General features: G+C 72.2%; 50 protein-coding genes and 7 tRNA genes. 43 read left to right on the top strand and 14 right to left on the bottom strand.

What is annotated here, in order from left to right:
• From cobT to ACZ4V6_RS14990, 3 genes are all read left to right on the top strand, one after another.
• A partial coding sequence (gene cobT / locus ACZ4V6_RS15000; protein WP_467826823.1) for a nicotinate-nucleotide--dimethylbenzimidazole phosphoribosyltransferase occupies positions 1–3,026 on the top strand: 3,026 nt, incomplete at its 5' end.
• A gap of 181 nt (positions 3,027–3,207) precedes the next feature.
• Positions 3,208–4,440, top strand: coding sequence for a uroporphyrinogen-III C-methyltransferase (cobA, locus tag ACZ4V6_RS14995; protein ID WP_467826820.1), 1,233 nt, complete (start codon positions 3,208–3,210; stop codon positions 4,438–4,440).
• 1 nt (position 4,441) lies between these two features.
• Positions 4,442–5,284: a TrmH family RNA methyltransferase gene (locus tag ACZ4V6_RS14990; protein WP_467826818.1), complete on the top strand. Its 843-nt coding sequence runs from the start codon at positions 4,442–4,444 to the stop codon at positions 5,282–5,284.
• A gap of 38 nt (positions 5,285–5,322) precedes the next feature.
• On the opposite strand, the gene ACZ4V6_RS14985 is transcribed toward ACZ4V6_RS14990, so the two are convergent.
• On the bottom strand, positions 5,323–6,777 hold the full coding sequence (locus ACZ4V6_RS14985; protein WP_467827375.1) for a serine/threonine-protein kinase: 1,455 nt from the start codon (positions 6,775–6,777) through the stop codon (positions 5,323–5,325).
• A 513-nt stretch (positions 6,778–7,290) separates the two neighbouring features.
• Here ACZ4V6_RS14985 and ACZ4V6_RS14980 point away from each other — a divergent pair.
• The 3 genes from ACZ4V6_RS14980 to ACZ4V6_RS14970 all read left to right on the top strand — a co-directional run bounded on the left by ACZ4V6_RS14980 (position 7,291) and on the right by ACZ4V6_RS14970 (position 9,131).
• A complete protein-coding gene (locus tag ACZ4V6_RS14980) occupies positions 7,291–7,473 on the top strand; it encodes a hypothetical protein (protein WP_467826816.1) in 183 nt (60 codons plus the stop codon).
• Positions 7,474–7,786: 313 nt separating this feature from the next.
• Entirely contained in the window at positions 7,787–8,746 is a 960-nt protein-coding gene (locus ACZ4V6_RS14975) for a phosphotransferase family protein (RefSeq protein ID WP_467826815.1), read from the top strand.
• Between the two features lie 100 nt (positions 8,747–8,846).
• Positions 8,847–9,131, top strand: a complete 285-nt coding sequence (locus ACZ4V6_RS14970) for a TFIIB-type zinc ribbon-containing protein (protein WP_467826813.1) — start codon at positions 8,847–8,849, stop codon at positions 9,129–9,131.
• Between the two features lie 55 nt (positions 9,132–9,186).
• On the opposite strand, the gene ACZ4V6_RS14965 is transcribed toward ACZ4V6_RS14970, so the two are convergent.
• The 5 genes from ACZ4V6_RS14965 to ACZ4V6_RS14945 form a co-directional block, all read right to left on the bottom strand.
• Positions 9,187–9,258 (bottom strand) — tRNA-Val (locus tag ACZ4V6_RS14965).
• 14 nt (positions 9,259–9,272) lie between these two features.
• Positions 9,273–9,344, bottom strand: a tRNA-Val gene (locus ACZ4V6_RS14960).
• 19 nt (positions 9,345–9,363) lie between these two features.
• A tRNA-Val gene (locus ACZ4V6_RS14955) sits at positions 9,364–9,435 on the bottom strand.
• Between the two features lies 1 nt (position 9,436).
• A tRNA-Cys gene (locus ACZ4V6_RS14950) sits at positions 9,437–9,510 on the bottom strand.
• 38 nt (positions 9,511–9,548) lie between these two features.
• A tRNA-Gly gene (locus tag ACZ4V6_RS14945) sits at positions 9,549–9,621 on the bottom strand.
• 178 nt (positions 9,622–9,799) lie between these two features.
• Between ACZ4V6_RS14945 and ACZ4V6_RS14940 the strand changes: the two genes are divergently transcribed.
• Genes ACZ4V6_RS14940 through ACZ4V6_RS14930 form a run of 3 tightly spaced genes read left to right on the top strand, consistent with a single transcriptional unit; the run spans position 9,800 to position 12,546 of the window.
• Positions 9,800–10,852 carry a chorismate-binding protein gene (locus ACZ4V6_RS14940; protein ID WP_467826810.1) on the top strand — a complete coding sequence of 351 codons (1,053 nt, stop codon included), beginning with the start codon at positions 9,800–9,802 and terminating at the stop codon, positions 10,850–10,852.
• Complete coding sequence (locus tag ACZ4V6_RS14935) at positions 10,849–11,670, top strand: aminotransferase class IV (RefSeq protein WP_467826808.1); 822 nt, start codon at positions 10,849–10,851, stop codon at positions 11,668–11,670. Before ACZ4V6_RS14940 ends, ACZ4V6_RS14935 begins: the two co-directional genes overlap by 4 nt.
• A gap of 51 nt (positions 11,671–11,721) precedes the next feature.
• Entirely contained in the window at positions 11,722–12,546 is an 825-nt protein-coding gene (locus ACZ4V6_RS14930; RefSeq protein ID WP_467826805.1) for a GNAT family N-acetyltransferase, read from the top strand.
• 20 nt (positions 12,547–12,566) lie between these two features.
• Here ACZ4V6_RS14930 and ACZ4V6_RS14925 read toward each other — a convergent pair whose 3' ends face one another.
• The gene (locus ACZ4V6_RS14925; protein ID WP_467826803.1) at positions 12,567–13,088 is read right to left on the bottom strand and encodes a DsbA family protein; all 522 of its coding nucleotides are present in this window, start codon (positions 13,086–13,088) and stop codon (positions 12,567–12,569) included.
• Between the two features lie 204 nt (positions 13,089–13,292).
• On the opposite strand from ACZ4V6_RS14925, the gene ACZ4V6_RS14920 reads away from it, so the two are divergent.
• Together ACZ4V6_RS14920 and ACZ4V6_RS14915 are read left to right on the top strand one after the other, a co-directional pair.
• Positions 13,293–13,733, top strand: a complete 441-nt coding sequence (locus tag ACZ4V6_RS14920) for a hypothetical protein (RefSeq protein ID WP_467826800.1) — start codon at positions 13,293–13,295, stop codon at positions 13,731–13,733.
• Positions 13,734–13,911: 178 nt separating this feature from the next.
• A complete protein-coding gene (locus tag ACZ4V6_RS14915) occupies positions 13,912–14,091 on the top strand; it encodes a hypothetical protein (RefSeq protein ID WP_467826798.1) in 180 nt (59 codons plus the stop codon).
• Positions 14,092–14,142: 51 nt separating this feature from the next.
• Here the strand turns inward: ACZ4V6_RS14915 and ACZ4V6_RS14910 are convergent, their stop codons facing one another.
• Positions 14,143–14,703, bottom strand: coding sequence for a CGNR zinc finger domain-containing protein (locus tag ACZ4V6_RS14910; protein WP_467826796.1), 561 nt, complete (start codon positions 14,701–14,703; stop codon positions 14,143–14,145).
• 316 nt (positions 14,704–15,019) lie between these two features.
• Positions 15,020–15,433 (bottom strand): SsgA family sporulation/cell division regulator, encoded by a 414-nt coding sequence (locus tag ACZ4V6_RS14905; RefSeq protein WP_004002642.1) that lies wholly within the window; start codon positions 15,431–15,433, stop codon positions 15,020–15,022.
• A 191-nt stretch (positions 15,434–15,624) separates the two neighbouring features.
• Here ACZ4V6_RS14905 and ACZ4V6_RS14900 point away from each other — a divergent pair, with 191 nt between their 5' ends.
• The 9 genes from ACZ4V6_RS14900 to ACZ4V6_RS14860 all read left to right on the top strand — a co-directional run bounded on the left by ACZ4V6_RS14900 (position 15,625) and on the right by ACZ4V6_RS14860 (position 23,950).
• Positions 15,625–16,077, top strand: a complete 453-nt coding sequence (locus tag ACZ4V6_RS14900) for a TIGR02611 family protein (protein ID WP_467826794.1) — start codon at positions 15,625–15,627, stop codon at positions 16,075–16,077.
• A gap of 79 nt (positions 16,078–16,156) precedes the next feature.
• Positions 16,157–16,228: transfer RNA gene (locus ACZ4V6_RS14895), tRNA-Val, on the top strand.
• A 401-nt stretch (positions 16,229–16,629) separates the two neighbouring features.
• Entirely contained in the window at positions 16,630–17,919 is a 1,290-nt protein-coding gene (locus ACZ4V6_RS14890) for an ABC transporter substrate-binding protein (protein ID WP_467826792.1), read from the top strand.
• Positions 17,919–18,920: a carbohydrate ABC transporter permease gene (locus ACZ4V6_RS14885; protein WP_467826789.1), complete on the top strand. Its 1,002-nt coding sequence runs from the start codon at positions 17,919–17,921 to the stop codon at positions 18,918–18,920. The genes ACZ4V6_RS14890 and ACZ4V6_RS14885 overlap by 1 nt, the downstream gene beginning before the upstream one ends.
• Positions 18,917–19,807 carry a carbohydrate ABC transporter permease gene (locus tag ACZ4V6_RS14880; protein ID WP_467826786.1) on the top strand — a complete coding sequence of 297 codons (891 nt, stop codon included), beginning with the start codon at positions 18,917–18,919 and terminating at the stop codon, positions 19,805–19,807. Before ACZ4V6_RS14885 ends, ACZ4V6_RS14880 begins: the two co-directional genes overlap by 4 nt.
• Before the next feature lie 12 nt (positions 19,808–19,819).
• Entirely contained in the window at positions 19,820–20,419 is a 600-nt protein-coding gene (locus tag ACZ4V6_RS14875; protein WP_467826784.1) for a hypothetical protein, read from the top strand.
• A gap of 192 nt (positions 20,420–20,611) precedes the next feature.
• A complete protein-coding gene (locus tag ACZ4V6_RS14870) occupies positions 20,612–23,350 on the top strand; it encodes an exo-rhamnogalacturonan lyase family protein (protein ID WP_467826782.1) in 2,739 nt (912 codons plus the stop codon).
• A 39-nt stretch (positions 23,351–23,389) separates the two neighbouring features.
• Positions 23,390–23,839, top strand: a complete 450-nt coding sequence (locus tag ACZ4V6_RS14865) for an SRPBCC family protein (protein ID WP_467826779.1) — start codon at positions 23,390–23,392, stop codon at positions 23,837–23,839.
• Between the two features lie 39 nt (positions 23,840–23,878).
• Positions 23,879–23,950: transfer RNA gene (locus ACZ4V6_RS14860), tRNA-Val, on the top strand.
• Between the two features lie 64 nt (positions 23,951–24,014).
• Here the strand turns inward: ACZ4V6_RS14860 and ACZ4V6_RS14855 are convergent.
• Complete coding sequence (locus tag ACZ4V6_RS14855; RefSeq protein ID WP_467826776.1) at positions 24,015–24,740, bottom strand: exonuclease domain-containing protein; 726 nt, start codon at positions 24,738–24,740, stop codon at positions 24,015–24,017.
• Positions 24,741–24,911: 171 nt separating this feature from the next.
• Between ACZ4V6_RS14855 and ACZ4V6_RS14850 the strand changes: the two genes are divergently transcribed.
• The 4 genes from ACZ4V6_RS14850 to ACZ4V6_RS14835 all read left to right on the top strand — a co-directional run bounded on the left by ACZ4V6_RS14850 (position 24,912) and on the right by ACZ4V6_RS14835 (position 29,397).
• Positions 24,912–25,478, top strand: coding sequence for a DUF4365 domain-containing protein (locus ACZ4V6_RS14850; protein ID WP_399881839.1), 567 nt, complete (start codon positions 24,912–24,914; stop codon positions 25,476–25,478).
• A complete protein-coding gene (locus ACZ4V6_RS14845; protein ID WP_467826774.1) occupies positions 25,475–26,698 on the top strand; it encodes a hypothetical protein in 1,224 nt (407 codons plus the stop codon). Before ACZ4V6_RS14850 ends, ACZ4V6_RS14845 begins: the two co-directional genes overlap by 4 nt.
• Positions 26,699–26,788: 90 nt before the next feature.
• Entirely contained in the window at positions 26,789–28,768 is a 1,980-nt protein-coding gene (thrS, locus tag ACZ4V6_RS14840) for a threonine--tRNA ligase (protein WP_467826772.1), read from the top strand.
• 83 nt (positions 28,769–28,851) lie between these two features.
• The gene (locus ACZ4V6_RS14835; RefSeq protein ID WP_467826770.1) at positions 28,852–29,397 is read left to right on the top strand and encodes an HIT family protein; all 546 of its coding nucleotides are present in this window, start codon (positions 28,852–28,854) and stop codon (positions 29,395–29,397) included.
• Between the two features lie 70 nt (positions 29,398–29,467).
• On the opposite strand, the gene ACZ4V6_RS14830 is transcribed toward ACZ4V6_RS14835, so the two are convergent.
• Together ACZ4V6_RS14830 and ACZ4V6_RS14825 are read right to left on the bottom strand one after the other, a co-directional pair.
• Positions 29,468–31,129, bottom strand: a complete 1,662-nt coding sequence (locus ACZ4V6_RS14830) for a hypothetical protein (RefSeq protein ID WP_467826767.1) — start codon at positions 31,127–31,129, stop codon at positions 29,468–29,470.
• A gap of 218 nt (positions 31,130–31,347) precedes the next feature.
• Positions 31,348–33,546 (bottom strand): elongation factor G-like protein EF-G2, encoded by a 2,199-nt coding sequence (locus tag ACZ4V6_RS14825; protein ID WP_467826765.1) that lies wholly within the window; start codon positions 33,544–33,546, stop codon positions 31,348–31,350.
• 203 nt (positions 33,547–33,749) lie between these two features.
• Here ACZ4V6_RS14825 and pgsA point away from each other — a divergent pair, with 203 nt between their 5' ends.
• From pgsA to relA, 15 genes are all read left to right on the top strand, one after another.
• On the top strand, positions 33,750–34,475 hold the full coding sequence (gene pgsA / locus ACZ4V6_RS14820; protein WP_467827373.1) for a phosphatidylinositol phosphate synthase: 726 nt from the start codon (positions 33,750–33,752) through the stop codon (positions 34,473–34,475).
• On the top strand, positions 34,472–35,401 hold the full coding sequence (locus tag ACZ4V6_RS14815) for a phosphatidylinositol mannoside acyltransferase (protein WP_467826762.1): 930 nt from the start codon (positions 34,472–34,474) through the stop codon (positions 35,399–35,401). Before pgsA ends, ACZ4V6_RS14815 begins: the two co-directional genes overlap by 4 nt.
• The gene (locus ACZ4V6_RS14810; RefSeq protein WP_467826759.1) at positions 35,398–36,564 is read left to right on the top strand and encodes a glycosyltransferase family 4 protein; all 1,167 of its coding nucleotides are present in this window, start codon (positions 35,398–35,400) and stop codon (positions 36,562–36,564) included. Before ACZ4V6_RS14815 ends, ACZ4V6_RS14810 begins: the two co-directional genes overlap by 4 nt.
• Before the next feature lie 90 nt (positions 36,565–36,654).
• Positions 36,655–37,197, top strand: a complete 543-nt coding sequence (locus tag ACZ4V6_RS14805) for a LemA family protein (RefSeq protein ID WP_467826756.1) — start codon at positions 36,655–36,657, stop codon at positions 37,195–37,197.
• A 124-nt stretch (positions 37,198–37,321) separates the two neighbouring features.
• Positions 37,322–38,233 (top strand): pyridoxal 5'-phosphate synthase lyase subunit PdxS, encoded by a 912-nt coding sequence (gene pdxS / locus ACZ4V6_RS14800; RefSeq protein WP_388824295.1) that lies wholly within the window; start codon positions 37,322–37,324, stop codon positions 38,231–38,233.
• A 12-nt stretch (positions 38,234–38,245) separates the two neighbouring features.
• Positions 38,246–38,854 carry a pyridoxal 5'-phosphate synthase glutaminase subunit PdxT gene (gene pdxT, locus ACZ4V6_RS14795; protein ID WP_467826754.1) on the top strand — a complete coding sequence of 203 codons (609 nt, stop codon included), beginning with the start codon at positions 38,246–38,248 and terminating at the stop codon, positions 38,852–38,854.
• A 47-nt stretch (positions 38,855–38,901) separates the two neighbouring features.
• The gene (locus ACZ4V6_RS14790) at positions 38,902–39,654 is read left to right on the top strand and encodes a YebC/PmpR family DNA-binding transcriptional regulator (protein WP_467826751.1); all 753 of its coding nucleotides are present in this window, start codon (positions 38,902–38,904) and stop codon (positions 39,652–39,654) included.
• A 117-nt stretch (positions 39,655–39,771) separates the two neighbouring features.
• Entirely contained in the window at positions 39,772–40,356 is a 585-nt protein-coding gene (gene ruvC, locus ACZ4V6_RS14785) for a crossover junction endodeoxyribonuclease RuvC (RefSeq protein ID WP_467826749.1), read from the top strand.
• Positions 40,353–40,958, top strand: a complete 606-nt coding sequence (gene ruvA, locus ACZ4V6_RS14780) for a Holliday junction branch migration protein RuvA (protein WP_467826746.1) — start codon at positions 40,353–40,355, stop codon at positions 40,956–40,958. The genes ruvC and ruvA overlap by 4 nt, the downstream gene beginning before the upstream one ends.
• 27 nt (positions 40,959–40,985) lie before the next feature.
• Positions 40,986–42,059, top strand: coding sequence for a Holliday junction branch migration DNA helicase RuvB (ruvB, locus tag ACZ4V6_RS14775; protein ID WP_467826743.1), 1,074 nt, complete (start codon positions 40,986–40,988; stop codon positions 42,057–42,059).
• Positions 42,060–42,235: 176 nt separating this feature from the next.
• Positions 42,236–42,733: a preprotein translocase subunit YajC gene (gene yajC / locus ACZ4V6_RS14770; RefSeq protein ID WP_467826741.1), complete on the top strand. Its 498-nt coding sequence runs from the start codon at positions 42,236–42,238 to the stop codon at positions 42,731–42,733.
• Positions 42,734–42,855: 122 nt separating this feature from the next.
• The gene (secD, locus tag ACZ4V6_RS14765) at positions 42,856–44,655 is read left to right on the top strand and encodes a protein translocase subunit SecD (protein WP_467826739.1); all 1,800 of its coding nucleotides are present in this window, start codon (positions 42,856–42,858) and stop codon (positions 44,653–44,655) included.
• Between the two features lie 3 nt (positions 44,656–44,658).
• The gene (gene secF / locus ACZ4V6_RS14760) at positions 44,659–45,780 is read left to right on the top strand and encodes a protein translocase subunit SecF (protein WP_467826737.1); all 1,122 of its coding nucleotides are present in this window, start codon (positions 44,659–44,661) and stop codon (positions 45,778–45,780) included.
• Positions 45,777–46,316, top strand: a complete 540-nt coding sequence (locus ACZ4V6_RS14755; protein ID WP_467826735.1) for an adenine phosphoribosyltransferase — start codon at positions 45,777–45,779, stop codon at positions 46,314–46,316. Before secF ends, ACZ4V6_RS14755 begins: the two co-directional genes overlap by 4 nt.
• A gap of 173 nt (positions 46,317–46,489) precedes the next feature.
• Positions 46,490–49,039, top strand: a complete 2,550-nt coding sequence (gene relA, locus ACZ4V6_RS14750; RefSeq protein WP_467826733.1) for a GTP pyrophosphokinase — start codon at positions 46,490–46,492, stop codon at positions 49,037–49,039.
• A 79-nt stretch (positions 49,040–49,118) separates the two neighbouring features.
• On the opposite strand, the gene ACZ4V6_RS14745 is transcribed toward relA, so the two are convergent.
• Together ACZ4V6_RS14745 and ACZ4V6_RS14740 are read right to left on the bottom strand one after the other, a co-directional pair.
• On the bottom strand, positions 49,119–50,348 hold the full coding sequence (locus ACZ4V6_RS14745; protein WP_467826730.1) for a DUF349 domain-containing protein: 1,230 nt from the start codon (positions 50,346–50,348) through the stop codon (positions 49,119–49,121).
• Between the two features lie 136 nt (positions 50,349–50,484).
• Positions 50,485–51,336, bottom strand: coding sequence for a peptidylprolyl isomerase (locus ACZ4V6_RS14740; RefSeq protein ID WP_467826728.1), 852 nt, complete (start codon positions 51,334–51,336; stop codon positions 50,485–50,487).
• A 181-nt stretch (positions 51,337–51,517) separates the two neighbouring features.
• On the opposite strand from ACZ4V6_RS14740, the gene ACZ4V6_RS14735 reads away from it, so the two are divergent.
• The 4 genes from ACZ4V6_RS14735 (at position 51,518) to ACZ4V6_RS14720 (ending at position 55,760) form a co-directional block, all read left to right on the top strand.
• A complete protein-coding gene (locus tag ACZ4V6_RS14735) occupies positions 51,518–52,234 on the top strand; it encodes an MBL fold metallo-hydrolase (RefSeq protein ID WP_467826725.1) in 717 nt (238 codons plus the stop codon).
• Positions 52,235–52,247: 13 nt separating this feature from the next.
• Positions 52,248–53,510: a histidine--tRNA ligase gene (hisS, locus tag ACZ4V6_RS14730; RefSeq protein ID WP_467826723.1), complete on the top strand. Its 1,263-nt coding sequence runs from the start codon at positions 52,248–52,250 to the stop codon at positions 53,508–53,510.
• 190 nt (positions 53,511–53,700) lie between these two features.
• Positions 53,701–54,363 carry a vitamin K epoxide reductase family protein gene (locus ACZ4V6_RS14725; RefSeq protein ID WP_467826721.1) on the top strand — a complete coding sequence of 221 codons (663 nt, stop codon included), beginning with the start codon at positions 53,701–53,703 and terminating at the stop codon, positions 54,361–54,363.
• Between the two features lie 41 nt (positions 54,364–54,404).
• Positions 54,405–55,760 (top strand): replication-associated recombination protein A, encoded by a 1,356-nt coding sequence (locus tag ACZ4V6_RS14720; protein WP_467826718.1) that lies wholly within the window; start codon positions 54,405–54,407, stop codon positions 55,758–55,760.
• Positions 55,761–55,991: the final 231 nt, after the last annotated feature.

Below are 55,991 nucleotides of genomic sequence, written 5' to 3'. Positions count from 1 at the left end.
TGCCGGGGCCGGAGGCCGGCCGGGCCGCCGCCGTCCCGTCCGTTCCGGAGGCCGCCGTCGGGCAGCCCGGCGCGTCGGAGCCCGCTCCCGGGACACTGGCGCCGGGTGAGGGCGCACCGGCCCCCCAGGCGGCCCCGTCCGAGCCCACGCCGGTCACCGAGGCGCCCGAGTCCGCGCAGGAACCCGACGCCGTGCCGGGACCGGCTGACGCACCGGCCCCCGAGGGGGTCGCTCCCGGGTCCGTGCCGGTCGCCGAGGTCCCCGAGGCGGTGACCGTGCCGGGGCCGGAGGCCGGCCGGGCCGCCGCCGTCCCGTCCGTTCCGGAGGCCGCCGTCGGGCAGCCCGGCGCGTCGGAGCCCGCTCCCGGGACACTGACGCCGGGCGAGGGCGCACCGGCCCCCCAGGCACCCGCGTCCGAGCCCGCACGGACCCCCGAGGCGTCCGGGCCCGCGCCGGTGGCCGAGGTGCCCGAGCCCGGGCCCGCCCCGGAAGTCTCCGAGCCGCCCGTGGCGGAAGAGGCCGAGGCGATCGCCGAGCCGGCGGAGGACCCCGCGTCCCAGCCGGTCCCGGCCGCGGAGCCGGTTCCGGCCGTCGAGCCCGCGGTGGCGGCCGAGCCGACCCCGGCTCCCGAGCCGACCCCGGCTCCCGAGCCGACCCCGGCTCCCGAGCCCGTCGTCCCGGTCGAGCCGGCCCCGGTCCTCGTGGCGCAGGAGCCCCAGCCGGCCGACGCGCCCGCGCCCCAGGACGTCCAGGCGCCCGCCGTGCCGGGGCCCGAGGCCGACGCGCCCGCACCGTCCCCGGAGGCGCCGGCGGACCCGACGGCCGCTCCCGCCGCGGCCGGGGAGGCGGCCGTCGTGCAGGACCAGGCCCCGCAGCCCCACCCGGACGCCCCCCACCCCGTCCAGGGCCCCCAGTCCCTGCCGGACACCGACGCGGCACCGAAGACGCCCACGGCGCACGCCGTGACCGTGCCCGCGGAGCAGCCCGGAGACCCGGCGCAGCCCCCGGCCGCCCACCCGGAGCAGCCGGTGGGCCGGTTCGTGCCGGTCGACGGCGGCCAGGTGCCCACCACCCCGCACCCGGCCCCGACCCCGCCCGAGGCGCTCGTCCTCCCCGCGGAGGCCCAGGACGCGCCGGCCCAGGACGCGGTCACCGACGTCCCCGCGCCGCGCGAGGCCGACGCCGGACTCGTACAGAACGCCGACGACCTGGACACCCGGGACGCCGGACAGGAAGACCAGGAAGACCCGCACGTGAGCACGGCCGCAGAGGCAGACGTACGACAGCCCTCCGGCCCGGCGGCACCCGCCTACGACGACGCCGAGCGCGAGGCCGTCCTGAAGGTCATGCGGGAACGCCGGGACATCCGCAACGGCTTCCGCGGCGACCCCATCCCGCACGAGGTGCTGCTCCGTGTCCTGGAGGCGGCCCACACCGCGCCCTCCGTCGGCCACTCGCAGCCCTGGGACTTCGTCGTCATCCGCTCCGCCGACACGCGGCGCGCGATGCACGAACTGGCGATGCGTCAGCGCGACGCGTACGCGAAGTCCCTCCCCAAGGGCCGGGCCAAGCAGTTCAAGGAACTGAAGATCGAGGCCATCCTCGACACCCCGGTCAACATCGTCGTCACCGCCGACCCCACCCGCGGCGGCCGACACACCCTGGGCCGGCACACCCAGCCGCAGATGGCGCCGTACTCCTCCGCGCTCGCCGTCGAGAACCTCTGGCTCGCCGCCCGCGCCGAGGGCCTCGGCGTCGGCTGGGTCAGTTTCTTCGACGAGCGCGAGATGGTCCGCGCCCTGGGCCTGCCCGAGCACCTCGAGGTCGTCGCCTACCTGTGCGTCGGGTACGTCGACGAGTTCCCGGACGAGCCCGAGCTGATGCAGGCCGGCTGGTCCAAGCGCCGCCCGCTGTCGTGGGTCGTCCACGAGGAGACGTACGGCCGCCGCGCCCTGCCCGGCGAGGCCCCGCACGACCTGCTCGCGGAGACCGTCGCGCAGATCCGCCCGCTGGACGCCAAGGCGCTCGGCGAGGCATGGGAGCGGCAGAAGCGCATGACCAAGCCGGCCGGCGCGCTCGGCATGCTGGAGATCATCTCCGCGCAGCTGTCCGGGCTGTCCCGCCAGTGCCCGCCGCCGATCCCGGAACCCGCGGCCGTCGCCGTCTTCGCCGGCGACCACGGCGTGCACGCCCAGGGCGTCACGCCGTGGCCGCAGGAGGTCACCGCCCAGATGGTGGCCAACTTCCTGGGCGGGGGAGCGGTCTGCAACGCCTTCGCCACCCAGGTCGGCGCCGAGGTCTGCGTCGTGGACGTCGGTGTCGCCGCCGACCTGCCCGCCACCCCCGGCCTGCTGCCGCGCAAGGTCCGCGCGGGCACCTCCGACATGACCACCGGTCCCGCGATGACCCGCGAGGAGGCCCTGCAGGCCATCGAGGTCGGCATCGAGACCGCCCGCGACCTGGTGGCGGCCGGCAACAAGGCGCTGCTCACCGGCGAGATGGGCATCGCGAACACCACCGCGTCCGCCGCCCTGATCTCCGTCTTCACGGGCGCCGATCCCGCCGAGGTCACCGGCCGCGGCACCGGCATCAACGACGAGACGCTGGCCCGCAAGACGGAGGTCGTGCGCCGTGCGCTGGAACTCCACCAGCCGGACCCGGCCGACCCCGTCGGCGTGCTCGCGGCGGTCGGCGGCTTCGAGCACGCGGCCATGGTCGGCCTGCTGCTCGGCGGCGCCTCCCTGCGTACGCCGGTGATCCTGGACGGCGTCAGCGCCGGTGCCGCCGCGCTCGTCGCCCGCGCGATCGCCCCCGAGGTCCTCGCGGCCTGCATCGCCGGTCACCGCAGCGCCGAGCCCGGCCACGTCGCCGCGCTCAACAAGCTGGGCCTGCGCCCGCTGGTCGACCTCGACCTCCGCCTCGGTGAGGGCACCGGCGCGCTGCTCGCCCTGCCGATGGTGCAGAGCACCGCGCGGGCGATGCACGAGGTGGCGACGTTCGACTCGGCGGGCGTCACCGAGAAGTAGCGGTCGCACGCCGCAGGGGGCCCGGGACCACGGTGCCGGGCCCCCTGCCGACCTGCCGCGGTCGTGCCCACCGCCCGCACCCGGCAACGCGGTCCAGCCACCGGACCGTCTGGGCCCCCCGGGCCGCCCCGCCATAAAATCCGCACGTCAGCGCCACCGCCGCAAGAGGAGCCGTCCCCTCATGGCCGAACACCCCGCCTACCCCGTAGGCCTCCGCCTCACCGGCCGCCGTGTGGTCGTCCTAGGCGGTGGACAGGTGGCCCAGCGCCGCCTGCCGGCCCTCGTCGCCGCGGGCGCCGACGTCCGCCTCGTCTCCCCCGAGGCGACCCCCTCGGTCGAGGCCATGGCGGACGCGGGCGAGATCACCTGGGAGAGGCGCCCGTACGCCGAAGGGGACCTGGCGGACGCCTGGTACGCCCTGATCGCCACCAGCGACACCGCCGCCAACACCGCCGCCTCCGCCGAGGCCGAACGGCACCGCGTGTGGTGCGTCCGCTCCGACGACGCCGACGCGGCCACCGCCTGGACCCCGGCCACCGGCACCAGCGAGGGCGTGACGGTCGCCGTGCTCACCACCGACGCCCGCGGCCGCGATCCCCGCCACACCGCCGCCATCCGCGACGCGGTCGTGGAGGGACTGCGCGACGGCACCCTCGTCGCCCCGCACCACCGCGCCCGCACCCCCGGCGTCGCCCTGGTCGGCGGCGGCCCCGGCGACCCGGACCTGATCACCGTCCGCGGCCGCCGCCTGCTCGCCGAGGCCGACGTCGTCATCGCCGACCGGCTCGGCCCCCGCGACCTGCTCGCCGAGCTGCCGCCGCACGTCGAGGTGATCGACGCGGCGAAGATCCCGTACGGCCGCTTCATGGCGCAGGAGGCCATCAACAACGCCCTCATCGAGCACGCCAAGCAGGGCAAGTCGGTCGTACGGCTCAAGGGCGGCGACCCGTTCGTCTTCGGGCGGGGCATGGAGGAGGCCCAGGCACTGGCCGAGGCGGGCATCCCGTGCACGGTCGTCCCCGGCATCTCCAGCTCCATCTCCGTCCCCGGCGCGGCCGGCATCCCCGTCACCCACCGGGGTGTCGCCCACGAGTTCACCGTGGTCAGCGGCCATGTCGCCCCCGACGACGCGCGCTCCCTGGTCGACTGGCCGTCGCTGGCGAAGCTGACCGGCACGCTCGTGATCCTCATGGGCGTCGACAAGATCGGCCGGATCGCCGAGACCCTCGTCGCGCACGGCAGGTCCCCCAACACCCCGGTCGCCCTGGTCCAGGAGGGCACGACCGCAGCCCAGCGCCGCGTCGACGCCACCCTCGCCACGGTCGCCGAGACCGTCGTCGCCCAGGAGGTCAGGCCCCCCGCCGTCATCGTCGTCGGCGACGTCGTCCGCCAGGGACCGCAGGGGACCGCGTGACATGGCCGAACCCATCACCCTCCACGACCCCGGCGACCCCCGCCTGCACGACTACACCGACCTGACCGACGTCCAGCTGCGCCGTCGGCGCGAACCCGCCGAGGGCCTGTTCATCGCCGAGGGCGAGAAGGTCATCCGGCGGGCCGCGCAGGCGGGTTACACGATGCGGTCGATGCTGCTGTCGGCCAAGTGGGCCGACGTCATGCGCGACGTCATCGAGGCCACTCCCGCCCCGGTGTACCTGGTGGACCCCGGACTCGCCGAACAGGTCACCGGCTACCACGTGCACCGCGGCGCCCTCGCCTCCATGCGGCGCGAACCGCTGCCCGCGGTGTCCGAACTGCTGCGCGCCGCGCCGGCCCGCGGACGAGGGGGAGACGCGGTCCGCCGCGTCGCCGTCTTCGAGGACATCGTCGACCACGCCAATGTCGGCGCCGCCTTCCGCAACGCCGCCGCCCTCGGCGTCGACGCGGTCCTCCTGACCCCGCGCTGCGCGGACCCGCTCTACCGGCGGGCCGTGAAGGTGTCGATGGGCGCGGTCTTCCAGGTGCCGTGGACCCGCCTGGAGTCCTGGCCCGCGGACATCGGCACGCTGCGCTCCGCGGGGTTCACGGTCGCCGCGTTCTGCCTGAGCGACCGAGCCGTCACCCTCGACGAACTCGCCGCGAAGGACCACGCGAAGCTCGCCCTGCTCTTCGGCACGGAGGGCACCGGCCTCACCCCCGGGGCGCTCGCCGCGGCCGACGAGCACGTGCGCATCCCGATGGACGCCGGCGTGGACTCCCTCAACGTGGCAGCCGCCTCGGCGGTCGCCTTCTACGCCACCCGGCCGGGAGCCGCCTGACCCCACCGCCGCGGGCGGCGAGGCCCCGGACCGGCAGGTCAGAGCCCGGACGCCCCCGGTTCCGGTGCGCCGTCACGCACGTCGGCCCGCTCCTGCTGGACCCGCACCCCGCCCCGGTCGTCGCCCAGCCCCCGGGACGGCCCCTGGCACCCCTGTGCGGCGGCGATGCCCAGGGCGACCAGCAGGGTCACCACCACGAACACGGTCAGCCGCTGTCGCAGCAGCCGCGGATTGGCGGGACGCAGCCGGGTCCCCGTGCTCCTCGGCCCCGGACGGCCGGGCCCACCGCGCGCCCCGGGCCGGGTGCCGCCGGACCGGGTGCCGTTCCGCCCGGTGTCGCGGGAGGCGGGCGTGGGCCGTGCCCCAGCCCGGGATCCCGCGCGGCCGCCGCGGGACGCGCTGTCGCCCCGCGAGGACGAGCCCCCGCGCGAGGGCACGCCCCCGCGCGAGGCGGGGCCCCTTCCGCGTGCCGGGGTGGTGCCCCGCGCGGGTGTACCGCCCCGGGAACCCGGCGCGCCCCGGGGCGTGGGGGAGCCCTGACCGCCCGGCTGCCCCTGCGGGCGCCGCTGGACACGCTCACGGTCCGGATAGGTGTCGGCGAGCTGCCCCGTGGGCCGGTCCGCCTCCCCGGAACGCGGCGCGGGCGGCCGTACGTCCGCGATCCCGTGCGCCTCCCGGGCGGCGATCTCTTTGAGCCGCAGGGACAGCTGGAGGGTGCTGGGCCGCTCCTCGGGATCCTTCGCCAGACACGCCCGGACCAGCGGCGCGAGCGCGTCCGGCACCCCGTGCAGCTGGGCCTCCTCGTGCACCACGCGGTACAGCATCACCTCGGAGCTGCCGTGCCCGAAGGGCGAGTCGCCCATCGAGGCGTAGGCCAGCGTGGCACCCAGCGAGAACACGTCCGTGGCCGGCGTGACGGCCGCCCCGCGCACCTGCTCCGGCGCGAGGAACCCGGGCGAGCCGACCGCCGTGCCGACGTGCGTGAGGGTCGAGGCGCCCGTCGCCCAGGCGATGCCGAAGTCGATGATCCTCGGTCCCTTCGGGGACAGCAGGATGTTGGACGGCTTCAGGTCCCGGTGCACGACCCCCGCCTCGTGCACGGCGACCAGGCCCTCGGACAGGGCGGCCCCGACGGCGGCGACGTCCGCCGCACCGAGCGGGCCCTCGTCGACGACCTTGTCGTGCAGGGAGGGCCCGGGGACGTACTGCGTCGCGAACCAGGGCCGGTCCGCGTCCAGGTCCGCGGCGACCAGCCGCGCGGTGCACCCGCCGCGGATCCGCCGGGCCGCCGACACCTCGCGCGCGAACCGGGACCGGAACTCCTGGTCCTCCGCGAGGTCCGGCCGGATGACCTTCAGCGCGACCCGTTGCCCCTTCTTGTCGGAGCCCAGGTAGACCACGCCCATACCGCCCGCGCCCAGCCGCCTGTGAAGCTTGAACGAGCCGACGACGCGCGGGTCCTCGCGCCTCAGGCGCATCATCGCCATGTTCATCCCCGCTGCCCGGTCCCTGTGACGTGCCACAGCTTACGTTTCCACGGCCGCCCGCGCGCAGAGGCCGCGCCCTCTCCTCCCGAGGGATTGTCGGTACGGAGCGGGAGAGTTGAAGACGGGTCAGGCCCCCGGGGGCATGCGCGCCCCACCCGGCCGGTGATCCAACCACCCGGAAGGGAGGGGGCATTGGTCCGGAGGAGGACGATCGAGCGGGGCGGCGCCCCCGGGCGGGGCCGCGGACGCGACCCGGTCGTCGCGCACGTGATCGAAGTCACCGGCCGGCGGGCGTCCCCTCCGGGAAGACCCCGAGAGGGAGGACCGGATCTCCACCCAGGGGAGTACACCGCGGGCCGTGGCTCATCCTCCGGGAGGCCCGGCAATCGGTACGAGGGCATGACGCCCGGTGCTCCCCGGGCGCCTAGATTTGAGGTCAAGCGGCGGGTGCAGCACTCGTCCCCCGAGGTCGGACGCCCGCCGCTGCCAAAAGACATCGGAACGGTCAGGAGAGGGACCATGGCCCAGACGGCACCGCGGACGCTGGTCCGCACGCGGGAGCACCGCCGTCAGGGACGTCGTCACCCGGTGGTGGCGACCCTCATGGCCCTGCCCCTGGCGGTCCTGCTCCTCCTGGTCTTCGACGGGTGGGAGACAGTGGCCACACAGGCGTCGTCCGTGGGTGTGATGCTGGGGCGCTGAGAGGCGACCCCAGGCCCGGAAGAGCGGTCCGGGCGGGGACATCCACCCATGAAACCCCGTGGGGACGGGGGTGCGGCGGACGGCAAAATGCCGGCGCAGCTGGGGAGCTGCGCCGGCATTGCTCTTCCCGCGCCCGGACCACCGTGGCCGCGGGCGGGTCGTACCTCCCTCCGTGCCTGAACGGCCTGGGAGGCCCCCCAGGAGCGGCACGGGTGGGCGCTGGGAGCACCCCCTTCCGGTGGAGGCGCCCCGGCGGCGCCGGGCCGCACCCGCACCGGGCATCCGTGCGACGCGGCCCCCGTACCCTCACCCCGTGACCCCGGACGCACTCCTCCCCGCCCTGGCCGCCCACGCCAGAGCCGCCGCCCACGCCCACGCCTCCCCGGCCGTCCCCTGTCCCTGCGGCGCGGCCACCCTCGCCGACCGTCCCGACGCCACCGTCGTCCGCCACGCCGGCACCGTCGCCAAGGCCCACGCCGCGGACGCCGACCCGGCCGAGCTGGCGCTCCGGGTCACCGTCGCCGCCCGCTTTCCCGGCATCCTCCTCCCCCCGCTCCACCCCGCCCCCCTCCACCTGCAGGGACGCCTCGTCACCCACTGGCCCTACGGCACCCCCGTCGACCCCGACGCCCCGGACGCGGCGCCCTGGGAGGCCGCCGCCACCCTCCTCGCCCGTCTCCACCGGGCCCCGTCCCCCGTCCCGGGGCCGCCCGTCATGCGCGGCCCCGGCAAGGCGGCCCGCGCCGTCACCCTGCTGCGCACCACCGCCCCGCACCACCCCGCCACCGCCCCCGTGCTGCGGGCCTGGGCCGCCCTCCCCGCCTGGGCGCGAGGCGAGACGGCCATGCCGGACACCACCACCCTCTGCCACGGCGACCTCCACCTCGGCCAGCTCGTACGCCACCCCGCCCCCGACGGCCCCTGGCTGCTGATCGACGTCGACGACCTGGGCGTGGGCGTGCCCGCCTGGGACCTGGCCCGGCCGGCGGCCTGGTACGCCTGCGGACTGCTCCCGCCCGACGCCTGGGACCGCTTCCTGACCGCCTACCGCGCGGCCGGCGGCCCGGCCGTCCCGCCGGACGGCGACCCCTGGCCCGCGCTGGACGTGCCGGCGCGTGCCCTCACCGCGCAGACCGCCGCCCGCGCCGTCACCAAGGCCGTCGCGGCCGGCCGTCCCCTGGACGAGGTGGAACGCTCCCTGGTCGACGCCTGCGCACGGATGGGCGCCGTCACCCCCGTCGTCCCGGCCCCGCCTCCCTCCCCGCCGAGTTGAACCGGGGTTTCCCGACGTAGGGTGCAACCGACCGCCGCCGGACAGAGTCTGTCCTGGCGATACGCGAAGCAGGACCGACCGGCGAGGAGTTGAGCCGAGCATGCAGTGCCCCAAGTGCCACGCACCGATGCACACCTACAACCGCAACGGCGTTCAGATCGAGCAGTGCAGCGGCTGCCGCGGGATCTTCCTCGACTACGGGGAGCTGGAGGCGCTGACCCGCCTGGAGGCGCAGTGGTCCCAGCCCGCGCCGCCGGCCCCGCCCGCCGCCCCGCAGGCCTACCCGGCCGCCCAGGCTCCCGCCTGGGGCGCCCCGCAGGCCGGCCACGGCCACTACGGCCACCACCGCCACAAGAGCTTCGGCCGCATGCTCTTCTCCAGCTGAGCGCGGACACGAAGAAGCCCCCGGCCGTACGAGACGGCCGGGGGCTTCGGCGGTGTGGACGATACTGGGATTGAACCAGTGACCTCTTCCGTGTCAGGGAAGCGCTCTCCCGCTGAGCTAATCGTCCTGGGAGATACTGCGTGCGCGATACTGGGATTGAACCAGTGACCTCTTCCGTGTCAGGGAAGCGCTCTCCCGCTGAGCTAATCGCGCGGGGGACCCGAAGGTCCGGTGGACGATACTGGGATTGAACCAGTGACCTCTTCCGTGTCAGGGAAGCGCTCTCCCGCTGAGCTAATCGTCCTTGGAGGTGGAGACGGGATTTGAACCCGTGTAGACGGCTTTGCAGGCCGTTGCCTCGCCTCTCGGCCACTCCACCAGGAGTGCAGGGGACCCGGGAGGACCCCTGTTCCTGCGAGCGGACGACGAGGCTCGAACTCGCGACCTCAACCTTGGCAAGGTTGCGCTCTACCAACTGAGCTACGTCCGCCTGTCGGTTCGGTCCGCTTGCGCGTCCCGGCGACGTGTTGAACTCTAGCGGATTCCGGGGCCAGCACAAAAACGCGTTTGCGCAGCGTGCTGCGGTGCCCCGGTGCACGGACCTGGTCAGGGCCCCCGGAAGGACACGTTCGGGTCATCTCGACGACACGCCGCCTAGACTCGGCCACGTGCACGACCTCCCTCCCCTCGCCCGGTTCGGCGACCGTCTCGCCACCGGTCTGCTGGACGTCACGAGTGATCCCGCCGCCCTCGACTCCCATGGCTTCTGGGCCGTGTGCGCGGACTTCGAGGGCCGTCTGACCTGCGCGCGCTTCGCCGACGTACGGACGTGCGCCGTCCCCGCGCCGGTGCCGGGCCGGTGGCGGGGGCCGGCCGTCGGCGACTGGACGTCCTCCCTCGACCGCGACGCGTACACCGCCGCCGTGCGCCGCATCCGCGCGTACATAGCCGCCGGCGAGGTCTACCAGGCCAACCTCTGCCGGATCCTGTCGGCGCCCGTCGCCCCCGGCGCCGACGTGGACGCCCTCACCGCGGTGCTGGCCCGCGGCAACCCCGCGCCGTACGCGGGAACGGTCCGGCTGCCCGGGCACGGGGTCGAGATCGCCACCGCCTCGCCCGAGCTGTTCCTGAGCCGGGACGGCCGGACCGTCGAGTCCGGGCCGATCAAGGGCACCGGACGGACCGAGGCCGACCTGCTGGAGAAGGACTACGCCGAGAACGTGATGATCGTGGACCTGGTCCGCAACGACATCGGGCGGGTCTGCGCCACGGGCAGCGTGACGGTGCCCGACCTGTGCGCCGTGGAGAAGCACCCGGGGCTGGTCCACCTCGTGTCCGCGGTGCGCGGCGAGCTGCGCGCCGGCGCCGGCTGGCCGGAGCTGCTCGGCGCCGCCTTCCCGCCCGGCTCGGTCACCGGCGCACCCAAGCCGAGCGCCCTGCGGATCATCCGGGAGCTGGAGACCGCGCCCCGGGGCCCCTACTGCGGCGGCATCGGCTGGGTCGACGCCGACCGGGGCACCGGCGAGCTGGCCGTCGGCATCCGCACCTTCTGGATCGACCGGGGCGCGGGGCTGCTGCGCTTCGGCACCGGCGCCGGCATCACCTGGGGGTCCGACCCCGAGGGGGAGTGGCGGGAGACCGAACTGAAGGCGTCCCGGCTCCTCGCGGTAGCGTCGGGTGCGTACGAGGCCGACGGAAGTGGAGAGGCGCAACAGACGTGAAGATCTGGCTCGACGGCGGACTGCAGGACATCGAGTCCGCCCGTGTCTCCGTGTTCGACCACGGGCTGACCGTGGGCGACGGCATCTTCGAGACGGTCAAGGCGGTGGACGGCAGGCCGTTCGCGCTGACCCGGCACCTCGACCGGCTGGCCCGCTCGGCCCGCGGCCTGGGCCTGCCCGACCCGGACCTCGACGAGGTGCGCCGCGCCTGCGCCGCCGTCCTCGAGGCCAACCCGATGCCGCTGGGCCGGCTGCGCATCACCTACACCGGCGGCCACGGCCCGCTGGGCTCCGACCGCGGCGAGCACGGCACGACCCTCGTGGTCGCCCTCGGCGAGACCGGCCGCCGCCCCGACTCCACGGCCGTGATCACCGTGCCCTGGACCCGCAACGAGCGCGGCGCGCTCACCGGCCTGAAGACCACCTCCTACGCCGAGAACGTCGTCGCCCTCGCCCGCGCCCGCGAACGAGGCGCCAGCGAGGCCCTGTTCGGCAACACGGTGGGACAGCTGTGCGAGGGCACCGGGTCCAACGTCTTCGTCGTCCTCGACGGCGAGATCCACACCCCGCCGGTCGCCTCCGGCTGCCTCGCCGGGATCACCCGTGCCCTGGCCGTCGAGTGGACCGGCGCCCGCGAGACCGATCTCCCGCTGGACGTCCTGGAGCGCGCCGACGAGGTCTTCCTGACCTCCACCCTGAGGGACGTGCAGGCCGTGCACCGGATCGACGACCGCGAACTGCCGGGCGCGCCGGGTCCGGTGACGGCCAAGGCCATGCGGATCTTCGAGGAGCGGTCCGGGGACGACCTCGACCCGTGAGGCGGGATATTCGACTGCTCCGGGGGCCGTGGGAGGGGTAGAACTCCCCTGATGACCACGACCCTGCGGCCGACCGAGCCGCTCCAGCGCGCGGCCGACGGGAGCCGTTCACGCCGCTACCAGGTGTGCGTGAACAGCCGTCCCGTCGGCGCGATACACCTCGGCACCTCCCCGGCCTTCGGCGACTCGGTGGCCGTGATCCACGAGTTGCGCATCGACGAACCCGACCGCCGGCGCGGGAGGGGCACGGTCGCCGCGCTCGCCGCGGAGGAGGTGGCGCGGAGCTGGGGCTGCCGGCAGATCCAGGTGAGCGTCACCGGCGGCGACGAGGCCGGCCCGCGCCTGGCCGGGACACTCGGCTACGTCCTGCGCACCCGCGGCATGGTGAAATCCCTCGGCGCCGCCCCGCCCGCCCTGCCCGCGGGCAGCAGTCCGCGCCCCATGTCGCCCGCCGAGTTCGACGCCTGGCGGACCTACCAGTCGGAGCAGTACGCCCGCACCTGGATGGAGCGGGGCGTTCCGGAGGCCGAGGCCCGCGCCAAGGCCCGCAACGACCACCGGACCCTGCTGCCGCAGGGCCAGGAAACCGAGAACATGCTGTTCAGCGTGCTCGAGCACGAGGGCGACCGGGTCGGCGTCCTGTGGCTGGCGCTGCGCGAGGACCAGGCCTATGTCTTCGACGTCGAGACCGACGCGGCCCATCGCGGGCAGGGACACGGCCGCACGCTGATGCTGCTGGCGGAGACCCAGGCGCTCGCCGCCGGCCGGCGCCTCGTCGGCCTGAACGTCTTCGTGGGCAACACCCCGGCCGAGCGGCTCTACGCGTCGCTCGGTTACGAGACCACGCGCTACAGCTACTCCAAGCCGCTGCTCTGACGACGGTGACGGGCGGCGGCTCAGGCCTCCCGGCCGGCCAGGAGGCGGTCCACGATCTCCTCGATGCGTTCCCGCAGCCCCTCCTGGCTCCTGCCGCCGTCGAGGCGCTCGCCGTCGATCACGTACGTGGGGGTGCCGCTCACGCCGATCGCCTTGCCCTCGGCCTGGTCGGCGTCGACGATCAGGATGTGCCGGCCGTCGACGAGGGCGGTGTCGAACTCCTCCGCGTCCAGTCCCAGATCCCGGGCCACCTCGACCAGGAGGGGCTCGCCCCTGCGGTCCAGCTCCGCGACCCGGTCCAGCACGGCCTCCACGTACGGCCAGCCCCCGCCCTGTTCCATGGCCTCCTCGGCGGCCTGCGCGGCGGCGAAGGCGTGCTTGTGCTTCTCCAGCGGGAAGTGCCGCAGCCGCACCTCGAGACGGTCGCCGTAGCGGGCGCGCAGGGCGCGGACGTCGTCCAGGGCGGTGTGGCAGTCCGGGCACTGCAGCTCGCACCAGACGTCGAGAACGGGAACGGCGGGGACGGGGGAGGAGTCGCTCATGCCCCCCAGTCTCCCAGCCCTCGTAAGGGCGCCCCAACCGGACCCGGGGCGCCGCCGGAGCACGCCGGAACGGCACCTGGGGAGGAGCCGGCCCCCCAGATCTCCCTGATGTCGGGCCGGAACGTGGCCCGTCCGGGCCCGGGCGGTGCAGGATGGAAGGGAGGAAGTGCACATGCCCGACCGAGCGCCAGCCTGGAGGACCGGATGATTGCCGAGACCGTCTGCTCCGCGGTGTCCGCGGCCGGCCTGGGCATCGCGGCGGTCACCGCGTACCGCAGGCGATTCCTCACGGCCGCCCGCATCGCCGCGTACGCGCTGATTCCGGTCGGCCTGGTGATGACGGGCATCGTGGAGTGGCTCGCCGACACGGCCTTCAGCCCGACGGCCTGGGCCGGTTTCGCCGTGCTGGGCGTCGCCTGGGTGCTGTTCGTGACCACGCGCGCCGTGGAGCGCCGCCGCGGCGGCACCCGCAAGGAACGCAAGGAGGCCCGGGCGGCCGCACGGCGCGAGGCGGTGGCCCCGTCGGCCTCCAAGCCCTCCCTGGGCGGCTCCGGCGCCCCCGCGGCGCCCCGGCCCACGAGCGCGCCCCGCGGTGACGAGGACTTCAGCGACATCGAGGCCATCCTGAAGAAGCACGGCATCTGAGGAAGCACGGTGCGGGGACGCGTCGCCGCCCTGAAACGACACAGCGGTCCGGGTCCGTCAGCGGACGCTCCGGAATGATCACAACCTGAACCGGACATTGCGGAATACAACGAACACCTGGTCCTCGCGGGCGTGTTGATCGCACCGGGCGGGCGCGCTGCGTCATCATCACCGCGAGATGCCGGACCCGACTCAGCTGGACACACAGCTGGACACGAGACAGAGCCACACCGCGCCACCGCAGGACGAACCGCGCGGCTGCCTCTTCGCCCTTTCCCAGCCACCGCTGATGATCTTCCTTGCGGTGATCGGGTGTCTGATCCTCATGGCTGCGCTGCACGACCTGCTGTTGCTGTGAGCCGTACCCGCGGTCCCCGGCGTCACCCGCCGGGGCCGTGTCGGCCTCTGTTCAGCCCGTGGCCTCCTTGCGCCGCGCCCGGTACGCGGCCACGTGCAGCCGGTTCCCGCACGTACGGCTGTCGCAGTACCGCCGCGAGCGGTTGCGGGAGAGATCGACGAAGGCGCGCCGGCAGTCGGGCGCCTCGCACCGGCGCAGCCGCTCCTGTTCCCCGGCGACCACGAAGAACGCCAGGGCCATGCCGCAGTCGGCGGCCAGGTGGTCGGCGACCGAGGCGCCGGGCGCGAAGTAGTGGATGTGCCAGTCGTAGCCGTCGTGGTCGGTGAGCCGCGGGGTGGTCCCGGCGGCGGCGACCAGTTCGTTGATCAGCCCGGCGGCGGCACGGGGCTCCGGGGCGGCGAAGACGGCCGCGAAGCGACCACGGATCTTGCGCACCGCCGTGAGATCCAGCTCCGAGAGGACGCCGACGTCGCTGATCTCGTGCGTTCCCACGAAATCCTCGAGCGCCGCGACGTCCGGCAGCCCGTCCGGCGCCGAGTCGTCCTCCGGCACGGTGTTCACCAGATCCACCACGGTGTCGAGCGCGCACCGGGTGTCGTGGGTGATCAGCACGTTCTGCTCCCTGGCCTGGGGATCGGGCGCGGGCGCCCGCCGATGCTGGCCGATCGTAGTGGCTTCCGCGCCGGCCGGACCGGCTCCGCCCACGGCTCCGGTCCGCGGTCGCCGGTACAACGGCGGCGAGGCGGCCTCGGTTCCCGCCCACGGTCCTCCCGCCCACGGCCCCCCGCCGGCCCCGGCCCGCACGCGCACCGGCGTCGCCCCGCGGAGGTCCGCGGCGACGACGCCGGTGCGGTGCCGTATGCGGTTGTCCGGGCCCGTGCCGTCACCCCGAGTCGACGGCGCCGGGCGGCTTCACGGGGCCTCGCCCCTAGCTTTCCGCCAGGATGTGGGAGAGCTCCTGGTCGAGATCGAAGTGCCGGTGTTCCGTGCCGGGGGGCACGGCGGCGTCTGTGCGCTTCAGGAAGGACTCCAGGGCCCGTGCCGGGGCCTCGAGCAGCGCCTCGCCCTCCGGGGAGCTCAGGGCGATGCACACGACGCCCTGGCCGTGGCTGCGCGACGGCCAGACGCGGACGTCGCCCGTGCCGGTGGGGCGGTGGAGACCTTCGGCGAGGAGGTCGCGGGCGAACACCCACTCGACGGTTTCCTCGGCTCCGGTGTGGAAGGTGGCGTGCACGGCGTAGGGGTCGGCCGTGTCGTACCGCAGGCCTGCGGGGACAGGCAGGGAGGACTCGCTCGACACAACGAGGCGCAGGTGCAGCTCGCAGCTGACCGTGGTGTTCATAAGCGCCAGGGCCTTTCGCTCAGTGTGCGCTCGGGGATTCGCACGTCGGCGAAATCGACATGCCACCTACGGTGCCGTTGTAAACCCCTCTGAGTGTTTTGCGTGCGTTTATGTAACTCATCCGGCCGAAAGATCGTTCGCGGCGTGCGCCCATTCCGGTGACAGGTTTCGCTCCGGTAGTGTTCAGCCGTATGAACACGGGGAGTAACAAGCCCGGCGAGGCTGCCGTGGCGCAGGACCGGACGGGGACGGACGGCGCCCCGGAGCAGCGCGCGCTCGGGTCGAGGGCACCGGAATTCGTCAAAGCGCGCCGCGTCCTGCACGTCAGCTGGCAGGTCGGGGTCTTCGTCGTGGGTCTCGCGGTGGTCGTGGCCGGCATCATCATGCTGCCGCTGCCCGGGCCCGGCTGGGTCGTGATCTTCGGCGGCATGGCGATCTGGGCGACCGAGTTCGTGTGGGCCCAGCTGGTGCTGCGCTGGACCAAGCGCAAGGTCACCGAGGCGGCGCAGCGTGCGCTGGACCCCAGGGTGCGGCGCCGGAACATCATCCTGACCTCGGTCGGCGTGGTGATCATCGGCGTGCTGGCCGGGATCTACCTGTGGAAGTTCGGTCTGCAGATGCCCTGGAAGATCAAGGACCAGTGATCCGCGGCGGGGGCGCGGCCCTCCCGCCCCCGCTGGTCACCGGCACCCCCTGACATGGGGTAATGTTCTTCCTGCGTCCGGGCGATTAGCTCAGTGGGAGAGCGCTTCGTTCACACCGAAGAGGTCACTGGTTCGAACCCAGTATCGCCCACCGGATCATCAGGCGGCCCGGCTCACCGATCGTGAGCCGGGCCGCTTCGTCGTGCGCGTGCCCGCCCGGGCGGGCGTCCCGCGCGCCCGGGCGGCCGGCCCGGCCGCGCCGAGGGGCGGGCCGTCGTCCCGCTCCGGTCCGCCTTCATCCAACCGTGACCTTCGACGGCGGGACTCCGCCGGGGGCCGTCGGTGTTCGGCCGACCGGTCACGCCGCGTCGACCAGCGGTTTCCCCTCCGTGCCGGCCCAGGGGGCCGCGGCTGCCGCCGCTGCCGCCCCTTCCGCGGCCCATCAATTCCTGTCCGAATCATTGACGTGCCCGCAGGCCCTCCGTACCTTGTGCCAGCAAGCGCTTACTTGAAACGATTCATGAGGCGACGCGACAGCGCGGGGAGGCTCGTATGCAGCAGGGCGGGAATGTGGAGAGGCGGACGATCCTCAAGGCGGCGGGGGCCTCGCTGGCCGTCGCGGGGCTGGGGGCGACGGCCACCGCGTGCGGCGGCGGCACCGGCGCGGGAGACGGAACGGTGACGATCCGTTACTCCTGGTGGGGTGCCGAGGACCGGGCCGAGCGCATCAACAAGACCATCGCGCTCTTCGAGAAGAAGTATCCGAAGATCAAGGTCAAGACCGATTTCCAGCCGTACGGAGACTTCTGGAAGAAGTTCAACACCCAGGCCTCCGGCGGGAATCCACCGGACGTCTTCCAGAATGCCATCGGATTTCTCCGCAAATACGACGCCAAGAATGTGCTGCTCGACCTGAGCGAGCAGGTCGAGGCGGGCAACCTCTCCATGGACGGATTCCGGGCGGGCCTGGAGAAGTTCGGCGAGATCGACGGCAAGCTCCTCGGCGTGCCCGTCGGTTCGAACTCGATGGCCCTGGTCATCGACAAGCCCGTCTACACCCGGGCCGGCGTCAAGCCCGCACAGGGCTGGACCTGGGACGACTTCGACGAGGCCATGACGAAGATCCGCGACAGGACCGGCCGGGCCGGGGACAGCGGCATGTACGGCGTCATGTACCTCTACGACCTGTACCTGCGCCAGAACGGCAAGGCTTTCTTCACCGAGGACGGACTCGGCTTCACCGAGGCGGACCTGACCCAGTGGTGGACCAGGGCGGAGAAGGGCGTGAAGTCCGGGCTGTTCGCCGACGCCAAGAAGGTCGTCCAGGTCAAGCCCAAGTCGGCGCTCTCCGCCGAACTGGCCGGCAGTGAATTCACCTGGGACAACTTCACCGTCCGCTACACCTCCGAGGGCAAGAGCGAGTACGGCCTCGCGTCCATTCCCACCACGGACGGCAAGAAGACCGGCCAGTACCTCGGCTCCCTGATGCTCAGCGCCTCCAGGCGCACCCAGCACCCCAAGGAGGTCGCCCGGTTCATCGACTTCATGGTGCACGACCCCGAGGTCGCCAAGATCATGGGCTACGACCGCGGTGTCCCCGCGACGCAGGCGCAGTACGACGCCTACCGGCCGACCGACCCGGTCGACAAGGCGATCGCGGCCTACGAGGAGTCCCTCGTGAAGGCGGGCGTGCTGGAGCCCATCACCCCGCACCCCGCCGGAGCCGACATCTGCGAGGCCGCGTTCCTGCGCATCGCCGAGGAGATGGCGCTGGGCAAGCGGTCCGTGGACGACGCGGTCGGGCAGTTCTTCAACGAGTCGAAGACGGCTCTCGCCGGCTGATGGGAAGCGCCGTGACACACGCCCCTGCGACGGAGGACCTGACCCGGGACTCCGAGCCGCGGCACGGTCCGGTGAGGACCGCGCGCCCCGCCGCCCTGAAGCGGCGGCGGCGCCGGGACAACCTGGCCGGCTACCTCTTCATGTCCCCCTGGATCGCCGGTTTCCTGCTGCTGACGGCGGGACCGATGGTCGCCTCCCTCTACTTCGCGTTCACCGACTACGACCTGTTCGACTCGCCCCGGTGGATCGGCCTCGACAACTTCTCCGAGATGTTCGGCGATCCCCGCTGGCGCCACTCGGTGCAGGTCACGCTCTGGTACGTCGTCATCGGCACGCCGATCAAGCTGGTCGCCGCGCTCGGCGTCGCGCTGCTGCTGGCGCAGAAGCGGCGCGGGCAGGCCTTCTACCGGGCCGCCTTCTACGCACCGTCGCTGATCGGCGCGAGCGTGTCCATCGCCATCGTGTGGAAGGCGATCTTCTCGGACGACGCGGCCGTCGACCGTACGCAGCAGTTCTTCGGGATCGGCGCCGGCGGCTGGACCGGTGACCCGGACCTGATCATCTACAGCCTGGTGGCGCTCACCGTCTGGCAGTTCGGCGCCCCCATGGTCATCTTCCTGGCCGGCCTCAAGCAGGTGCCGCGCGAGCTGTACGAGGCCGCGAACGTCGACGGGGCGAGCCGGCTGCGGCAGTTCTGGAACATCACCCTGCCGATGATCTCCCCGGTCCTCTTCTTCAACGTCCTGCTGGAGACGATCCACTCGTTCCAGATCTTCAGCTCGGCCTACATCGTCGGCGGCGGCGCCGGAGGCAACGCCTGCGGTCCGGCCGACGGCTCGATGGTCTACACCTGCTACCTGTACGTCCAGGGCTTCGAGAACAGCCGCATGGGCCTGGCCTCCGCCATGGCGTGGATGCTGCTCGTCGCGGTCGCCCTGGTGACGGCGGTGCTGTTCTGGTCCCAGAAGCGCTGGGTGCACTACGAGGAGGGCGGCCGATGAGCGCGCAGGCCACCGACGTCACGCCGGCCCCGTCCACGAGGGGGGTGCTGCGGCGCAGGCTGCCGGGCTCGCTCGCCTGGCACATCGGGTCGCTGGCGATCCTCGCGGTGATCCTCTACCCGGTGATCTGGTTGATCGGCGGCTCGTTCAAGAAGAGCGAGGACATCGTCGGCAGCCTGGACCTCCTCCCGGGCGACCCGGTCGTCTCCAACTACACGAGCCTCGCCGACGGCATCGCGGACATCCCGGTCTCCACGTTCTTCTTCAACTCCCTCTTCCTCGCGGTCGGCTCGGTGGTCGGGATCCTGGTGTCCTGCTCCCTCACGGCGTACGCCTTCGCGAAGATCAGGTTCGCGGGCCGCAATCTGCTCTTCACGCTGATGATCGGCACCTTGCTGCTGCCGTACCACGTGCTGCTCATCCCGCAGTACGTGGTGTTCCGCAACATGGGCATGATCAACACGTACACCCCGCTGCTGCTGGGCAAGTACCTCGCCACGGAGGCGTTCTTCGTCTTCCTGATGGTGCAGTTCATGCGCAACCTGCCCAGGGAACTGGACGAGGCGGCCCGCCTCGACGGCTGCGGGCACCTGCGCATCTACTGGTCGATCGTGCTCCCGCTGTGCCGCCCGGCGCTGATCACCAGCGCGATCTTCACCTTCATCAACTCCTGGAACGACTTCATGGGCCCGCTGATCTACCTCAACGAGCCCGGCAAGTACACCGTCTCCCTCGGCCTGAAGATGTTCGTGGACCAGGAGGGGCTGGCCAACTACGGCGGCATGATCGCCATGTCGCTCGTCGCCCTGCTGCCCGTCCTCGCCTTCTTCCTGGCCTTCCAGCGCTACCTGATCGACGGCATGGCGACGTCCGGTCTGAAGGGCTGAGGTGATCCGACCATGACCGAGCTGCACGCCAGGGCCCGTGCGGAACGCGGGGAGTCACGGCTCGCCGAGCGGTTCGCGCTGTTCGCCGAGTGCCTGCTGACCGGGGTGTGGATCGCGGTGGCCTCGCTGCCGCTGGTCACCTGCCCCGCCGCGTTCGCGGCCGGCGCGCGGCACCTCGGCCGCCGGCTCGCCCACGAGCGGGGCGGCCTGCGCGAGTTCACGGCCGACTTCCGGGCCGCGCTGCGCCGGGGCTGGCTGGTCGGGCTCGCCGGGTGGGCCGCCCTCGCCGCGGTGTGGGTGGACGTGCAGGCCGTACGCCACGGCCTGCCGGGCGGTCCGTTCGTGGGCGCCGTCGGGGTGCTCGCCCTGATCGGCGCGGTCGTGGCCGGGCTGCGGGCCGCGGCGGCCTGGCGGCCCGGCGCCTCCTGGCGGTCCCTGCTCGCCGGGGCCGGCCGACGCACCGTGCTCGACCCCGCCGGCTCCTTCCTGATCGTCGGCGGGTTGGCCCTGGTGGTCTGTTCCGCCTGGTTCAGCGCGCCGCTCGCGGTCGCCGCGCTGGGCGCCGTCGCGGCGGCGGCCGTCGCCGTGGAGCAGCGCTACTGGCACCGCTGACGGGCGGTGCCGTACCGCGGCTGCCGGCGAGCGGCCCCGCCCGCCGACGGGGGTCCGGCCACCGGCGAGCGGAGGGCCCGGCCGCCGACCGGCGGTGTCCCCCTGTACCCGAGGCCGGCGTCCGGCGCCGCGCCTTTGTCTGTCATGCCCTTGACATCCCCTTGCGCACGCACGGAACGGAAAGGAAAGGCCATGTCCCCCATTCCCCGCAGGTCCCTCCTCAAGGCGGCCGCCGTCGCCGGCGCCGCCGCCCAGTTCAGCTGGGCCCTGGGCGCGAACGACGCCCAGGCCGCGCCGGCCGCCCCGACGGCCGACGACGGCCCCGTCGCCCTGAACTGGCTGGAGGGCGGCGGTCTCGGCGCCGCCCCCGGCACCACCGTCGGCGTCCCCTGGCCCAAGGGCACCCACCGGGCGGACCAGTCCTTCGCCGTCACCGACGCGGACGGCAAGGCCGTACCCGTGCAGTCCTGGCCCCTCGCCTACTGGCCCGACGGCTCCCTGAAGTGGACCGCGCACGCCGTCGGCTCGGGCAACGGCAAGCTCACCCTGTCCGCCGGCGCCCCCGCCGCGCCCGCCGGGAAGGTCACCGTCACCCGGCGCGGCGGCACCATCGACATAGCGACCGGTGTCATCACCGCGAGGATCGGCACGTCGGGACGGGCGCTGATCAAGTCGGTCACCAGAGGCTCCACCGAGATCGCGAAGAACGGCCGCCTCGTCCTGCTGCGCCAGCCCGAGATCGAGGACGGCGACCAGGGCACGGTCAGGTACGAGCGCTTCGACGGCGCCGTCGACGAGGTGAAGGTCGAGCAGGAGGGCCCGGTCCGCGCGGTCGTCCGTATCGACGGCAGGCACCGCAAGGGCAACCGCGGCTGGCTCCCCTTCTCCATCCGCCTGTACTTCTACGCGGGCGCCGACTCCTTCCGCATGGTGCACACCATCACGTTCGACGGGACCCAGGAACCCGGCAAGGCGAGCGGCGACTTCGTCCGCGGCCTCGGCGTCCGCTTCACCGTGCCGATGCGCGACGCGTCCTACGACCGCCACGTCCGCATCGGCGGCGAGGGCACCGGCCTGCTGCGCGAGGCGGTCAAGGGCATCACCGGACTGCGCCGCGACCCGGGGGCCGCCGTGCAGGCGGCGCAGTTCGCCGGCGAGAAGCTGCCCGACCCCTCCACGTGGGACCAGCGGGTCACCACCCGCCTGCAGTACGTCCCCGAGTGGGGCGACTACACCCTCTCCCAGCTCTCCGCCGACGGCTTCACCCTGCGCAAGCGCACCAAGAAGGGCCACGGCTGGATCGGCGCCGGCGGCGGCCGGCGCGCCTCCGGGTTCGGCTACGTCGGCGGCGCGAGCGGCGGACTCTCCTTCGGCCTGCGCGACTTCTGGGAGAAGTACCCCGCCCAGCTCGACATCCGCGACGCGCAGACCGACGAGGCCGAGGTCACCCTCTGGCTCTGGTCGCCCGAGGCCCAGCCCATGGACCTGCGCTTCTACCACGACGGCATGGGCCAGGACACCTTCGCCGAACAGCTCGAGGGCCTCAACATCACCTACGAGGACTACGAGCCCGGCTTCGGCACCCCCTACGGCATCGCCCGCACCTCGGAACTGCTGTTCTGGGCCAACGCCTCCACCCCGAGCGCCGAGAAGCTCGCCGAACAGGTCCAGGCCGTCCGGGTCCTCCCGCAGCTCGCCGCACCGCCCGAGCAACTCATCAGGGCCGGCGTCTTCGGCCCCGGCCTCTACTCCGAGCCCGACCGCTCCACGCCCGCCAAGGCGAGGATCGAGGACCACCTCGACTTCCTCTTCACCTACTACAAGGACCAGGTGGAGCAGCGCCGCTGGTACGGCTTCTGGGACTACGGCGACATCATGCACACCTACGACGCGGCCCGGCACCAGTGGCGCTACGACGTCGGCGGCTACGCCTGGGACAACTCCGAGCTCTCCCCGGACCTGTGGCTCTGGTACGCCTACCTGCGCTCCGGCCGCGCCGACATCTTCCGCTTCGCCGAGGCCATGACCCGGCACACCGGCGAGGTCGACGTCTACCACCTCGGCAAGTGGGCCGGCCTCGGCACCCGGCACGGCGTGCAGCACTACGCCGACAGCGCCAAGCAGCAGCGCATCGCCAACACCACCTACCGGCGCTTCTACTACTTCCTCACCGCCGACGAACGCGTCGGCGACCTCATGCACGCCAACGTCGACTCCGACGAGACCTTCCTCGTCCTCGACCCGCAGCGCAAGGTCCGCCCCGACCCGGACTACACACCCGACCCGCACGCCCTGTCGATCGGCTTCGGCACCGACTGGAGCGGCCTGGTCTCGGCCTGGCTGACCGAGTGGGAGCGCAAGGGCCCGAAGTGGGAGAAGGCCAGGGCCCGGGTCCTGTCCACCATGGAGACCATCGCCGCCCAGCCCAACGGATTCGTGCAGGGCAGCGGCCTGTACGACCTGGACACCGGGAAGTTCGCCGTCGCGGAGAAGCCCGCCGTCTCCGTCTCCCACCTCTCGGCGGTCTTCGGCCTCAACGAACTGTGCGCCGAACTGATCGACCTGGTCGACATGCCGAAGTTCAACGAGGCGTACTACGACTACTGCCGCTACTTCAACGCCTCCAAGACCGAACAGGCGGCCCGCTACGGCAGCAACTTCGGCAGCCTGATCCTCTTCCAGGGCCACTCCCGCCTCGACGCCTACGCGGCCGTGAAGACGGGCGACGACAAGCTCGCCGAGCGCGCCTGGGACAAGTTCTACAACTCCGACGGCTACAGGGAGTCGGCGCCCTGGACGACGGAGAAGCTGAGCGGCCCCGCCGCCCTGGTGCCGGGCAGCGAGGCGAGCTGGGTGTCCAGCAACGACACCGCGCTCTACGGCCTCGCCGCCATCGAGAACCTCGCACTCCTGGGGGACAGGATGCCGTAGCCCGCATGTGACGGAGGCGGACGCGGGCACACTCCACGGGTGGACTGGAACCATTACGTCTTCCGCAGCCTGTGGACCCTGCCCGTGCCCGCCCCGGCCGTCTACCGCGAGCTGGAGCGGGTCGAGGACTACCCCCGCTGGTGGCCCCAGGTGCGCGAGGTCACCCGCGTCGACGACACCGGCGCGGTCCTCCGGATCCGCTCCCTCCTCCCGTACGACCTGACCCAGACCCTGCGGGAGCTGCGGCGCGACCCGGCGGCGGGCGTGCTGGAGGTCTCCCTGTCCGGCGACATCGAGGGCCGGGCCCGCTGGACGGTCGCCCCCGACGGCACCGGCGGCAGCAGGGTCCGCTACGACCAGGAGGTCGACGTCCGCAAGCCCCTGCTGCGCCGTCTCGCCGTGCCGGGACGGCCCCTGTTCCGGGCCAACCACCGGCTGATGATGCGGGCGGGACGGCGCGGGCTGGCGGCCCGCCTGGAAGCGGTTTGAAGGAACCGTGCCGGTCACTGTATTGTTCAGTGCGTTCCCGGGCGATTAGCTCAGTGGGAGAGCGCTTCGTTCACACCGAAGAGGTCACTGGTTCGAACCCAGTATCGCCCACCGGGAAAAGCCGGTCCGTCACGCGACGGACCGGCTTCTTCGTGTGCTCACGGTCCTCCTGCCATCACGCCGCCGCCGGCAGGTCCGGACGCAGGGGCCAGGCCGGGTCCACGGCCTCCTCCGTCCCGTTCAGCGCGAACCACGCCTGCAGCCCCCGGGCCTGTCCCGCGTGCCACACCGCCTGGAGCGTGTGCAGCTCGGCGGGGGAGAGGCGCTCCAGCCGTGCCTGGAAGCGGCGCCCCACCGCCCGGACGACCCCCAGCGCGGCCTGCGCGTCGGCCGCCGCGTCGTGCGCGCCCTCCAGTTCGACGCCGTAGTGCGCGCACAGGTCGGTGAGGGTGCGGCGGCCCTTGCGGTAGCGGTCCAGGTGCTTGTCGAGCACCCGCGGATCCAGGACGTGCAGCGACGTCCGCTCCAGCCGGGCGGCCAGCGACGAGGCCCGGTGGCGGCGCAACTCCCGGTCCAGCAGGGTGAGATCGAACGGCGCGTTCATCACCACGAGCGGACGGCCCGCCCGGGCCTGCTCGCCGATCGCCTCGGCTATCTCGTACATCACCGGCGCCGGCCAGCGCCCGTTGCGCTGCAGGTGCTCCTCCGTCAGCCCGTGCACCGCCGTCGCGGCCTCGGGCACCGGCACACCCGGGTTCACCAGCCAGCGGCTGACCCGGGGCCGCAGACCCGGGGCGTCCTGGACGACCAGGGCCGCCGACACGATCCGGTCGGTCTCGACGTCCACACCCGTCGTCTCCGTGTCGAAGGCGGCCAGCGGCCCCTCGAACCAGCACGTCATAGGGCACTCAACTCCTCGTCCAGGCACGGCAGCCGACGCGCCGCCCTCTGTCCCGGTTCGGTGATACCCGGGCTGTTTGCGGCGTACGCCGGAAGGACACAACAGGAGTACGGGTCTTTGCAGTTCAGCGACCCGCAGCGTGGTTACACCAGTTCTGGAAGGCTGTTGGCCATGGCCATAGCGCAGCCCGAACGGGGCGGGCTGCTGCCCGAGCGCACGGCGCCCACTCGCGGGTCCCTCGCCACCACCGCCTGCATGGAGACCCTGCAGGTCGGCTATCTGCACGCGGTCGCCGCCGCGGCCGGCTGCTCGCTGTCCCAGCCCTTCCCGGACAACGGCATCGACTGGCACGTCAGCCACAGCGCGCCCGGGCACACCGTCGACGACGAGGTCACCATCAAGGTGCAGCTCAAGGCGACCTACCAGATCCCGCCGAGCCCGCCGGGCCGCTTCTTCTCTTTCACGCTCGACAACGACCACCTGGCGAAGCTCGCCCGCACCCCGGTGTCGGTGCACAAGATCCTGGTCGTGATGATCGTCCCGCGCTCCCGCGACCAGTGGCTGCGCGCCGGCCACGACCGGCTGGACCTCAGGCACTGCTGCTACTGGACCAACCTCGCCGGACACCCGGTCACGGGCCGGCGGCGTACCACCGTGCGGATACCGACCGCGCGGGTCTTCGACGACCGGGCGCTGTGCGAGATCATGACGCGGGTCGGGACGGGAGGGAAACCGTGACGCACCGCCCCACCCACGAGCCCCTGCGCCCCGTCCGGCCGCATCCCGCCGACGCCCGCGCCGCCGCTTGGGACGACAGCGCGCCCGAGCCCGCCGCCGTCGATCCGGCCGTGCTCGCGGCCCTGCTGCACCGGCACGGCTGGCACCGGCGCGGCGGCGCCCCGGGCCGCTACGGCCGCTGGACCCCGCCCGGACCCGGCGCCACCAGCCTGCTGGTGCCCGACAGCCGCGCCTTCCCCGACAGCGACGACCTGCTCGCCGAGGCACTGCTGGCCCTGTCCCGCAGCGGCACGCCCTCCGCCCGCGAGATCCTGGTCTCCCTCGCCGTACCCAGCGACGAGATCCGCTGGTCGCGCGACCTGCCGGCCGGCCCCGCCGGCACCGCGCCCTGGACGGTGGAGGAGCAACTGCGCTCCGCCGCCCGGCGCGTCCTGCTCGCCGGCGCCCTCGCCGCCCGCGCGCGGGCCGGCTACCACGGCGCCCGGCACCGCCGCGCCGCCGCCGCGTCCCTGGCGAACGTCCTGGTCGGCCCCGTCTCCGACGGCAGCCGCCTCACCGCCTTCGTGCCCGTCACCACCGGCCGCCCCCTCGCCGTCCGCCTCCACCAGGCCCTCTTCGCCGCCCGCGAGGCCGTCGACTACCGGCGGGCCACCGGCGCCATGGACGCCTTCGACAGCGCCGTCGCGGCGGGCGTCAGCCACGAACTCACCGAGGCGCTCGTCGCCCTCGTCCAGGGCACCGAGGGCGCCCGGATCGCCGTCGCCTGGGCCCCGGCCGCCGGGATCCCCGAGGACTGCGCCGCCCCCGCCGAACCCGTCGAGTTCTCCCCCGGCGACCTGCCCGCCCTGCGCGAGGCCGGCGCCCGCTACCTGCGCACGGAGCCCTCCGTGCCGGTGCGGCTCACCGGCACGGTCGTGAGGATGCGCCGGACCGGGCCGCGCGGCGCCGGCACCGTACGGCTGCGGGTGCTCGCCGGGGCCGACGTCCCGCACGTGCGGATCACGCTGGACGAGGAGGCGTACCGGATCGCGGGGCACGCGCACCTGGTCGGGCTGCCCGTGCGCGTGCTGGGCCGGCTGGAGAGCCGGGGCGGGTTCCGCCGCCTCACCGGCGCCTGCGAGGTCGCCCCCGTGCAGGTCGACGACGCCGAGCGGGACCGGTTGCTGAAGGCCCTCCAGGAGAACCTGGACGTCTTCGGGGATGCCTGCGGAGGGGACTGATTTCGACCGGGGCGGGGCCGGGTCGGTACGATCGCCCTCGTGCGTGCGCTCCGGTATGGCGCCGCAGCCCCCTTCAGTCAGGAGAGACCGGTGTCAGACGTCCGTGTGATCATCCAACGCGATTCCGAGCGGGAAGAACGCGTGGTGACTACGGGCACTACGGCCGCCGAGCTCTTCGCCGGCGAGCGCTCGATCGTCGCCGCCCGCGTCGGCGGCGAGCTCAAGGACCTCGCGTACGAGCCGAAGGACGGCGAGACCGTCGAGGGCGTCGAGATCTCCTCCGAGGACGGCCTGAACATCCTGCGCCACTCCACCGCGCACGTCATGGCCCAGGCCGTGCAGGAGCTGTTCCCCGAGGCCAAGCTGGGCATCGGCCCGCCCATCCGGGACGGCTTCTACTACGACTTCGACGTCAAGGAGCCCTTCACCCCCGAGGACCTCAAGCGCATCGAGAAGAAGATGCAGGAGATCCAGAAGCGGGGCCAGCGCTTCTCCCGCCGTGTCACCAGCGACGAGGCCGCCCGCGAGGAGCTGGCCGACGAGCCGTACAAGCTGGAGCTGATCGGCCTCAAGGGCAACGCCGCGCAGGCCGCCGACGGCGCCGACGCCGAGGTGGGCGGCGGCGAGCTGACCATCTACGACAACCTCGACGCCAAGACCGGCGACCTGTGCTGGAAGGACCTGTGCCGCGGTCCGCACCTGCCGACCACCCGGAACATCCCCGCCTTCAAGCTGATGCGCTCGGCCGCCGCCTACTGGCGCGGCAGCGAGAAGAACCCGCAGCTCCAGCGCATCTACGGCACCGCCTGGCCGTCCAAGGACGAGCTGAAGGCCCACCTGGACTTCCTCGCCGAGGCCGAGAAGCGCGACCACCGCAAGCTCGGCTCCGAGCTGGACCTGTTCTCCTTCCCGGACGAGCTGGGCCCCGGCCTCGCGGTGTTCCACCCCAAGGGCGGCGTCATCCGCAAGGTCATGGAGGACTACTCGCGCCGCCGGCACGAGGCCTCCGGCTACGAGTTCGTGAACACCCCGCACATCTCGAAGGAGCACCTCTTCGAGGTCTCCGGGCACCTGCCGCACTACGCGGAGGGCATGTTCCCGCCCATCCAGTTCGACGAGCAGAACTACCGCCTCAAGGCGATGAACTGCCCGATGCACAACCTGATCTTCAAGTCGCGGGGCCGTTCGTACCGCGAGCTGCCGCTCAGGCTCTTCGAGTTCGGGACCGTGTACCGGTACGAGAAGTCGGGCGTCGTGCACGGCCTGACCCGCTCGCGCGGCTTCACCCAGGACGACTCGCACATCTACTGCACCAAGGAGCAGATGCCCCAGGAGCTGGACACGCTCCTGACCTTCGTCCTGGACCTGCTGCGCGACTACGGCCTGACCGAGTTCGAGCTGGAGCTGTCCACCCGTGACGACTCCGACAAGTTCATCGGCTCGGACGAGGACTGGGAGGAGGCCACCGAGGCGCTGCGCCAGGCCGCCGAGAAGCAGAACCTGCCGCTGGTCCCGGACCCGGGCGGCGCCGCCTACTACGGCCCGAAGATCTCCGTCCAGGCCAAGGACGCCATCGGCCGGTCCTGGCAGATGTCGACCCTGCAGGTCGACTTCAACCAGCCCAAGCGGTTCGGCCTGGAGTACACCGCGGCGGACGGCTCCCGTCAGCAGCCGGTCATGCTGCACCGCGCGCTGTTCGGCTCCATCGAGCGGTTCTTCGGCGTGCTGCTGGAGCACTACGCGGGTGCGTTCCCGGCGTGGCTGGCCCCGGTGCAGGCGCTCGGCATCCCGATCGGCGACGCGCACGTGCCGTACCTGCAGGAGTTCGCCGAGAAGGCCCGGGCCGCCGGTCTGCGCGTCGAGGTCGACTCCTCCTCCGACCGGATGCAGAAGAAGATCCGCAACGCCCAGAAGCAGAAGGTGCCCTTCATGGTCATCGCCGGTGACGAGGACATGGCCAACGGCGCCGTCTCCTTCCGCTACCGCGACGGCTCGCAGGAGAACGGCATCCCCGTCGACGAGGCCATCGCGAAGATCGCGAAGGTCGTCGAGGAGCGGGCGCAGGTCTGACCGCGCGGACGGACCCAGGGCCCCCGGGAGCGATCCCGGGGGCCTTTTTCCGTGGCCTGCCGGTGACGCCATATGCTGCACGCATGACGAGTGAGCCGGAGCAGCAGATCGGAGTGGGGACGCCGGACGCGTTCCAGCGCCTGTGGACGCCCCACCGGATGGCCTACATCCAGGGCGAGAACAAGCCCAGCGGCCCCGGCGCCGACGACGGCTGCCCCTTCTGCTCGCTCCCGGCCAAGTCCGACGAGGACGGACTGATCGTCCGCCGCGGCGAGCGCGTGTACGCGGTGCTCAACCTGTACCCGTACACCGGCGGCCACCTCATGACGGTGCCCTACCGGCACGTCGCCGACTACACCGAGCTGACCGACGAGGAGACCGCCGAGCTGGCGCTGCTGACCAAGCAGGCGATGGCGGCCCTGCGGACCGCCTCCGGCGCCCACGGGTTCAACATCGGCATGAACCAGGGCACGGTGGCCGGCGCGGGCATCGCCGCGCACCTGCACCAGCACATCGTGCCCCGCTGGGGCGGCGACACGAACTTCATGCCGGTCGTCGGCCACACGAAGGTGCTGCCGCAGCTGCTGGGGGACACCCGTAAGATCCTGGCGGAGGCCTGGCCGGCCTAGCCCTTCCCCGCAAGGCGCTGCGGCGCGGGGTCCGGCGCGGGCGGCACGACCGCCCGCGGGCTGCGGCGCCCTACGCGTCGTAGACGTCGGCCTTCTTCGGCGAGGGGTCCTGTACCGCCGTGCTGAGGAACGCCGACCGCGCGCCGAACTTCTCCGTGTCCACGCCGTTCTCCGCCAGCACCTTGATCGCCGCCGAGTGCACCGCCCGCAGCACCGGCGTCGCCGCCCGCAGCGCGTCGTCGGCCATGAAGCGGTGCCGCCAGGGCTGGTCCGCCCACGCGTGCCGCAGTCCGAAGGGCTCGGGGAGGCCGATCGTGCCGCCGAGCCAGTTCAGCAGGGGCGGGTACCAGGTGAGCGGGGCGCGGACGGCGAGCCGTACCACCTCGTTGGCGGTGACCAGCGGGAGCATCACCTTGCGCGTCTCCCACGGCTTGAACGACTTGGCGACCTCCTTGGAAGGGGCCTCCGGCTTGGTCGTGAAGAGCGGGTTGACCGGGCCCAGGGCGTGCCCGGTCACCTCGATGCGCAGCGTGGCGTGCAGCACGGTCACCGTGATCAGCATCGTGATGACCAGCTGGCCGTCCCACAGCGTCCACTGGACGCCGAGGTAGTGCCGGTCGCCGGCGCCGAACTGCTGCTTGTTGCAGATCTCCTGGATCGCGTGCGGCTTGACCTGGTAGGCCTCGACGTCCGTGCCCTCCGGGCGGGACACCGACGTGGCGTTCTCCCCGATCGGCGTGACGATCCAGTGGCGTATGGACGGCTTCGGGAACCCGCCGGTGTGCAGCGGGCCGCGCTGGAGCATGCTCAGCTGGTCGTGGACGGCCCGTACGACGTCCCAGCTGCGGAACGGGTGGATCTCCCGGGCCGGGTCGGCCGGCACCAGTTCCTCGGCGAGCTGCCAGCTGCCCCACCGGGTGCCCATGCCGAGGATGCCCTTGGGGCCGGCGTAGAAGACGGAGTTGGACTGCTGCTCGGCGCCGAGCTTGGCCAGGGACTGGCGCAGCTGCTCGGCCGCCGTCTCGTTGGGGTTGCTGGGCACCGCCTCGGGCACCTTGGCGCCGATGCCGCCGCCGGACAGCAAGCCGTCCCAGCGCTCCCGCAGGTCCCTGGCCGTCCTCTCGCAGATCCGCTTGGCCCAGAACCAGCCGATGACGGGCATCACGACGGCCGCGCGCGCGTACCAGGCCCAGAAGCCGGAGAACGGCATCTTGACCAGGAACAGCACCGCCAGGGCGGCGATCGCCACGAGCACGGCGGTGCCCAGGGCCCCGGCCTGCTTGTTCTCCGCCTTGGCGACCGTGGTGCGGATCTGGAAACCGAGCAGCCAGACCAGCATGCCCGGGAGGAACAGCAGACCGCACAGCACGCTGACCATGGTGAGCCGGCGGTCGCGGGCCTTGCGGATGCCGTTGGCCGCCAGGCAGTGCTCCACGACCACCTGCGGCTCGGCCCCGAAGGACTGGATGAGCGGCTTGCGGCCACCGCCGAGCATGCGGTCGGCCACCGCGCGGGAGAAGGCCTCGCCGAGATTGGGGCGGAAGATCGTGGCCCAGGAGCGGCCCGCGTTGACGGTCGTCTGGTGCCACTCGTTGTCGGCCTTCTTGATCTCCTCCATCGGGTTGTCCCGGTAGGCGGCCGAGGCCAGCGCGAAGGTGGCCGTCTGCCCCCCGTCGTCCACACGCGGAACCTGCGGTCCGAAGAAGTCCGCGTAACCGCCGTCAACGGCCATTCCCGCCCCCGATCGCCACCACTGTCGCTCCTGCGGCCTTCCCGACTTCCCCGTCCCGCACACCTGTTGATCAGGTCATCAGCGTATCCGCAGCCGACGGCGTGCGTCACCGGACGGCCGAAGACGCCCCCCTGCGCGCGGGTTGACGCCGAGACGCGCCGTCGTGCGCCGGGGCGGCGGACCCCGGCGCGGGACGGCCCGCGCCGGTTCGAGCGCCGTCACGTCGTCGCGTGCACCTCCCCGCGCAGCCGTTCCGCGACCTGGTGCGGCATCGGTTCGTGCCGTGCGTAGCGGCGGTCGAAGCGCGCGGTGCCGTGGGAGAGGGAGCGCAGGTCCACCGCGTACCGGCCGATCTCGATCTCGGGCACCTCGGCCCGGACCAGGGTCCGCCCGCCGTTGGTCTGCTCCGTGCCGAGCACCCGGCCGCGCCGCCCCGACAGGTCGCTCATCACGGCGCCCACGTAGTCGTCGCCGACCAGCACGCTCACCTCGGCCACCGGCTCCAGCAGGTGGATCCTCGCGTCGGCCGCGGCCTCCCGCAGCGCCAGCGCGCCGGCCGTCTGGAAGGCGGCGTCGGAGGAGTCCACCGAGTGCGCCTTGCCGTCCAGCAGCGTGACGCGGACGTCGATCAGCGGGTGGCCCGAGACGACGCCCTTGGCGGCCTGCGCGCGCACGCCCTTCTCGACCGACGGGATGAACTGCCGGGGCACCGCCCCGCCGACCACCTTGTCCACGAACTCGATGCCCGAACCGCCGGGCAGCGGCTCCACCTCGATCTCGCAGATGGCGTACTGCCCGTGCCCGCCGGACTGCTTGACGTGCCGCCCGCGCCCGGTGGCCCTGTTCCCGAAGGTCTCCCGCAGGGACACCTGATGGGGCACGACGTCGACCTGGACGCCGTAGCGGCTGCGCAGCCGCTCCAGGGCGACGCCGGCGTGGGCCTCGCCCAGGCACCACAGGACCACCTGGTGGGTGTCCTGGTTCTGCTCGAGCCGCATCGTCGGGTCCTCGGCGACCAGCCGGGCGAGCCCCTGGGAGAGCTTGTCCTCGTCGGGTTTGCTGTGCGCCCGGATGGCGAGCGGCAGCAGCGGGTCGGGCATCTCCCAGGGGGCCATCAGCAGCGGGTCGTCCTTGGCCGACAGCGTGTCCCCGGTCTCCGCGCGGCTCAGCCTGGCCACGCACGCCATGTCGCCCGCGATCACGTGCGTGACCGGCCGCTGCTGCTTGCCGAACGGCGTCGACAGGGCGCCGATCCGCTCGTCGACGTCGTGGTCCTCGTGGCCGCGGTCGGCCAGCCCGTGCCCGGAGACGTGCACCGTCTGGTCGGCACGCAGGGTGCCGGAGAACACGCGGACCAGGGAGATCCGGCCGACGTACGGGTCGGAGGACGTCTTGACGACCTCGGCGACCAGCGACTCGTCGGGGTCGCACATCCGCAGCTCGCGCGGTGCGCCGTCGGGCGTGGTCACCCGGGGCGCCTCGCGCTCCAGGGGCGTCGGGAAGCCGCGGGTGATCAGTTCCAGCAGTTCTACCGTGCCCAGGCCCTGCCGGGCGCCCTCGGGGGCGGGGGCGGCGGCCAGGACGGGGAAGAACGCGCCGCGCGCGACGGCCCGTTCCAGGTCCTGGATCAGGGTCTTGACGTCGATCCGCTCACCGCCGAGGTAGCGGTCCATGAGGGTCTCGTCCTCGCTCTCCGCGATGATCCCCTCGATGAGCCGGTTGCGGGCCTCCTCGATCAGGGGCAGCTGGTCGCCGACCGGTTCGGACTCCTCGCGCACGCCGGAGGAGTAGTCGAACAGCCGTTGCGTCAGCAGTCCCATCAGGCCCGTCACGGGCGCGTGCCCGTCGGGTGCCTGCGGTCCGCGCAGGGGCAGGTACAGCGGCAGCACGGCGTCGGGGTCGTCGGCGCCGAACGCCTCCGCGCAGATCCGCGTCATCTCCTCGAAGTCGGCCCGCGCCGCCTCCAGGTGCGTGACGACGATGGCGCGCGGCATGCCGACGGCCGCGCACTCCTCCCACACCATGCGGGTGGAGCCGTCCATCCCGTCGGAGGCCGAGACGACGAAGAGGGCCGCGTCCGCGGCGCGCAGGCCGGCCCTGAGCTCACCGACGAAGTCGGCGTACCCGGGGGTGTCCAGCAGGTTGATCTTGATGCCGTCCCATTCGACCGGCACCAGGGAGAGCTGTACCGAGCGCTGCTGCCGGTGCTCGATCTCGTCGTAGTCCGAGACGCAGCCGCCGTCCTCCACGCGGCCGGCCCGGTTCACGGCTCCCGCGGTCAGCGCGAGAGCCTCCACCAGGGTCGTCTTGCCCGATCCGGAGTGGCCGACCAGCACCACATTCCGTACGGACGCGGGGTGGTCGGCCGCCGTTGCCCTGCCGGCGGCTCCGGGGTGGGTGTGTGCCTTCTCGCCCATGTCCTTGCCTCCCGTGCACGGTGAGGTCGTTGTGGGCGCGGACGCGCGGGACCGCGTGCACTGGCGGCTCCGGCGACGCCCGCGGTCCTTCGAGATTCCCACTCCCGTCACGCCGCGTCCATACGAGGGACGGCGTCCCGCCCGCCGGCCGCGGAGCCGGGGTGCGGGTGCCCGTCCGCTGCGCACGCGCGCGCGTGACTACGATGGGCCAGCCGGTGGCCAGCAAGGGCCGCGCGGCCACACCGACCGTCGGGAAGGCCATGCTGAACAAGTACGCGCGTGCATTTTTTACGCGTGTCCTCACACCGTTCGCCGCGTTTCTCATCCGCAGGGGCGTCAGCCCGGACACGGTCACGCTCATCGGCACCGCCGGTGTGGTCGCGGGTGCGCTGGTCTTCTACCCCATGGGCGAGTTCTTCTGGGGCACGGTCGTGATCACGCTGTTCGTCTTCTCCGACCTCGTCGACGGCAACATGGCGCGCCAGCTCGGCCGCTCCAGCCGCTGGGGCGCCTTCCTGGACTCCACGCTGGACCGGGTCGCCGACGGCGCGATCTTCGGCGGCTTCGCCCTCTGGTACGCGGGCCGCGGCGACGACAACGTGCTGTGCGCCGTGTCGATCTTCTGCCTGGCCAGCGGCCAGGTGGTGTCGTACACCAAGGCGCGCGGCGAGTCGATCGGTCTGCCGGTCGCCGTCAACGGGCTGGTCGAGCGCGCCGAGCGCCTCGTCGTCTCCCTGGTCGCGGCCGGTTTCGCGGGGCTGCACAAGTTCGGCGTGCCCGGCATCCAGTACCTGCTGCCGATCGCCCTGTGGATCGTCGCCGTCGGCAGCCTCGTCACGCTGGTCCAGCGCGTCGTCACGGTCCGCCGGGAGTCGGCCGAGGCGGATGCCGCCGCGCAGGAGAACCAGGGCACCGAGGCGGCGCAGTGAGCGTTCGGGAGCGGCTGTCCGACGCCCTGTACGGGGCCGGCTGGAGCACCGTCAAGAAGCTCCCCGAACCGGCCGCGGTGCGGCTCGGCCGCACGGTCGCGGACCTCGCCTGGAAGCAGCGCGGCACGGGCGTCCGGCGGCTGGAGGGCAACTACGCGCGCGTGGTGCCGGACGCGGGCCCGGAGCGGCTCGCGGAGCTCTCGCGCGCGGGGATGCGCTCGTACCTGCGCTACTGGATGGAGTCCTTCCGGCTGCCCGCCTGGAGCGCCGAGCGCGTCAGGGCGGGCTTCGCGCCGAAGGACCTGCACCACCTGACCGAGGGCATGGACGCGGGCAAGGGCGTGGTGCTCGCCCTGCCGCACCTGGCCAACTGGGACCTCGCCGGCGCCTGGGTCACCACCGAACTGGGCATCCCGTTCACGACCGTCGCCGAGCGCCTCAAGCCGGAGACCCTCTACGACCGCTTCGTCGCCTACCGGGAGGGCCTCGGCATGGAGGTCCTGCCGCACAGCGGCGGCACGGCCTTCGGCACGCTGGCCCGGCGGCTGCGCGACGGCGGCCTGGTCTGCCTGGTCGCCGACCGCGACCTGTCCGCCTCCGGCGTGGAGGTCGGCTTCTTCGGCGAGACGGCCCGCATGCCGGCCGGTCCCGCCCTGCTCGCCCAGCAGACCGGCGCACGACTGCTGCCGGTGACGCTGTGGTACGACGACTCGCCGGTCATGCGGGGCCGGGTCCACCCACCGGTCGAGGTACCCGAGTTGGGTACGCGGCGCGAGAAGACGTCCGTCATGACACAGGCGCTGGCCGACGCCTTCGCCACGGGGATCGCCGACCACCCGGAGGACTGGCACATGCTCCAGCGCCTGTGGCTGAAGGACCTGGACCCGGCCAAGGCACCCGCCCCCGGCGAGCGGGGCGCCTCGTGAGGATCGGCATCGTCTGCCCGTACTCCTGGGACGTGCCGGGCGGCGTCCAGTTCCACATCCGCGACCTCGCCGAGTACTTCATCCGCCTCGGCCACGAGGTGTCCGTCCTCGCGCCCGCCGACGACGACACCCCGCTGCCGCCGTACGTCGTCTCGGCCGGGCGCGCGGTACCGGTGCCGTACAACGGCTCGGTGGCCCGCCTGAACTTCGGCTTCCTGTCGGCGGCCCGGGTACGGCGCTGGCTGCACGAGGGCGCGTTCGACGTCATCCACATCCACGAGCCGACCTCGCCGTCGCTGGGCCTGCTGACCTGCTGGGCGGCGCAGGGCCCGATCGTGGCCACCTTCCACACGTCCAACCCGCGCTCGCGGGCGATGATCGCCGCCTACGCGATCCTCCAGGCGGCCCTGGAGAAGATCAGCGCCCGGATCGCGGTGAGCGAGTACGCCCGGCGCACGCTCGTCGAGCACCTGGGCGGGGACGCGGTCGTCATCCCCAACGGCGTCGACGTCGGCTTCTTCGCCGAGGCCGAGCCCAGGCCCGAGTGGCAGGGCGACACGATCGGCTTCATCGGGCGCATCGACGAGCCCCGCAAGGGCCTGCCGGTGCTGATGCGGGCCCTGCCGCAGATCCTCGCCGCCCGCCCGCAGACGCGGCTGCTGGTCGCCGGACGCGGCGACGAGAAGGAGGCGGTGGCCTCCCTGCCCGCCGGGCTGCGCTCCCGGGTGGAGTTCCTCGGCATGATCAGCGACGAGGACAAGGCCCGCTTCCTGCGCAGCGTCGACCTGTACGTGGCGCCCAACACCGGCGGCGAGAGCTTCGGCATCATCCTCGTCGAGGCCATGTCGGCGGGCGCCCCCGTGCTCGCCTCCGACCTGGACGCCTTCGCCCAGGTCCTCGACCAGGGGGCGGCCGGCGAGCTGTTCGCCAACGAGGACGCCGGCGCGCTGGCCGAGGCGGCCGTGCGGCTGCTGGCGGACCCGGAGCGCCGGGCCGCGCTGCGGGAACGGGGCAGCGCGCACGTACGGCGCTTCGACTGGTCGACCGTGGGCGCGGACATCCTGTCCGTCTACGAGACGGTGACGGCGGGCGCGGCGGCGGTGGCGGCGGACGAGCGGGCGACGGGCCTGCGGGCACGTTTCGGACTGGCGGCGAAGGACTGAATGCCGGGGGCCGTGCCCCCGGCCCCCGGCGGCATCCGCCGCTGAGGCACCCCACCGTCCCGGCGGAGCGCTCCCGTAGGGTTGCCGCCCGTGACTGCAACCCTCATCTGGATCCTGGTCGTCCTCGTCGCGGTCGGCCTGTACCTGAGCTGGACGGCGGGGCGGCTGGACCGGCTGCACGCCCGGATCGACGCCGCCCGTGCCGCGCTCGACGCACAGCTGCTGCGCAGGGCCTCCGTGGCCCAGGAGCTGGCCACCTCGGGCGTGCTGGACCCGGCCGCCTCGATCGTCCTGTACGAGGCCGCGCACGCCGCCCGGCAGGCCGAGGAGGAGCAGCGCGAGGTCGCCGAGAGCGAACTGAGCCAGGCCCTGCGGGCGGTGTTCGAGGACGTCCGGCAGGTGGAGGCGGTGCGCGAGGCGCCCGGGGGGGAGGAGGCGGCCCGCGAACTGACCGAGGCGGTCCGCAAGGTGCCGATGGCCCGCCGCTTCCACAACGACGCCGTGGGCGCCGCGCGCCGCCTGCGCGAACACCGCAAGGTGCGCTGGTTCCGGCTGGCCGGACACGCCCCCTTCCCGCCGGCCTTCGAGATGGACGACGAACCGCCGGCGGCGCTGGTGGACAGGGCCGCCTGACGGCCGTCCCCGGCCCTTTCGCCGCAAAAGGAGCCACCGGCTGCCCATTGGCCCTTGCTGTGGCCTGGTCCGTTCGCGTTTCCTCAGTGCTGCAGAAACCCCCTTTCTCATCAGTGAGGTACCCGTGTCCAGCACGCTCTCCGAAAACCAGGCCCCCGAGACCGGCACCGCCCGTGTGAAGCGCGGCATGGCCGAGCAGCTCAAGGGTGGCGTGATCATGGACGTCGTCACGCCGGAGCAGGCGAAGATCGCCGAAGACGCGGGCGCCGTCGCCGTCATGGCGCTGGAGCGGGTCCCGGCCGACATCCGCAAGGACGGCGGCGTGGCCCGCATGTCCGACCCGGACATGATCGAGGGCATCATCGACGCCGTCTCCATCCCGGTGATGGCCAAGTCCCGCATCGGGCACTTCGTCGAGGCCCAGGTCCTGCAGTCCCTCGGCGTCGACTACATCGACGAGTCCGAGGTCCTCACCCCGGCCGACGAGGTCAACCACTCCGACAAGTGGGCCTTCACGACCCCCTTCGTCTGCGGCGCCACCAACCTCGGCGAGGCCCTGCGCCGCATCGCCGAGGGCGCGGCCATGATCCGCTCCAAGGGCGAGGCCGGCACCGGCAACGTCGTCGAGGCCGTCCGCCACCTGCGTCAGATCAAGAACGAGATCGCCCGCCTGCGCGGTTACGACAACAACGAGCTGTACGCCGCCGCCAAGGAGCTGCGCGCCCCGTACGAGCTGGTCCGCGAGGTCGCCGAGCTGGGCAAGCTCCCGGTGGTCCTGTTCTCCGCCGGCGGTGTCGCCACCCCCGCCGACGCCGCGCTGATGCGCCAGCTCGGCGCCGAGGGCGTCTTCGTCGGATCCGGCATCTTCAAGTCCGGCGACCCGGCCAAGCGCGCCGCCGCCATCGTGAAGGCCACCACCTTCTACGACGACCCGAAGATCATCGCGGACGCGTCCCGCAACCTCGGCGAGGCCATGGTCGGCATCAACTGCGACACCCTCCCCGAGGCCGAGCGCTACGCCAACCGCGGCTGGTAAGGCACCCCACCCATGAGTGACACCCCCGTCATCGGCGTCCTGGCCCTCCAGGGCGACGTACGGGAGCACCTCGTCGCCCTGGCCACGGCCGATGCTGTGGCCAGGCCGGTCAGGCGCCCCGAAGAACTCGCCGAGGTCGACGGCCTCGTCCTGCCCGGCGGCGAGTCCACCACCATCTCCAAACTGGCCGTCCTCTTCGGCGTGATGGAACCCCTGCGCGCCCGTGTGCGGAGCGGCATGCCCGTCTACGGCACCTGCGCCGGCATGATCATGCTGGCCGACAAGATCCTCGACCCGCGCTCGGGCCAGGAGACGGTCGGCGGCATCGACATGATCGTGCGCCGCAACGCCTTCGGACGGCAGAACGAATCCTTCGAGGCGGCCGTCGACATCACGGGCGTGGAGGGCGGTCCCGTCGAGGGCGTCTTCATCCGCGCCCCCTGGGTCGAGTCCGTGGGCGCCGCGGCCGAGGTGCTCGCCGAGCACGACGGCCACATCGTCGCCGTCCGCCAGGGCAACGCGCTGGCCACGTCGTTCCATCCGGAGCTGACCGGCGACCACCGCGTCCACCGCCTCTTCGCCGACATGGTGCGCGCGAACCGGGCGGCGGAGTCCTTGTAGGATTCCTGCGTTCGTACAAAGACGGGTTACGCGAAGGAGACAGGCAGATGTCCGGCCACTCTAAATGGGCCACGACGAAGCACAAGAAGGCCGTCATCGATGCCAAGCGCGGCAAGCTCTTCGCGAAGCTGATCAAGAACATCGAGGTCGCGGCCCGCATGGGCGGTGCCGACGTCGACGGCAACCCGACGCTGTACGACGCCATCCAGAAGGCGAAGAAGCAGTCGGTCCCCAACAAGAACATCGACTCCGCGGTCAAGCGCGGCGCGGGCCTGGAGGCCGGCGGCGCCGACTACGAGACGATCATGTACGAGGGTTACGGCCCCAACGGCGTCGCGGTGCTCATCGAGTGCCTCACCGACAACCGCAACCGCGCCGCTTCCGACGTCCGTGTCGCCATGACCCGCAACGGCGGCTCCATGGCCGACCCGGGTTCGGTGTCGTACCTGTTCAACCGCAAGGGCGTCGTGATCGTCCCCAAGGGCGAGCTGACCGAGGACGACGTGCTCGGCGCCGTCCTGGACGCGGGCGCCGAGGAGGTCAACGACCTCGGCGAGACCTTCGAGGTCATCAGCGAGGCCACCGATCTGGTCGCGGTCCGCACCGCCCTCCAGGACGCCGGCATCGACTACGAGTCGGCCGACGCCAACTTCGTCCCGACCATGCAGGTCGAGCTGGACGAGGAGGGCGCCCGGAAGATCTTCAAGCTGATCGACGCCCTCGAGGACAGCGACGACGTGCAGAACGTCTTCGCCAACTTCGACGTCAGCGACGAGGTCATGGAGAAGGTCGACGCGTAGCGCCCGCATGCGCGACGGCATTCCGGCGGGCCGGGGGGACACGTCCCCCCGGCCCGCCGCCGTTGTCGGTGGCACCCGATAGCCTGCACAAACAGGTGATCGAGGGAAGGCGTGGGCGTGCGTGTACTGGGGGTGGACCCGGGACTGACCCGTTGCGGGGTCGGTGTCGTCGAGGGTGTCGCGGGCAGGCCGCTGACCATGCTCGGCGTCGGCGTCGTCCGCACCCCCGCGGACGCCGACCTCGGCCACCGCCTCGTCGCCGTCGAGCAGGGCATCGAGCAGTGGCTGGACGAGTACCGGCCGGAGTACGTCGCCGTGGAGCGCGTCTTCAGCCAGCACAACGTCCGCACGGTGATGGGCACCGCCCAGGCCAGTGCCGTCGCCATCCTCTGCGCCTCCCGCCGCGGCATCCCCGTCGCCCTGCACACCCCCAGCGAGGTCAAGGCCGCCGTCACCGGCAGCGGACGCGCCGACAAGGCCCAGGTGGGCGCCATGGTCACCCGCCTGCTGCGACTGGCCGCGCCCCCGAAGCCCGCCGACGCGGCCGACGCGCTCGCCCTGGCCATCTGCCACATCTGGCGGGCCCCCGCGCAGAACCGGCTCCAGCAGGCCGCCGCCCTGCACGCCTCCCGGGGCCTGCGGGCCCCGAGGAAGCCGCGCACCCCGAAAGCCCCGCACGCACCGAAAGGCCACACGGCATGATCGCCTTCGTCAGCGGCACGGTCGCCGCCCTCGCCCCCGACGCCGCGGTGGTGGAGGTCGGCGGTGTCGGCATGGCCGTCCAGTGCACGCCGAACACGCTCTCCGCCCTCCGCGTCGGCAAGCCCGCCAAGCTCGCCACCTCCCTCGTCGTCCGCGAGGACTCCCTGACGCTGTACGGCTTCGCCGACGACGACGAGCGCCAGGTCTTCGAACTGCTCCAGACCGCCAGCGGCGTCGGCCCCCGCCTGGCACAGGCGATGCTCGCCGTGCACAGCCCCGACGCCCTGCGCAGGGCCGTCTCCACCGGGGACGAGAAGGCCCTGACCGCCGTCCCGGGCATCGGCAAGAAGGGCGCCCAGAAGCTGCTGCTGGAGCTGAAGGACCGGCTCGGCGAACCGGTCGGGGCCCCCGCCGTCGGCGCGCCCGTCAGTACCGGCTGGCGCGACCAGCTGCACGCCGCCCTCATCGGTCTGGGGTACGCGACCCGCGAGGCCGACGAGGCCGTGTCCGCCGTGGCGCCCCGGGCGGAGGCCGCCGGGGGCACGCCCCAGGTGGGGCAGCTGCTCAAGGCGGCCCTGCAGACACTGAACCGCGCCCGATAGTCCGTAGCGAGAGCCGAGGCACACCTCATGAACTGGGACGACACGACCGACACCGAGGCCGCCGGAGAGCGGCTGGTGGACTCGGTCGCCGACGGCGAGGACCAGGCCGTGGAGGCGGCCCTGCGCCCCAAGGACCTGGGCGAGTTCATCGGCCAGGAGAAGGTCCGCGAGCAGCTCGACCTCGTCCTGCGCGCCGCACGGGCGCGCGGGGCCACCGCCGACCACGTCCTGCTCTCCGGCGCCCCCGGCCTCGGCAAGACCACCCTCTCGATGATCATCGCGGCCGAGATGGGCGCCCCCATCCGCATCACCTCCGGTCCCGCCATCCAGCACGCCGGCGACCTCGCCGCGATCCTCTCCTCCCTCCAGGAGGGCGAGGTCCTCTTCCTCGACGAGATCCACCGCATGTCCCGGCCCGCCGAGGAGATGCTCTACATGGCGATGGAGGACTTCCGCGTCGACGTCATCGTCGGCAAGGGTCCGGGCGCCACCGCCATCCCGCTCGAACTGCCCCCCTTCACCCTGGTCGGCGCCACCACGCGCGCGGGCCTGCTGCCGCCCCCGCTGCGCGACCGCTTCGGCTTCACCGCGCACATGGAGTTCTACGGACCGGCCGAGCTGGAACGCGTGGTCCACCGCTCCGCGGGCCTGCTCGACGTCGAGATCGACCCGGCCGGCGCCGCCGAGATCGCCGGCCGCTCCCGCGGCACCCCCCGCATCGCCAACCGCCTGCTGCGCCGCGTCCGCGACTACGCCCAGGTCAAGGCCGACGGCCTGATCACCCAGGAGATCGCCGCCGCCGCCCTCGCGGTCTACGAGGTCGACGCCCGGGGCCTGGACCGCCTCGACCGGGCCGTGCTGCAGGCACTGCTCAAGCTGTTCGGCGGCGGTCCCGTCGGCCTGTCCACGCTCGCCGTCGCCGTGGGGGAGGAGCGTGAGACAGTGGAAGAGGTCGCCGAACCCTTCCTCGTGCGCGAGGGCCTCCTGGCCCGCACCCCGCGCGGGCGGGTCGCGACCCCGGCGGCCTGGGCGCACCTCGGTCTCACCCCGCCGCGGGCGCAGAACTCCGGAAACGGACAACAGGACTTGTTCGGGGCGTGACACCCCCCGCTCCGGCGAGGACATTCGCCGGAGCAGGAACCCCGGTGCCATGCTGAGCGTTGTTCCATGCGCGCGGACTCGCTTAGACTCCGCCGATGCCGCCCCTGTCGGCGGCGTACACACCCCCAACCATCAGGCCGCTCACCATCGCGGTCGTGTGAAGGAAGTACCGACCCGTGAGTCTCGTGACCCTCCTCCCGTTCATCGTGCTCATCGGGGCCATGTTCCTGATGACGCGGTCGGCGAAGAAGAAGCAGCAGCAGGCCGCTGACATGCGGAACCAGATGCAGCCCGGTTCCGGTGTCCGCACCATCGGGGGCATGTACGCCACGGTCAAGGAGGTCAACGAGGACACGGTCCTCCTCGACGCCGGTCCGGGTGTCGAGCTGCTCTTCGCCAAGAACTCCATCGGTGCCGTCCTCACCGACGACGAGTACAACCGCATCGTCCACGGCATCGAGCACGACCTGAAGTCCGACGCCGACATCGTTCCGGACGACGCCTCCTCCCTCACCGGGACCGACGCCCCGGCCGCCGCCGGCTCCGACGACAAGCCCGTCGACCTCGGCAAGAAGGACACGGCCGACGAGCCGACGGCCGACGCCGCGCCCGCCGAGGCGACGACGGCGGACGAGCAGCCGAAGAAGTCCGACGGCGGCTCCGAGGCGAAGTAGCCGCGCCCCGGGGCGCACGGACCGTTCCCGTGCGTCCCGCGCGTCGCGCGGATCCCCACACCATGTGATGGCCGCCGGTGCGCCGCCCCGGCGTGACGCGGCTCGAGAGGGAGTACGAACAGGTGGTAGCACCTAAAAAGGGAAAGACCGCGAGCGCTCAGAGCAAGCCCGGGCGCTCGCTGGCCCTGATCGTGATCGTCATCGCGGCGCTCACGGGAGGCATGTTCGCCTCCGGACACACGACTCCGCGTCTCGGGATCGACCTGGCCGGCGGTACGAGCATCACCCTCAGGGCGGTCTCGGAACCCGGCCAGGAGTCCGCGATCAACAAGACCAACATGGACACCGCCGTTGACATCATGAACAACCGTGTCAACGGTCTGGGTGTCTCCGAGGCCGAGGTCCAGACCCAGGGCGACCGGAACATCATCGTCAACATCCCCAAGGGTACGAACTCCAAGGAAGCCCGGGCCCAGGTCGGTACCACCGCCAAGCTCTACTTCCGCCCGGTCCTCGCCACCGAACTCTCCGGTGCCGCCGCCACGGGCAGCCCGACGCCGAGCGCCTCCGGCGCCTCGGACAAGGCGACCGACAAGGCGACCGACAAGGCGACCGACAAGGCGACGGACAAGGCCACCGACGGGGACAAGGCGAGCTCGTCGCCGTCCGGCTCCGCCTCGGCCAGTGCCACCGCCCAGGGCCGCGCGGTCACCGACGCCCTGAAGGCCGACCCCAGCCCGTCCGCCTCCGGCACGGCCACCGGCGACGCCTCCCCGTCCCCGAGCGCCAGCGCCTCCGGCGACGACGCCGCCGCCAAGCTCCAGGCCCAGTACGCGGCCCTCGACTGCACGAAGAAGGCGGACCGCGCCAAGGCGGGCAACGGCGCCAAGCCCGGCGACTCGACGGTGGCCTGCGGCCAGAACTCGCAGGGCCAGTGGCAGAAGTACATCCTCGGCCCCGCCGCGGTCGACGGCACCGACGTCGACGAGGCCAAGGCGGTCTTCAACACGCAGACCGCCGCAGGCTGGACCGTCACCATGAAGTTCACGGACTCCGGCTCCAAGAAGTTCGCGGACATCACCGGCAAGCTGGCCCAGAACCAGTCCCCGCAGAACCAGTTCGCCATCGTCCTGGACAACGAGGTCGTCTCCGACCCGTACGTCAGCCAGGCCCTGACCGGCGGCAACGCGGAGATCTCCGGCAGCTTCGACCAGGAAGAGGCCCAGAGCCTCGCCAACATGCTGTCCTACGGTGCCCTGCCGCTGAGCTTCAAGGAGGACAGCGTCACCACCGTCACCGCCGCGCTCGGCGGTGAGCAGCTCAAGGCCGGCCTGATCGCCGGCGCGATCGGCCTCGCGCTGGTCGTCCTCTACCTGCTGCTCTACTACCGCGGGCTGTCGTTCATCGCCGTCGCCTCGCTGCTGGTGTCCGCGGGCCTGACGTACGTGATCATGGCGCTGCTCGGCCCGACCATCGGCTTCGCGCTGAACCTGCCGGCCGTCTGCGGAGCCATCGTCGCCATCGGCATCACGGCGGACTCGTTCATCGTGTACTTCGAACGCGTCCGCGACGAGATCCGCGAAGGACGTTCGCTGCGCCCCGCGGTCGAGCGCGGCTGGCCGCGCGCCCGGCGCACCATCCTGGTCTCCGACTTCGTGTCGTTCCTCGCCGCCGCGGTGCTCTTCATCGTCACCGTCGGCAAGGTCCAGGGCTTCGCGTTCACGCTGGGCCTGACCACCCTGCTGGACGTCGTGGTGGTGTTCCTCTTCACCAAGCCGCTGCTCACGCTGATGGCCCGCCGCAGGTTCTTCGCGAGCGGCCACAAGTGGTCCGGCCTCGATCCGAAGAGCCTGGGTGCCAAGCCGCCGCTGCGCCGCACCCGCCGTCCGTCCGCCGGCCCTGTCGACCCGAAGGAGGCGTGAGAGATGTCGAAGCTCGGCAAGCTCGGCGCCCGGCTGCACCATGGCGAGGTCGGCTACGACTTCATCAAGAACCGCAAGATCTGGTACGGCATCTCCATCCTGATCACCATCACGGCGATCGTGGGCCTGGCGGTGCGCGGCCTGCACATGGGCATCGAGTTCCAGGGCGGCGCGGTCTTCACCACCCCGAAGAACATGAGCGCCTCGGTGTCGCAGGCGGAGACGTACGCGGAGGAGGCCTCCGGCCACGACGCGATCGTCCAGAAGCTCGGCGACGGCAGCCTGCGCATCCAGATCGCGGGCGTCGACACCGGCAAGTCGGACCAGATCAAGGACGAGCTCTCCAAGGACCTGAAGGTCGACGCGGAGAAGATCAACGCCGACCTGGTCGGCCCCAGCTGGGGCGACCAGATCGCGAACAAGGCCTGGCAGGGCCTGGCGATCTTCATGATCCTCGTCGTGATCTACCTGGCGATCGCGTTCGAGTGGCGCATGGCGCTCGCCGCGTTCATCGCACTGATCCACGACATCACCATCACCACCGGCATCTACGCCCTCGTCGGCTTCGAGGTCACGCCGGGCACGGTGATCGGTCTGCTCACGATCCTCGGTTACTCGCTCTACGACACGGTCGTCGTCTTCGACAGCCTCAAGGAGCAGACGAAGGACATCACCAAGCAGACCCGCTGGACCTACAGCGAGATCGCCAACCGCTCGATCAACAGCACCCTGGTCCGCTCCATCAACACCACGGTGGTCGCGCTGCTCCCGGTGGCCGGCCTGCTGTTCATCGGTGGCGGTGTCCTCGGCGCCGGCATGCTCAACGACATCTCGCTGTCGCTGTTCGTGGGCCTCGCGGCCGGCGCGTACTCCTCGATCTTCATCGCCACGCCGCTGGTCGCCGACCTCAAGGAGGCCGAGCCGCAGATGAAGTCCCTCAAGAAGCGCGTCCTCGCCAAGCGCGCCCAGGCCGCGGCCAAGGGGGAGCCGGCCGAGGCCGACGTCACCGACGGGCCGTACGCCGACGACGAGCCCGAGGACGCCGCACCCGCGGTCGTCGGCCCCCGCAACCAGCCCACGTCCCGCAACAGGGGCCGCGGCCGGCCCTCGGGGAAGCGCCGATGACCGGCATCCAGGAGCTGCTGCTCAGCCGCATCCGGGACGTGGTCGACTACCCGGAGCCGGGCGTGGTGTTCAAGGACATCACCCCGCTCCTGGCCGACCCGGCGGCGTTCACCGCGCTCACCGACGCCCTCGCCGGGGTCGCCGCGCGCACCGGCGCCACCAAGGTCGTCGGGCTGGAGGCCCGGGGCTTCATCCTCGGCGCCCCGGTCGCCCTGCGCTCCGGCCTCGGCTTCGTCCCCGTGCGCAAGGCGGGCAAGCTCCCCGGAGCCACCCTCGGCCAGGCCTACGACCTGGAGTACGGGTCGGCCGAGATCGAGGTGCACGCCGAGGACCTGAGTGCCGGCGACCGCGTGCTGATCGTCGACGACGTCCTGGCCACCGGAGGCACCGCAGAGGCCTCCGTCCAGCTCATCCGCAGGGCCGGCGCGCAGGTCGCGGGCCTCGCCGTGCTGATGGAGCTGGGCTTCCTCGACGGGCGCGCCCGGCTGGAGCCGGCCCTGGCCGGCGCCCCGCTGGAAGCGCTGCTCACCGTCTGAGGCGGCCCCTGCCGCACCCGGAGGCGGGCCCGGAGGAATCCGGTGCCCGCCTCCGGTGTTTCCCCGGTCGAAGGCACTCACTTCGGCCTGAAGGCGATCCTGGAGGGCAGGATCGCTACCATGGGGTTTCCGGAACCTGACCGGGGGACCCGGATCGCGCACGAGGAGTCCTCTTGCCAGACGAGGCCCAGCCACTGACCGCCGCAAAGCCCGAGCCCGCCTCGGCGTCCGCGGCGAAGCCCGCGCCGAGCGCGCCCCAGGCGAAGAACGACACGCACGGGCCGATCCAGCACGCCCCGTCCGCGCCGGTCGACAAGCCCGCGGAGCAGCAGCCGCGTCCCAAGCCGCTGCCGTCCGGGCGCCCCCAGAACGTGCCCGTGGTCCGCACGCCCGCCGGACAGCCCGTCCGCTCCGGCTCCTCCAACCGCGTGCGCGCCCGCCTCGCCCGTCTCGGCGTGCAGCGCGCGAACCCGTACAACCCGGTCCTGGAGCCGCTGCTGCGGATAGTGCGCAGCAACGACCCCAAGATCGAGACGGCCACGCTGCGCCAGATCGAGCGCGCCTACCAGGTCGCCGAACGCTGGCACCGCGGCCAGAAGCGCAAGAGCGGCGACCCGTACATCACGCACCCCCTCGCCGTCACCACGATCCTCGCCGAGCTCGGCATGGATCCGGCCACCCTGATGGCCGGGCTACTGCACGACACGGTCGAGGACACCGAGTACGGCCTGGAGGACCTGCGGCGCGACTTCGGCGACGTCGTCGCCCTGCTCGTCGACGGCGTCACCAAGCTGGACAAGGTCAAGTTCGGCGAGGCCGCGCAGGCGGAGACCGTGCGCAAGATGGTCGTCGCCATGGCCAAGGACCCGCGCGTCCTGGTCATCAAGCTCGCCGACCGCCTGCACAACATGCGCACCATGCGCTACCTCAAGCGCGAGAAGCAGGAGAAGAAGGCGCGCGAGACCCTGGAGATCTACGCGCCGCTCGCCCACCGCCTGGGCATGAACACCATCAAGTGGGAGCTGGAGGACCTCGCCTTCGCGATCCTCTACCCCAAGATGTACGACGAGATCGTCCGCCTGGTCGCCGAGCGCGCCCCCAAGCGCGACGAGTACCTCGCCGTCGTCACCGACGAGGTCCAGCAGGACCTGCGCGCGGCCCGCATCAAGGCGACCGTCACCGGCCGCCCCAAGCACTACTACAGCGTCTACCAGAAGATGATCGTCCGCGGCCGTGACTTCGCGGAGATCTACGACCTGGTGGGCATCCGCGTCCTGGTGGACACCGTCCGCGACTGCTACGCGGCGCTGGGCACGGTCCACGCCCGCTGGAACCCGGTTCCGGGGCGGTTCAAGGACTACATCGCGATGCCCAAGTTCAACATGTACCAGTCGCTGCACACGACGGTCATCGGCCCCAACGGCAAGCCGGTCGAGCTGCAGATCCGCACCTTCGACATGCACCGCCGCGCCGAGTACGGCATCGCCGCGCACTGGAAGTACAAGCAGGAGGCCGTCGCCGGCGCCTCCAAGGTCCGCACCGACGTGCCCAAGGCAGCCGGCAAGGCCGGCAAGGACTCGGCCGCCGTCAACGACATGGCGTGGCTGCGGCAGCTGTTGGACTGGCAGAAGGAGACCGAGGACCCCGGCGAGTTCCTGGAGTCCCTGCGCTTCGACCTCTCCCGCAACGAGGTCTTCGTCTTCACCCCCAAGGGCGACGTCATCGCGCTCCCGGCCGGGGCCACACCCGTGGACTTCGCCTACGCCGTCCACACCGAGGTCGGCCACCGCACCATAGGGGCCCGGGTCAACGGCCGTCTCGTCCCGCTGGAGTCCACCCTGGACAACGGCGACCTGGTGGAGGTCTTCACCTCCAAGGCGGCCGGCGCGGGTCCCTCCCGCGACTGGCTCGGCTTCGTGAAGTCGCCGCGTGCCCGCAACAAGATCCGCGCCTGGTTCTCCAAGGAGCGCCGCGACGAGGCGATCGAACAGGGCAAGGACGCCATCGTCCGCGCCATGCGCAAGCAGAACCTGCCGATCCAGCGCATCCTGACCGGTGACTCCCTGGTCACGCTCGCGCACGAGATGCGGTACTCGGACATCTCCGCGCTGTACGCGGCGATCGGCGAGGGCCACGTCTCCGCGCAGAACATCGTGCAGAAGCTGGTCCAGGCGCTCGGCGGCGAGGAGGCCGCCACCGAGGAGATCGACGAGTCGGTCCCGCCCGCGCGCGGTCGCGGCCGCAAGCGCCGCACCAGCGCCGACCCGGGCGTCGTCGTCAAGGGCGTCGAGGACGTGTGGGTCAAGCTGGCCCGCTGCTGCACGCCCGTCCCCGGCGACCCGATCATCGGCTTCGTCACCCGCGGCAGCGGCGTATCGGTTCACCGCAGCGACTGCGTGAACGTGGACTCGCTCTCCCGCGAGCCCGAGCGCATCCTCGACGTCGAGTGGGCGCCCACCCAGTCCTCCGTCTTCCTGGTCGCCATCCAGGTCGAGGCCCTGGACCGCTCCCGGCTGCTGTCGGACGTCACGCGCGTGCTGTCCGACCAGCACGTCAACATCCTCTCCGCGGCCGTCCAGACCTCCCGCGACCGGGTGGCCACCTCGCGCTTCACCTTCGAGATGGGCGACCCGAAGCACCTCGGGCACGTCCTGAAGGCCGTGCGCGGTGTGGAGGGCGTGTACGACGTGTACCGGGTGACGTCGGCGCGCAGGCCGTCGTAGGGCCCGCGAGCACGTACGACGCGGCACACGCGAAGGGGGCTCCCGTACGGTGCGTACGGGAGCCCCCTTCGCGTGTGCGTCAGCCGCCGAACTCCTGCAGGCCCTTCAGGGCCTGGTCCAGCAGCGCCTGCCGGCCGTCCAGCTCCCGCTGGAGCTTGTCGGCCTTGGCGTTGTTGCCCTGGGCACGCGCCTGCTCGATCTGGGAGCGCAGCTTGTCCACGGCGGCTTGGAGCTGACCGGTCAGACCCTCGGCACGCGCGCGTGCCTCCGGGTTGGTCCGGCGCCACTCGGCCTCCTCGGCCTCCTGGATCGCCCGCTCCACGGCGTGCATCCGGCCCTCGACCTTCGGCCGGGCGTCACGCGGCACGTGGCCGATGGCCTCCCAGCGCTCGTTGACCGAGCGGAACGCGGCGCGGGCGGCCTTGAGGTCCGTGACGGGCAGGATCTTCTCGGCCTCTTCGGCGAGCTCCTCCTTGAGCTTGAGGTTCTCCGCCTGTTCCGCGTCCCGTTCGGCGAAGACCGAGCTGCGGGCGGCGAAGAAGACGTCCTGGGCGCCGCGGAAGCGGTTCCACAGGTCGTCCTCGTGCTCGCGCTGGGCGCGGCCCGCGGCCTTCCACTCGGACATCAGGTCGCGGTACCGCGCGGCCGTCGGTCCCCAGTCCGTCGAGTCCGACAGCGCCTCGGCCTCCGCGACCAGCCGTTCCTTGGTCCGGCGGGCCTCCTCGCGCTGCGCGTCCAGCTGCGCGAAGTGCTGCTTGCGGCGCTTGGAGAACGCCGAGCGCGCATGCGAGAAGCGGTGCCACAGCTCGTCGTCGGACTTGCGGTCCAGGCGCGGCAGACCCTTCCAGGTGTCCACCAGCGACCGCAGCCGCTCGCCGGCCGCCCGCCACTGGTCGGACTGCGCCAGCTCCTCGGCCTCGGCGACCAGCGCCTCCTTGGCGCCCCGCGCCTCGTCGGACTGCTTGGCCCGCTGCGCCTTGCGTTCCTCACGGCGCTTGTCGACCAGCTCGACCAGCTTGTCCAGCCGGGCCCGCAGCGCCTCCAGGTCACCGACCGCGTGGTGCGCGTCGACCTGCTCGCGCAGGTGCTCGACGGCGGCCAGCGCGTCCTTCGACGACAGGTCGGTGGTCTTCACTCGCTTCTCGAGGAGGCCGATCTCGACAACCAGGCCCTCGTACTTGCGCTCGAAATAGGCGAGAGCCTCCTCGGGGGAGCCTGCCTGCCAGGAACCGACGACCTTCTCGCCGTCGGCCGTACGCACGTACACGGTCCCCGTCTCGTCGACGCGGCCCCACGGGTCGCTGCTCACAGCGCCTCCTCCACATGATGCCTGCGAAGGGGCTCTGCTGCCCCCGGGCATCGTCCACAGTTTCGTCACCGCCAACATAGGCGACCGGCGGGGGGCCTGTCCGCATCCCGCGCGACCGAAATTCCGCAGTTGGGGCTCAGGATTTCGTGACCGTCGCCTTGTCGATCACGACCGTCGCGTTGGGCGCGGTGTTCCCCGTCGTCGGGTCCATGGGCTGCGCCCCGGCGTCCGCGATCTTCTTGAGCACCTTCATCCCCGCCTCGGACACCGTGCCGAACGGCGTGTAGTCCGGGGGCAGCTGGCTGTCCTGGTAGACGAGGAAGAACTGGCTGCCGCCCGTGTTCCGCCCCTGCTGCGTCTGGGCGTTGTACTGGTTGGCCATCGCCACCGTGCCCGCCGGGTACACGTTGCCCGTGAGGCTCTTGTCCTTGAGGTTCTCGTCGGGGATCGTGTAGCCGGGACCGCCCGCCCCGGTGCCCTGCGGGTCGCCGCACTGGAGCACGTAGATGCCCTGGTCGGTCAGCCGGTGGCACTTCGTGTGATCGAAGTAGCCCTTGTCCGCGAGGAAGTGGAACGAGTTGACGGTGCGCGGCGCCGCCGACGCCTTCAGCGCGATGTCCATCTCGCCGCAGGTGGTCGACAGCTTCATCGTGTACTCCGCCGACTTGTCGATGGCCATCGCAGGTTCCTTCTTCCAGGTCTGCGTCGTGGCCTTGCCCTCGGCGGGCTTGCCGCACGGGTCCGGAGCCTTGCTGCTCGCGGAGGCGCTCGGGGTGGCCTCCGCGCTCGCGTTCGTCTTGTCGTCGTCGTCCCCCAGGACGACCCCGGTCGTGTACAGCGCGACGCTGCCGATCAGGACGACGCCGAGCCCCGAGGCGATCGCCGCGTTGCGCATGCGTGCCTTGCGTCGCGCGGAGGTGCGTCGCTGCTGCTGCCGCAAGAACTTCTCCCGGGCGAGCTGACGCCGCCGCTGCTCCTGGCTGACCACCGGGTTCTCTCCTCATGCGTCGTGTGTGCCGACCGGTACGCGTGCGCGTGACGAACCGACCGCGTGCGTGTAGCCCCGTACCGTATATGGGTTCGCTGAGGAAACGGCACCGCCGGTAGGCTCTGACCACGGGCGCAGCCCGCCCGCAAGCCACCCGTACCGACACAAACGAAGGACGATCGTGCTCATTGCCGGGTTCCCCGCCGGGGCCTGGGGGACGAACTGTTACCTCGTCGCCCCCGCCGCGGGTGAGGAGTGCGTGATCATCGACCCCGGCCACCAGGCCGCGCAGGGCGTCGAGGAGGCACTCGCCAAGCATCGGCTCAAGCCCGTCGCCGTCGTCCTCACCCACGGCCACATCGACCACGTGGCCTCGGTCGTCCCCGTGTGCGGCGCGCACGACGTGCCCGCCTGGATCCACCCCGACGACCGCTACATGATGGGCGACCCCGAGAAGGGGATCGGCCGGTCCATCGGCATGCCGCTCATGGGCGAGCTCACCGTGGGGGAGCCGGACGACGTCAGGGAACTGACCGACGGCGCGAAGCTGGAGCTGGCGGGCATGGAGCTGACGGTCGCGCACGCGCCGGGCCATACCAAGGGGTCGGTGACCTTCGGCCTGCCCGAGGCGGCGGACATCCCGCCGATCCTCTTCTCGGGCGACCTGCTGTTCGCCGGCTCCATCGGACGCACGGACATGCCGGGCGGCTCCATGGACGACATGCTGGCGTCCCTCGCCCGCGTCGTCCTGCCGCTCGACGACCCGACCGTGGTGCTGTCCGGCCACGGCCCCCAGACGACCATCGGCCAGGAGCGCGCCACCAACCCGTATCTGCGGCAGGTGGCGGCGGGCCGCCAGGAGCACGGCGCCACCGATGCTCCCCGACGAGGAATGTGACGAGAGACCTTCCGTGAGCACCTTCAAGGCCCCCAAGGGCACGTACGACCTGCTGCCGCCGGACTCCGCCAAGTACCTGGCCGTCCGCGAGGCGATCGCCGCCCCGCTGCGCAACTCCGGCTACGGCTACATCGAGACGCCCGGCTTCGAGAACGTCGAGCTCTTCGCGCGCGGTGTCGGCGAGTCCACCGACATCGTCACCAAGGAGATGTACGTCTTCGAGACCAAGGGCGGCGACCGCCTCGCCCTGCGCCCGGAGACGACCGCGCCCGTGCTGCGCGCCGTCCTGGAGGCCAACCTGCACAAGGCGGGCAACCTGCCGGTGAAGGTCTGGTACTCGGGCTCGCAGTACCGCTACGAGCGCCCCCAGAAGGGCCGTTACCGCCACTTCTCCCAGGTCGGCGCCGAGGCGATCGGCGCCGAGGACCCGGCGCTGGACGCCGAACTGATCATCCTGGCCGACCAGTCGTACCGCGCGCTGGGCCTGCGGAACTTCCGCATCCTGCTCAACTCCCTGGGCGACAAGGAGTGCCGCCCGGTCTACCGGGCCGCGCTCCAGGACTTCCTGCGCGGCCTCGACCTGGACGAGGAGACGCTGCGCCGCGCCGAGATCAACCCGCTGCGCGTCCTGGACGACAAGCGCCCCGACGTGCAGAAGCAGCTCACCGACGCCCCGCTGCTGCGCGACTACCTGTGCGACGCCTGCAAGACCTACCACGAGGAGGTCCGCGAGCTGATCACGGCGGCCGGCGTCCTCTTCGAGGACGACCCCAAGCTGGTGCGCGGCCTGGACTACTACACGCGCACCACCTTCGAGTTCGTGCACGACGGCCTGGGCTCCCAGTCCGCGGTGGGCGGCGGCGGCCGCTACGACGGCCTGTCCGAGATGATCGGCGGCCCGTCCCTGCCGTCCGTGGGCTGGGCGCTCGGCGTCGACCGCACCGTCCTCGCCCTGGAGGCGGAGGGCATCGAACTGGACATCCCGTCCGCGACCTCCGTCTTCGCGGTCCCGCTCGGCGAGGAGGCCCGCCGGATCCTGTTCGGGAAGGTCACCGAGCTGCGCAAGAACGGCGTGGCCGCCGACTTCTCCTACGGCGGCAAGGGCCTGAAGGCCGCGATGAAGGCGGCCAACCGCTCCGGCGCCCGCTACGCCCTGGTCCTCGGCGAACGCGACCTGGCCGAAGGCGTCGTCCAGCTCAAGGACATGGAGTCCGGCGAGCAGACGGCGATCGGCGTCAACGAGATCGTGGCGGAGCTGGAGTCGCGGCTCGGCTAGCCCGGTACGCCTCCGGGGGCGCACGTGTTCGTTCACGTGTGCCCCCGGCGAACGGGCATCGGCCGCGTCATCACGCCCGAGGGCGATCGCCGGTGCGTTCTTATGTTCATCGAACGGTGGCCCTACAGGTCCGTGCGGCACAATGGCCCCTGCCCGAAGCAGATCCGACTCGAATGACGGAATCGGCGTGATGAGCAAGACGACAGTGAAGGACGTCTCCACCGTGGCAGAGCCCGCGTCGGAAGTCACCTCCGGAGCCCCGCGCACGGAGGGCGCCAGTCGTGCCCTCGCCCTGCTGCTGGTGATCACGGGCGCCGCCGGGGTGCTCTCCGCGTGGGTCATCACGCTCGACAAGTTCAAGCTCCTCGAGGCCAAGGTCGCGGGCACGACGTTCACCCCCGGGTGCAGCCTGAACCCGGTCGTCTCCTGCGGCAGCGTCATGGAGAGCGACCAGGCGGCCGTCTTCGGCTTCCCCAACCCGATGCTCGGCCTGGTCACCTACGGCATCGTCGTCTGCGTCGGCATGAGCCTGCTCGCCCGGGCCCGCTTCCCGCGCTGGTACTGGCTCACCTTCAACGCCGGCTGCCTGTTCGGCGTCGGATTCGTCACGTGGCTGCAGTTCCAGTCCCTGTACCGGATCAACGCGCTGTGCCTGTGGTGCTGCCTGGCCTGGGTCGCCACCATCCTGATGTTCTGGTACGTGACGTCCTTCAACGTCCGCAAGGGCTTCCTGCCCGCGCCGAACTGGCTGCGCGGCTTCTTCGGCGAGTTCACCTGGGTCCTGCCGGTGCTGCACATCGGCATCATCGGCATGATGATCCTGACCCGCTGGTGGGACTTCTGGACCAGCTGACGGCGCGCCGCGTTGTCGGTGCGGTCATTTAGGGTTCTCGCGTGGAGCCCGACCTGTTCACCGCCGCAGCAGAAGAACGCCAGGAGAAGGACCCGACCGGCAGCCCCCTCGCCGTGCGGATGCGCCCGCGCACCCTCGACGAGGTCGTCGGTCAGCAGCACCTGCTCAAGCCGGGATCACCGCTGCGCAGACTGGTCGGAGAGGGGGCCTCCGGTCCTGCCGGACCCTCCTCGGTGATCCTCTGGGGCCCGCCGGGCACCGGCAAGACGACCCTGGCGTACGTCGTCTCCAAGGCCACCAACAAGCGCTTCGTGGAACTGTCGGCGATCACCGCGGGCGTCAAGGAGGTCCGCGCGGTCATCGACGGAGCCCGCCGAGCCGTCGGGGGATACGGCAAGGAGACCGTCCTCTTCCTCGACGAGATCCACCGCTTCAGCAAGGCCCAGCAGGACTCCCTGCTCCCCGCCGTCGAGAACCGCTGGGTCACCCTGATCGCCGCCACCACCGAGAACCCGTACTTCTCGGTGATCTCCCCGCTGCTCTCCCGCTCCCTCCTCCTCACCCTCGAACCCCTCACCGACGACGACGTCCGGGGCCTGCTCCGCCGCGCCCTGACCGACGAGCGCGGCCTGGGGGGCGCCGTCACCCTCCCCGAGGACACCGAGGATCACCTGCTGCGCATCGCCGGCGGCGACGCCCGCCGCGCGCTGACCGCCCTGGAGGCCGCCGCCGGGGCCGCGCTCGACAAGGGCGAGGGCGAGATCGCCCTGACCACGCTGGAGGAGACGGTCGACCGGGCCGCGGTGAAGTACGACCGCGACGGCGACCAGCACTACGACGTCGCCAGCGCCCTGATCAAGTCCATCCGCGGCTCCGACGTGGACGCCGCCCTGCACTACCTGGCCCGGATGATCGAGGCCGGCGAGGACCCCCGCTTCATCGCCCGCCGCCTGATGATCTCCGCCAGCGAGGACATCGGCCTCGCCGACCCGAACGCGCTGCCCCTCGCCGTCGCCGCCGCCCAGGCCGTCGCCATGATCGGCTTCCCCGAGGCCGCCCTCACCCTCAGCCACGCCACCATCGCCCTGGCCCTCGCCCCCAAGTCCAACGCCGCCACCACCGCCATCGGCGCCGCCCTGGAGGACGTGCGCAAGGGGCACGCCGGACCAGTCCCGGCCCACCTGCGCGACAGCCACTACAAGGGCGCGGGCAAGCTCGGGCACGGGCAGGGCTACGTGTACCCGCACGACCTGCCCGAGGGCATCGCCGCCCAGCAGTACGCCCCGGACGAGCTGAAGGACCGGACGTACTACGCCCCGACCCGGCACGGTGCCGAGGCCAGATACGCGGACGCGGTGGAGTGGACCCGGGAGCACCTCGGTCGCAAGCGGACCTGAGCAGCCTGTAGAATCGCCCGAAGCGCTGAGTTCCGTGCAGTCAGAACGGGACAACCAGCCGGAACCCCCAGCGGGTTCCAGGAGCGTCGCGCACCGTCGACCGGTGTCGCGGGCAGCCCACCACCACCCGGGGCTCCGGGAGCGGTCGGTGGGCCACTCGCGTGCTGCACGTATGTGCCCAGACCAGGGGAGCGGCTGCCCGGCAGGTCCCACGGGACCGGCGGGATTCCC

This window comes from Streptomyces sp. NPDC029152, assembly GCF_055564355.1.
The sequence above is the reverse complement of the archived record's forward strand: the minus strand, read 5'-3'. Positions and strand labels throughout refer to the sequence as shown.

Coding starts and splice junctions, on each gene's coding strand:
- ACZ4V6_RS14885 (WP_467826789.1), top strand. CDS start 17,919: ATGGGAAGCGCCGTGACACACGCCCCTGCGACGGAGGACCTGACCCGG.
- ACZ4V6_RS14985 (WP_467827375.1), bottom strand. CDS start 6,777: ATGAACATGGCGATGATGCGCCTGAGGCGCGAGGACCCGCGCGTCGTC.
- ACZ4V6_RS14900 (WP_467826794.1), top strand. CDS start 15,625: ATGAACACGGGGAGTAACAAGCCCGGCGAGGCTGCCGTGGCGCAGGAC.
- ACZ4V6_RS14920 (WP_467826800.1), top strand. CDS start 13,293: ATGATTGCCGAGACCGTCTGCTCCGCGGTGTCCGCGGCCGGCCTGGGC.
- ACZ4V6_RS14890 (WP_467826792.1), top strand. CDS start 16,630: ATGCAGCAGGGCGGGAATGTGGAGAGGCGGACGATCCTCAAGGCGGCG.
- ACZ4V6_RS14790 (WP_467826751.1), top strand. CDS start 38,902: ATGTCCGGCCACTCTAAATGGGCCACGACGAAGCACAAGAAGGCCGTC.
- ACZ4V6_RS14830 (WP_467826767.1), bottom strand. CDS start 31,129: ATGGCCGTTGACGGCGGTTACGCGGACTTCTTCGGACCGCAGGTTCCG.
- ACZ4V6_RS14855 (WP_467826776.1), bottom strand. CDS start 24,740: ATGACGTGCTGGTTCGAGGGGCCGCTGGCCGCCTTCGACACGGAGACG.
- ruvB (WP_467826743.1), top strand. CDS start 40,986: ATGAACTGGGACGACACGACCGACACCGAGGCCGCCGGAGAGCGGCTG.
- ACZ4V6_RS14870 (WP_467826782.1), top strand. CDS start 20,612: ATGTCCCCCATTCCCCGCAGGTCCCTCCTCAAGGCGGCCGCCGTCGCC.
- ACZ4V6_RS14880 (WP_467826786.1), top strand. CDS start 18,917: ATGAGCGCGCAGGCCACCGACGTCACGCCGGCCCCGTCCACGAGGGGG.
- ACZ4V6_RS14755 (WP_467826735.1), top strand. CDS start 45,777: ATGACCGGCATCCAGGAGCTGCTGCTCAGCCGCATCCGGGACGTGGTC.
- ACZ4V6_RS14835 (WP_467826770.1), top strand. CDS start 28,852: ATGACGAGTGAGCCGGAGCAGCAGATCGGAGTGGGGACGCCGGACGCG.
- ACZ4V6_RS14980 (WP_467826816.1), top strand. CDS start 7,291: ATGGCCCAGACGGCACCGCGGACGCTGGTCCGCACGCGGGAGCACCGC.
- ACZ4V6_RS14915 (WP_467826798.1), top strand. CDS start 13,912: ATGCCGGACCCGACTCAGCTGGACACACAGCTGGACACGAGACAGAGC.
- ACZ4V6_RS14825 (WP_467826765.1), bottom strand. CDS start 33,546: ATGGGCGAGAAGGCACACACCCACCCCGGAGCCGCCGGCAGGGCAACG.
- cobA (WP_467826820.1), top strand. CDS start 3,208: ATGGCCGAACACCCCGCCTACCCCGTAGGCCTCCGCCTCACCGGCCGC.
- secF (WP_467826737.1), top strand. CDS start 44,659: ATGTCGAAGCTCGGCAAGCTCGGCGCCCGGCTGCACCATGGCGAGGTC.
- ACZ4V6_RS14970 (WP_467826813.1), top strand. CDS start 8,847: ATGCAGTGCCCCAAGTGCCACGCACCGATGCACACCTACAACCGCAAC.
- ACZ4V6_RS14875 (WP_467826784.1), top strand. CDS start 19,820: ATGACCGAGCTGCACGCCAGGGCCCGTGCGGAACGCGGGGAGTCACGG.
- ACZ4V6_RS14990 (WP_467826818.1), top strand. CDS start 4,442: ATGGCCGAACCCATCACCCTCCACGACCCCGGCGACCCCCGCCTGCAC.
- ruvA (WP_467826746.1), top strand. CDS start 40,353: ATGATCGCCTTCGTCAGCGGCACGGTCGCCGCCCTCGCCCCCGACGCC.
- ACZ4V6_RS14930 (WP_467826805.1), top strand. CDS start 11,722: ATGACCACGACCCTGCGGCCGACCGAGCCGCTCCAGCGCGCGGCCGAC.
- ACZ4V6_RS14850 (WP_399881839.1), top strand. CDS start 24,912: ATGGCCATAGCGCAGCCCGAACGGGGCGGGCTGCTGCCCGAGCGCACG.
- ACZ4V6_RS14925 (WP_467826803.1), bottom strand. CDS start 13,088: ATGAGCGACTCCTCCCCCGTCCCCGCCGTTCCCGTTCTCGACGTCTGG.
- ACZ4V6_RS14905 (WP_004002642.1), bottom strand. CDS start 15,433: ATGAACACCACGGTCAGCTGCGAGCTGCACCTGCGCCTCGTTGTGTCG.
- ACZ4V6_RS14725 (WP_467826721.1), top strand. CDS start 53,701: ATGAGCAAGACGACAGTGAAGGACGTCTCCACCGTGGCAGAGCCCGCG.
- pgsA (WP_467827373.1), top strand. CDS start 33,750: ATGGGCCAGCCGGTGGCCAGCAAGGGCCGCGCGGCCACACCGACCGTC.
- pdxT (WP_467826754.1), top strand. CDS start 38,246: ATGAGTGACACCCCCGTCATCGGCGTCCTGGCCCTCCAGGGCGACGTA.